The following is a 42,410-nucleotide window of genomic DNA, read 5'->3' on the forward strand; positions in this document are numbered from 1 at the left end:
GCAATAATTGGGTCGAGAATCAGATGCGTCCCTGGGCGTTGGGGCGCAAGAACTGGCTGTTTGCAGGTTCGCTGCGCAGTGGTCAGCGAGCGGCAAACATCATGACGTTAATCCAGTCAGCAAAGCTGAATGGGCTGGATCCGTATGCCTATTTAAGTGATGTGCTGAAAAGGTTACCGACACATAAAGTGACCCAGATTGAAGAGTTACTGCCACACTGCTGGAAACCTAAATTGAATTAAAAATTGGTATGGGATTCAGCGGACGCTTACTTTTTATTTTCCCTTCTATAAACATAAATTACTCTTTTCACGTTAATTTTTGATTATTCTACAAAAAAAGAGGCGGAAATGCCCCTTTTCTGTTCATGAAAACATTTAAATTAACGCTTTAAGTTGGATAACAATGCAGACGTAATCGACGTATTTGCGGCAACTGCTTTGGCTTTTTTCGCTTTCTTGGATTTATCTTCTATAGGTTCAATATTAATGGCTTTATAGCGATCACCATTTTGAACCACATTAAATTTAACCCGATCATTGCGCTTTGGCTCGCCTACAGCCGCAGGAAAATCCGAAATATGGAAAAACACTTCACCTTCAGGTGCGGCAATAAATCCATAGCCTTTTTCGGCATTGTATTGTTTGATTTTCCCTTGATATTGTTCAGATTTCATGGCTTAACCTTTTCGAGCTGCACTTTATATGAGTATATAAAAAAGAGGCAGTTAATGCCTCTTTTTCACCAACATTCAGCTTAATCTTTTTGTACCGAACCAAAGATTTTATCGCCTGCATCACCCAAGCCAGGCACAATATAACCGTCTTGGTTTAAACCTTCATCGACCGATGCAGTAAAGATCACCACATCTGGATGTGCGGCTTCTACACGTTGAATGCCTTCTGGTGCTGCAACCAAAACCATCACACGAATGTCTTTACAACCACTGGCTTTGAGCAAATCAATCGCTGCCACTAAAGATGAACCTGTGGCAAGCATAGGGTCAATAATCATCGCGATACGATTTTGTACATCTGGTACTAATTTTTTGTAATACGTACGCGCTTCTAAAGTTTCTTCATCACGTTCCAAGCCAAGTACAGACACTTTAGCACTTGGAATTAGGTTCAAGAAACCATCCAACATGCCAATACCTGCACGTAAAATTGGCACAACCGTAATTTTTTTACCTGCAATACGATCTACAGTAACCGCACCATTCCAACCCGAAATTTCGTGCTCGACCATTGGCAAATCTTTGGTCGCCTCATAAGTCAGCAACATCGTGACTTCTTGTGCCAATTCACGGAAGTTTTTTGTGCTGATGTCAGCACGACGTAATAGCCCTAATTTATGACGAATAAGCGGATGTCGGATTTCATGAATAGCCACGGGAGAACACCTAAAAGGAAAGAAAAGCAAATATCATTTTATTATATGCTGTTTTTATTGTGTATATAAACCAAAAAGCCCTCAATTTATGAAGGCTTTTTGACTGAAAGTTAAACTTCTTTCAAATTATTGGTGTGACAGCATGAAATGGATTGGTGATAAAATTTCAGCTTCCAGCGCAATTTTGATAATTGGGTCTGGATAAACACCAATCACCAATACTGCTAAAGCTGCAGCCAATACCATAATACCGCCCACTTTTTGACCCCAATGATCGACAGCGTCCATTTTTGGTTCGTCTGGTGGTGTCATATACATCACCACCATAACGCGCAAGTAATAGTACAAACCAATACCTGAACCTACGATGATCATCGCAGCTAAGAACCAATGCTGAGTCGTTACCGCAGCCATCACTACCAAGAACTTACCAATGAAGCCTGCAGTGAGTGGAATACCAGCTAAAGAAAGCATCATCACGGTTAGTACAGCAGTCAATACTGGACGACGCCAGAACAAACCACGGTAGTCAGCCAAGCTTTCTGCTTCTGCTACGTTGTTGTATGGGCTAGACATTAATGCCACTGCACCAAACGCACCAATAGTCGTCAAGACATAGGTAATCACATAAACGCTGACATTGCCCAAGCTTGCATAAGTCATGCTGATTAAACCAATCAACAAATAACCAAAGTGTGCAATTGATGAGTAAGCTAAAATACGTTTCAAGTTCACTTGACGTACAGCAAGGAAGTTACCCACCAAAATTGAAAGCACGGCAATAATGCTCATGATGGTTACAATCGAGTCGATCAGGATTGCACCTGAACCCAACATGTAACGCACAAACAAACCAATGGTTGCTACTTTAGCTACAGTCGCAAGGAAAGTTGCGATTGGTGCAGGTGCACCGTCATAAACGTCTGGTGTCCATTTGTGGAATGGTGCCAAAGACAGTTTAAATGCCACAGCAAAGACAATTAAGCCTAAACCTAAAATCACCAATGGCTGTTGGATATTTTGCATTAATGCTTGTACAGAGTCATAGAACGACAATGAACCTGTGTACGCATAAACGTACGCCATGCCCATAAGCAACATTGCTGATGCAGTTGCAGACAATACCAAGTACTTCACGCCTGCTTCTAAAGATTTAGAACGCTGGTGGGTATATGCCAATAAGCCATACATAGGGATTGACATTAACTCAAGGCTGATGAAGAACGATGCATAGTGCGAACTTGACACCATTAACATAGCGCCCACTACAGAACATAACATTAAAATGTAGAGTTCTTCGCGGTTGTCTTTATACGTTTCAATATACGCATGCGACAAAGTAGAACATGCCAATGCTGCGATCAGAATCACCAGTTGATATAACAAGGTGAACGGATCAATCATAAACATGCCCATCACGCTGGCAGGAGCAAAATTCCCGCCAAACATCATGAGTAATAAGTAAGCAGCAGCGAGGTTCAAACCCACTACTGATGCTGTAGCAATTAAGTTATGGTTACGCTTAATTGCAGTAAGGATCATCACGACAATCGCAGTTAAAGCCACGATCATCACAGGAGCTAAAGGCATAAGCTCAGAAAATGACATTGTGAAGTTCATGGCTTATTGGATCTCCACATTTTCGAGTTGAGCTGTTACTTCTTGAGTAACTTCAACTACTTCTTGAACAGGGATGTAGCTATTTGCTAACCACGCCATACTTGAATTTGAAATATCAAGGAAGGTTTGTGGATACAGACCAAGCCATACTAGACCCAGCGCACAAATTGAAAGGATCACAACTTCACGTGCATTTAAATCTTTTAACGGATTTGCATAGTGCTGTTTTTGCTCTTCATTTGGTACACCAAATAAGGCTTTGTGAATCAGGATTAAACCGTAAACACCTGCAAAAACTAAGCTGATTGCCGCAATAATTGTGAAGGCTGGAAACTGTTCAAATGAACCCATTAAAATTAGGAATTCACCAATAAAGTTACCTAAACCAGGAATACCGACTAACGCAGCCACAAAGAACATGAGGAAGAATGAAAGGTATTGGAATTGACCACGAATACCGCCCATTAAACGCATGTCACGTGTGTGTACACGCTCGTAAATTTGACCACACATAATGAACAATGCAGCAGATGACAAGCCATGTGCCAACATCATGATCATTAAGCCTTGGTAAGTTAGGATATTACCTGCATAAATTGCAAGTAATACGAAGCCCATGTGCGAAATTGAGGTATAGGCAAGTAAACGCTTCATATCGGTTTGCTGGAAAGCACACCACGCACCGTAGAACACACCAATTAAACCCAAAATAATGGCAATGTCAGCAAACTGAGCAGAAGCCGCTGGGAAGAATGGAATTACGAAACGTAATAAACCGTATGCCGCAGTTTTAATCAAAATACCTGCAAGGTCGACAGAACCCGCTGTAGGCGCTTGTGCGTGTGCATCTGGTAACCAACCGTGTAATGGGAAAACTGGAAGTTTTACCGCAAAACCGATGAATAAACAGATCATGAAGGCATAAGCGACTGCTGGTAACTGTGCATCAAGTGTATTCGCTACAGCCAATAAATAGTTGTAGTTGAATGAAATCGTACCTGACATCATGTATCCATAGATCACTAGACCTAAGATACCAATCAACATGATTAAACCAGCAACTTGCGTGTAGATAAAGAATTTGGTTGCAGCATAAACACGTGAACGACCATTTGAACCTTTATGACCCCATAACGCAATCAGGAAGTAGATTGGTACAAGCATCATCTCCCAGAAGAAGAAGAACAGGAACAAGTCAATCGCAAGGAATACACCAATTACCCCGCCCAAAGACCATAAAAGGTTCAGGTGGAAGAAACCAACGTTCTTTTGAATCTCACCAAATGAACAGCCTACCGCCAAAATACCCAGTAATGCAGTTAAGCCCACCATGAGTAAAGATAAGCCATCCACCGCTAAGTGAATGTTGATGCCTAGTGTTTGAATCCAAGGCAACATAAATTCAGCCGACCAAGTTGGAACTTGAGCGCCTAATTCATAGTTATAGCTAGCACCTTGCCACAATGCGACAGTTAAGCCCAAAGTAACGAGCATGCCTACTAAAGCAATGTAACGCGGCAATTTATCGTCGAGTTTATCGACCAACCAGCAAATAAAACCTGCAATGAACGGAACAAGGATCAGCGCGGGTAGAATTAAATTGTTTGGAGTATCCATCTTATTTCCCCACGACCTGAATCACGATCAAGATCATTAGTAAGACCACCACACCAAGTGCCATACTCGATGCGTACTCACGTAATGAACCAGTTTGACGTGAACTTGTAAAGCTATGACCACCTTTCACCAGTGCAGGCAGTATTAACCACATAGCATCCACTGGATCACGACCTAATAGTTTGGCAATCAGCAAGTATGGTTTTACAAATACGATGTCATACAACGCATCGAAACCAAGTGCATTACGGCAAATATTGGCAAGACCTGCACCCAATGAAGTTTGTGCGAATCCTTTTACCGCATTGTAAGCAAAGGCAAATAACACAACACCTACAGCTAAACCTGCCAAAGCCACACCAATTGCAACATACTCTGCACCATGTGCGCCTGCTTCTAATGCTTCAGGAATCACAAATGCTGGGATTTTTGCTGCATTGAGAATGCTCATCACTGGCGCTTTTAAAACAATTGCTAAACCAGTTGAAAGTACGGCAAGTACTGCCAATGGGAACCAATAAGTTGCGCCTTTGATCTCGTGATACGGTGTGTTTTCTTTACCGAAGAATACAACCCAAATTAAACGGAATGTATAAATTGATGTTAAGAATGCACCAGCTACACCCACCCAATATAAGGTGTTATATAGCGGAATACCTGCAATATGACTTTGCGTCCAAACTGCTGCCAAAATAGCGTCTTTTGAGAAGAAACCAATGGTCAAGAATGGAATCGCTGCCAATGCACCGCCACCAATTGCGAAACATACAAACAGGAATTTGTTCTTGTAGAACAAGCCGCCCATTTTGAAAATGTTTTGTTCGTGATGGTAAGCCAAAATCACCGCACCAGAAGACAAGAATAATAATGCCTTGAAGAATGCGTGAGTGAGCATGTGGAACAAACCCGCTTGGTATGCTTCTGCACCAACTGCCATAAACATATAGCCTAGCTGACTCATGGTTGAGTAAGCCAAAATACGTTTGATGTCGGTTTGAACCAATGCTGCAAAACCAGCAACCAGTAAGGTCACAGCACCTGTAATTGAAATGAATAACATCACTTCAGGCGCAAGTTCAAATACGCTGAACATACGGCAGCATAAATAAACACCCGCAGTGACCATGGTCGCAGCGTGGATCAATGCAGATACAGGTGTAGGACCTGCCATCGCATCTGCTAACCAAGTTTGTAACGGAATTTGCGCAGATTTACCCGCAGCACCCAAGAACAACATTAACGCTGTCCAAATAGTGATAGACGAGCTTTGAGTCATTACATTGGCTGCATTTTCTACGATGTATTGTGTGTTCAAAGTACCGAATTGTTGATACAACAAGAACAACGCGATCAGTAGGAAAACGTCACCCACACGTGTTACGGTAAATGCTTTGATTGCAGCAAAACCATTTGCAGGGTTTTGGTAGTAATAACCAATCAGCAAGTAAGAGCACAGACCTACACCTTCCCAACCTAAGAACAATAACGCCAAGTTATCGCCAAGTACCAACAGCAACATGCTCGCAACGAACAAGTTGAAGTAAGAGAAGAAACGTGCGAAGTCCTCTTCACCACGCATATACCATGATGCAAAGATGTGAATTAAGAAACCCACGCCTGTAATCATGCCTAGCATGAGCAAAGATAAACCGTCTAGGTGCAAGCTAAACTCAGGTGCAAAACCACCAACATTGAACCAAGTCCATAAATATTGAGTCGTTGCAACCGAACCGTTGTTTACAAAGTCCATGCCTGCAATTAACGCAAATAATGCAGACAGACCTACTGAACCTACGCCAATAATCGCAGCAACTTTTTCAGGTAAGTTGTTACGCCCTGCCGCTAAAAGGATAAAACCAATGAGCGGAAACAATACTGTTAGATATAAATAACTCATCCGCGCATCTCACTAGCAGCATCCACATCCAAATGATGGAAGCGATGATAGAACTGAAGGACGATCGCAAGACCGATACACGCCTCTGCCGCAGCAAGTGTCAAGATCAAGATAAACATGATCTGACCATCTGGTTGTACCCATGCACTACCAGCCATGACAAACGCAAATGCAGCAGCGTTCATCATGATTTCAAGGCCCATTAAAATAAATAGTAGGTTGCGTCGCACCATTACACCGTAAAAACCAAGTGCAAAAAGAATGGTCGCGACAATCAAACCATGTTCTAAAGGGATGTTGCCCATTATTCTTTTTCCTCTTCTGCACTTGGTTCACGTTTACCGATGTGGAAGCCTGCAACCAAGGCTGCAAGTAATAACATTGCGGCAACTTCAACCAACAATAAGTACTGAGTAAAGAGTGCTTGACCCACTGCTTTTGGACCCACCATCTCTGTGCCCATAAGCGCGCTTGGTGCAGTGTAGTCTGAGCTTAATGACCACACTAAAACCAAACCAATCAGGAAGCTCATCAACGCTGGGTAAGCCCAAGTTGATGAAGTCAACCATTTACGCTCTTGTTCAACAGTTTGCTGACCGAGGTTGAGCATCATCACCACGAATACGAACAAGACCATGATCGCACCCGCATAAACAATGATTTCCAAGGCGCCAGCAAATGGCGCTCCCACGATCATGAACATACCTGCAACAGCAAGTAATGACACGATCAAGCTTAGTAAAGCATGTACTGGGTTCGCGTTAGTCACTACACGAACCGTAGAAACAATGGCCACGAGTGCCATCAAATAAAACGGCCACATCATGGTAATAGACTCCGTACATCAATAGGTGCGCTTTCACGTTGCGCTTGACCTTTGTCTTTACCTGTAACAGCCATACCGGTTACGCGGTAGAAGTTGTAGTCAGGATATTTACCAGGACCTGAAATGAGTAAGTGTTCTTTCTCATACACCAAGTCTTGACGCACATATTCACCTAACTCAAAGTCAGGTGTTAACTGAATTGCAGTCGTTGGACATGCTTCTTCACACATACCGCAGAAAATACAGCGTGAGAAGTTGATACGGAAAAACTCTGGATACCAACGACCATCTTCCTGTTCTGCTTTTTGCAGTGAAATACAACCTACTGGGCAGGCAACTGCACAGAGGTTACATGCTACACAACGCTCTTCGCCATCTGGATCGCGTGTTAACACAATACGACCACGGAAGCGTGGAGGTACAATTTCTTCGGCTGGTACTTCCGGATACAAAATGGTGTCACGTTTACGTGTCACGTGTGAGAAAACCATCCACAGTGAACGTACAATTGACCCAAACCCAGCTAGAAACTTAAACATATTGTTCTCCCTGCTGTCTTAGGCCGAATGATTCATAAGAATCACAGCACCAGTTACCAAAAGGTTAACAAGCGCCAATGGCAAGCAAATTTTCCAACCAAAGTTCATCACTTGATCATAACGTGGACGCATTAAAGAACCACGTGCCAAGACAAACATCATCACAAAGAATGCTGTTTTGATAATGAACCAGAAAGCTGCTGGAATGAATGGAATTTCAAGGTTAAACGGCGCAAGCCATCCACCGAAGAATAAAGTCACGATAAGTGCAGAGATCAGTACCACGTTGACATATTCTGCAACGAAGAACATCCCCCACTTCATACCGCCATATTCAACGTGATAACCTTCAGCCAATTCTTGTTCTGCTTCTGGTTGGTCAAATGGGTGACGGTGAGTTACCGCAACGCCCGCAACCACGAAAATCAAGAAACCTAAGAATTGTGGAATCACAAACCAAACATCACGTTGCGCTTCAACAATTTCACGCATGTTGAATGAGCCTGCAATTGCAACCACACCCATGAGTGAAATACCCAAGAAAACTTCATAAGAAATGGTTTGAGCAGCTGAACGTAAACCACCAAGTAATGCGTATTTGTTATTTGATGACCAACCACCAAATAACACCGCATACACTGCGATACCTGCCATTGCCATAAAGAACAACAGGCCAATGCTCATGTCTGCCACACCTAAATAAGGTGACACAGGAATAACCATGAATGACAGTACCGCAGTTGCCATTGCAACCGCTGGTGCCATACGGAACGTGAGTTTGTCGGCAAATTTTGGTGTCCAGTCTTCTTTGAACATGATTTTCAGCATGTCGGCAACAATCTGGAACATACCGCCTGGACCTACACGGTTCGGACCATAACGGTCTTGCCATAAGCCCAGTAAACGACGCTCAATAAAAGACATGAGTGCAGCAATCAATACTACAACCAGTAAGATGACAATCGCTTGAATGACTGAATAGGCAATTGGCCAGTTCTCAGCCCACAGCGGCGTCTGACGGATTAATTCTTCTTGCATGAATTACACTCCTACCGCGACTGAAACAGGCTCAGCAAGAGATACCGTTGGTGCGAGACCAATTGGGTAGCCAATATAACCTGTAGGTAAATATTCAATCACTTGCACTGGCAACACGATAGATGTTTCGCCTGTTTGTACAGTAATTTTTTGACCATCTTGTAGATTCAAACGCTGTGCATCCTGCGTACCTACAGCAAATACTGCTTCAGGAATACGTGATTCCATTGCAGGTGTTTTCACCGTAAATTCACCCGATGCAAAAATGTGATGCATTGGAATTAAACGGAAGCTGTCTGGATTAGCAAGCACTGGTGCAGGTGCAACATAGCTACGTGCAGGACGTTTTGCCAAACGGTCGAATAAACGAATACCTGAGTCGCCACCTTTTAAGTGACCACCTACGCTGTCTTGGAATTTGTTCCAAGCTTGTGGCGAGTTCCAACCTGCAGACCATGCAAATGGTACAAGTGCCGCTGGCGTTTGATTACCTACATAACCTTCCATAGAGAACGTTAATGCAGAATCGACATCGACAGGTTGTTTCGGCTCGTGAATAGATAACGGCGCACGCATAGCTGTACGACCTGAGTAACGACGTGGTTCACGCGCAACTTTCAAGCCATGTACACGGAAGCCTGCATCTGGTGCAACATCCTGAATTGCTTCAAGTGCTGGAACATTTTTCGCAACAGATTCAATCACGTCATCTAAAACAGTCCAGGAAATTGCTTTACCTTTTAAGCCTGTTTCAAGCGCGTGTAACCAGCGCCAAGATTCCTTAATCGCCAATTCAGGTTTGTAGTAGCTTGGGTCATAAACTTGGAAGAAGCGTTGTGCACGACCTTCCTGACTCACCACCGTACCATCACCTTCCGCAAAGCTTGCTGCAGAAAGTACGATATTGGCTTTTTGCACAGTTGCTGTTTCAGAATGATCTAACACAATGACATCTTGTGCTTTAGCCAAAGCGGCATCAACTTGTGCCGCAGGTAAACGACGGTATAAGTCATTTTCAACCACAATCACAGCATCATAATCTTGTGCAAATGCTTGCTCTAAGCTTTGACCACCAAAAATAGCCAAGCCCATTGAGTTCACTTCTGGCACAGTTAAGCTTAAACCTGCATTTGCGCCCAAGTTTTGTGCCACTTGTGCAGCCGCTTCCATAATGGCAGCTTCTTGTAAGCTTGTACCTGAAATCACCAATGGCTTTTTCGCAGCTTTTAACGTGTCGGCAATAGTTTGTGCAAATGCTTTAGCATCGTCATCTAAACCAGTGATTACATCGCCTACTACTGCAGCTGCAATCGCAAAACCTAAACGTGCAATATCGTTTGGAGAAGCAACCACTTCACCAGTTGCGACATCAGCTAAACGGGTTTGTGTTGCAGCCAAAATGTAAATTGGTGATTTTGCATCTTGCGCAATACGTTGTACAGGTTCAGCCAACCAGTCTGGGGTACGACGCTCTGCCGCCATTTCTTTGGCTTTATTTTTCGCCGCTTGACGCACAGACAACGCCATACGTGGTGCAGTTTGGGTTAAATCTTCACCCAAAATTAACACAGCATCGTAATCTTCAATTTCACGCATACCTGGGTTGTAAATACCTTCGGTTTGCATGATTGAAGCTGCAAGCTCTACCAAGTTTTGCTCTTTTTGCGATAAGCCCGTTGAGTAGTTGTCTTGACCCACTAACTCACGCAAAGTAAAGTTTGATTCAAGCGATGCACGTGGCGAACCAATACCCAAAACTTTTTTGCCTTGAACTTTGGCAATAATCGTATCAAGTGCAGTATCTACAGAAACGGTTTCTACACTCGCACCATTACGGAACTGTGGCTGACGTGGACGATCTTCACGGTTCACATAACCTGTACCGAAACGACCTTTGTCGCACAGGAAGTATTGGTTAACTTCACCGTTAAAGCGGTTTTCTACACGACGTAATTCGCCATAACGCTCACCTGGAGAAATGTTACAGCCAGAAGAACAGCCTTGGCATACGCTTGGCGCATACTGCATGTCCCACTTACGGTTATAACGTGCAGAGTGCGTTTTGTCGGTAAATACACCTGTTGGACATACTTCAGTCAAGTTACCAGAGAATTCAGATTCCAAAGTACCCGATTCAGGACGACCAAAGTAAACACGTGATGCGTTGGCATAAACGCCAAAGTCTGTACCACCTGCATAGTCTTTGTAGTAACGCACACAACGATAACATGCGATACAACGGTTCATTTCATGTGCAATGAACGAACCTAGCTCTTGGTTATAGTGCGTACGTTTGGTGAAGCGGTAACGACGACGGTCATGCTGCGTCATTACAGTCATATCTTGTAAATGACAGTGACCACCTTCTTCACAGACTGGACAGTCGTGCGGGTGGTTCGTCATCAAGAACTCTACAATTGAAGCACGGAACTCAGTCGCTTCCTTGTCTTCAATAGAGATATAGGTATTGTCAGCAGCAGGTGTCATACATGACATCACCAAGCGACCACGAGTATCTTCAGGGTTCGCATATTGGGTCACGGCACATTGACGGCAAGAACCGACAGAACCTAAGGATGGATGCCAACAAAAGTACGGAATGTCGATCCCAAGGCTCAAACATGCTTGCAGCAAGTTTTCCGAGCCATTGACTTCGTACGATTTTCCATCGACATGAATTGTAGCCATAGTCGAATTCCTTAAGCTTGTTCTACGTTGCTAGCTTGAGCAGCAGGACGGCTATTTGCCACTTTTGCTTCAAACTCGCTACGGAAATATTTGAGTGCGCCCATTAATGGCTCCATCGCACCTGGTGCGTGAGCACAGAAGGTCTTACCAATCCACAATTTTTTGGTGAGTTCTTGAAGATGTTGAATGTCTTCTTCTTTTCCTTCCCCATTCTCAATTGCTTTGAGTGCTTTCACAGCCCATGGTAAGCCATCACGACATGGCGTACAGAAACCACATGATTCGCGCGCAAAGAATTCTTCTAAGTTACGGGTTGCAGAAACCATACATTGGGTTTCATCGACCACCATCAGCAAACACGTACCTAAACGTGAACCTGCTTTCATGATGCTCTCTGCATCCATTGGCAAGTCAATGTGTTCTGCCGCCAAGAAGTCAGTAGATGCACCACCCGGTAACCATGCTTTTAGCTTCAAGCCATCACGCATGCCACCCGCATAGTCTTCAATCACTTCACGTGCAGTCGTACCAAATGGCAGTTCCCATAGACCTGGGAATTTCACCTTACCAGAAGCCCCGTAAATTTTTGTGCCAGGATCTTTCGATTTGCCTGCAGATAAACCGATATACCACTCTGCACCACGTAACATGATTGCAGGTAAGTTGTTATAGGTTTCTACGTTGTTGACAATCGTTGGACGACCCCATGCCCCTGCAACTTGCGGGAATGGTGGTTTAGTACGTGGGTTTGCACGGCGACCTTCAAGCGAGTTAATCAATGCAGTTTCTTCACCACAGATATAACGACCTGCGCCTGTGTGCACGTATAGCTCAAAGCCCCAACCTGTACCCAAAATGTTTTCGCCCAAATAACCTTTAGCACGAATTTGCTCAATTGCTTCATTTAAGTACTGTGCAGCTTCGATATATTCGCCACGAATAAAGATATAACCGTGTGTAGCTTCAAGCGTATAAGCTGCAATCAACATACCCTCAATCAGTTGGTGAGGAAGTTTTTCCATCAACAAACGGTCTTTAAAAGTACCTGGTTCCATCTCATCGGCATTACAAATCAGGTAACGTGGACCAGAATTGTCGTTTGGCGCCATCAGTGACCATTTGATCCCTGCTGGGAAGCCTGCACCACCACGACCTTTTACTGTCGCAGCTTTAATCACTTCAAGCACATCTTTAGGCGGCATAGAAATCGCTTTCTTAAAGCCTGCATAACCTTCTAGCGCTTCGTAATCATCTGCATTACGCACGTGCTCTTGCTTGCTTAAACGCCAAGTTAATGGATGCGTTTCTGGGTTACCGTCACCATAAATTGGTCTTGGTTCGGTATTCATACATACTTCTCCAATAACTGTTGCACCGATGTCACCTCAACTAAACCGTGAGTATCTTCATCAATCATCAAGGTTGGCCCCTTGTCGCAATTCCCTAAACAGCAAATTGGCAATAACGTGAAACGACCATCTGCAGTCGTTTGACCAAACTGAATGCCTAATTCACGCTGGAATGCTTCTGCCAGTGTTTCTGCACCCATCAGGAAGCATGCAATCGAGTCACACAATAAAATCACGTGGCGACCTACAGGCTGGCGATAAATACGGTTATAGAAAGTTGCAACACCTTCTAAATCAGCAACGCTGATGGTGAGAAGCTGTGCAATTGCATTTAACTGCGCGTCATCTACCCAGCCATTACGGCGCTGTACACACTTCAAGGCATCCAAAGATGCTGCACGTGGGTACGGATAATGGCCAATGTGATGTTCAATTTCATGGATTTCTTCTGTAGTTAAAATCCCTTCAACATTCACACGTGGCTTTTTATCAGTCAAAATCATCATAATGCGTTTACCCCTTAGCGATCCACGTCTGCCATTACGACGTCAATGGTCGCTAAATAAATGATTAAGTCAGATACCAGACTGCCGTTAATCACAGAAGGCATTTGCTGTAAATGCGTGAAAGTTGGTGTACGAATACGGGTACGGTAACTCATCGTCGACTTATCTGAAGTCAAGTAATAGTTAGATGCACCTTTCACCACTTCTGCCATTACAGATGCTTCACCAGCAGGCATTACAGGACCCCAAGACACGCTTAAGAAGTGCGTAATCAAGGTTTCAATATCTTGTAATGTCTTGTCTTTTGGTGGTGGAACAGCCAATGGATGGTCTGCTTTATATGGACCAGAAGGCATGTTATCTAGACATTGTTTGATGATTTTCAATGACTCTTCGATTTCACGGAAGTGTACCAATACACGTGCGTAAGCATCGCCTTCGTACTCTACTGGCACGTCAAAGTCATAGTTTTCATAACCACTGTATGGACGGTATTTACGCACGTCAAAGTCGATACCTGTTGCACGTAGACCAGTACCTGTTACACCCCACGCCAAAGCAGATTTCGCATCATACTGTGCAACGCCTTGCGTACGACCCATGAATACTGAGTTGCGTAATGCCGCAGTGTAGTATTCATTCATACGTTTTGGCATCCACTCCAAGATTTCACGAATCAGGTGCTGCCAGTTGTTTGGTAGGTCGTGTGCGGTACCACCAATACGGAACCATGCTGGGTGCATACGGTAACCAGTAATGGCTTCAATCGCATCGTAGATTTTTTGACGGTCTGCGAACATATAGAATACAGGGGTCATACCGCCCGCATCCTGAATTGCAGTACCAATGAACAATAAGTGGTTATTGATACGGAATAATTCCGACATCATTACACGAATACATTGTGCACGATCTGGCACAGTAATACCTGCCAGTTGCTCCACACCCATCACATACGGCATGTTTTGGGCACAACCACCTAGGTAGTCCACACGGTCTGTATAAGGAATGAATGAATGCCAAGTTTGACGTTCAGCCATCTTTTCCACACCACGGTGGTGATAGCCGATATCTGGCACACAGTCTTTCACTTCTTCACCATCCAACTGCAAAATTACACGGAACGCACCGTGTGCAGATGGGTGGTTAGGACCCAAGTTCAAGAACATGAAGTCTTCGTCTTTATTACCGCGCTTTAAGCCCCAATCTTCAGGCACAAAGCGTAGGTGTTCCTGCTCGAAGTCTTGTTTGGCTTGGTTCTGCATGTACGGGGTATATTCCGTTGCACGTGCAGAATACTCTTTACGTAACGGGTGACCTTCCCAATATGTTGGCAACAAAATACGACGGAGCATTGGATGCCCTTCGAAGTTGATACCAAACATATCGTAAGCTTCACGTTCGTACCAGTTGGCATTTGGCCAAATGTTGGTTGCTGTAGGAATATTGAGATCACTCTCATTCAAGGCAACTTTAATACGAATGTCCGTGTTACGCTCAAGCGATAACAAGTGATAGAACACAGTAAAGTCAGACGCAGGTAGACCGTCGCGGTGAGTACGTAAACGCTCGTCTACCGCAGACAAATCGAACAACATCACGTATGGACGTGACACTGTACGCAAGAACATTAAAACTTCTTGTACACGTGCGCGCTCAACCCAGACTGTTGGAAAATCTTCAAAAGTCGTTTGCACGTAGAAGTTCTCACCAAATTTGGTTTTGAGCTCTTCTACAATTGCAAATGCTGGGCGTGAATCAACTGCTGTTGATTCTGGCATAGCAATGTCAGTTTCAGCCATTGGCTTGGCTTCCTATTTAATACAAATTCAGTCAACCTAAACGACAACTACACCCCTCGGGTGCATCAATATTTGTACGTTTAAATTATTTAATTTCATCCATAGAGCGTAAGTTTTTCACCGCAATACGCTGTGCATTCTTACGGTCACGTTCTGGCATCATCTTCGGCTTATACACTGGCTTAAGATCATCACCAATCACCGCAGACAACGGACGACGCTCTAATTGAATTTGGTCTTGTAATAACATTAATGCTTGAATTAATGCTTCAGGACGTGGTGGGCAACCTGGAATATACACATCCACAGGAATGATTTTATCCACACCTTGTACAACTGAATAAATGTCGTACATACCACCTGAGTTTGCGCATGCGCCCATTGAGATAACCCATTTAGGCTCAAGCATTTGCTCGTACAAACGCTGAATTACAGGTGCCATTTTCACAAAACACGTACCTGCAACAATCATCAAGTCTGCCTGACGCGGTGAAGCACGAATAACCTCGGCACCAAAACGTGACAAGTCATGCACGCCTGTTAAGGTCGTTGCATACTCTACGTAGCAGCACGATGTACCAAAGTTGAACGGCCAAACTGAGTTCTTACGTCCCCAGTTTACTGCTGTATGTGCCAAGTCCTCTAAACGAGTCATGAACACATTTTTATTCACTTCTTCTTCAAGCGGATCTGTAACGATTTGACGCTCTTGAAGTGGATATTGATCAGCATCGGGATTCGCACGGGTTAAGGTATATTTCATCCCGAGTTACTCCTTGTCAGATGAGGTAGTCGCAGATTTTTTTACACGACCAGAGGATTGAGCTGGAATTTGACCGGTAGGGTCCATAACCAATTCTTCAATTGAGTTAAAGCGTGTGATTTCTGCAAGATCCATATTTGGCGACCCAATTTTAGGTTTAATCCCTGCTGCTTTACGCTTATCAGATGGAGCCCAGTTCAGCGCACCAGTTGATAATTCATAAATTAAGCCAACGAGTAAAACTAAAATAAATACAGCAGCCGTTACAAAGCCCACCCAACCTACTTCACGAACAGAAGCTGCCCATGCGTATAGATAAAGTGCTTCCAAGTCGAAAACAACGAAGAAAATTGCAACCAAATAGAACTTTGCAGATAAGCGGATACGTGCTCCACCAGCACCTACAACACCCGACTCAAACTGCTCTTGCTTTGCACGCCCCCATGATTTACCCCCAAGGAGTAAAGGAACGGTCAGCATAAAGACGCATAAAAATGTAACGCCGATCACGAAGGCAATAATTGCCCATTCGTATGGAGTAATGGCACTCATGCGGGGATAACTCCTGGCAGGCCTATTTATTAACAAAGAATGTATGTATTGGCCTTCAAATACACCAAACACAAAATTAATCACGCCAATTGTACCTGATTTATGATTTCACTTGCTAGTTCATAAGTCTTAGTCTTTCGGATGATTTTTTATTCAAATACTTGATATTTTAGAATTCCACTACTCCGCAGGGCTCTTAATCGCTTTAATAAATAGATAAATCAGTTGTGATTATTTTTTCCATAACACCAATTGAGCGCTTCGTTGCAGAGTTTTTAAATTTATAGCGAGATCTTCGCAACTTCAGGTTTCAGCTTAGTTTAAGCCACACAAAAGTTTGTGTATTTTTTGCAACTTAAGCCCTGAGTTTCTTTAATTTTTCGCCCAGAGTGTGCTATTCCTAGTAAGCATTAAAAATTTGAATAATAAGGAGTAAACACATGAGCTTAGACTATACCCACAAACCAAATTACTTTATGTTTGCGCAATTATTTATTCGTCATTTGCAAAATTATTTTGAAAAGCATCCTGATGCACAAAATGCAATTTTTGACCTGCGTGATATTTATGAATTATTTCGCCAAGACAAAGCATCTGCCACCATTAATTTAGACGGTATTATGAATATTGCAGATGAATACCGTCTAGAAACCCTACAGGGCGATCAAAAATTAATTAGTCGTTATGCGATTGATCCACAAAACAATTCTTTATTGGTCGATTTTAACCGTGAGGCTTTAGACAGCTTAAAACAAGGCAAAGCAATTTTGCCACCTGATGCAACCCTGCAAGAATAAAGCCGTATAGAATCTGCATTAAAGTAGACCTCTTGCGAAAGTATAGTTTTATCTAATTTTTGAATTGGCTAAAACCTTATAAAATATAGCTTTTGACTGCTTAAAATTTGACTAACGCAAGAAGTCTAGTATGTCGCTTAAAACGGTTAACACTTTCCACAAAGCACAAAAAAGCGAGCATCTGCTCGCTTTTAGGTATTGAGAGCCACAAGCTCCCTATCTAAAATAATTTAGCTTTTACGTGACAATAAAAACTCTGAAATCTGCTGTAATGCTAAGACGGTATCAGTTTTAAAATATGCCAACGCAGCAAAAGCTTGATCGTGCAATTCTTGTGCGTAAGCCTGTGCTTTTTCTAAGCCCATGAGTGCAGGATAGGTCGACTTTTCAACTTCTTGATCTTTCCCTGCAGTTTTACCCAATACTTCTGTATCCGAAATAATATCTAAAATATCATCTTGTACCTGAAAGGCCAAACCAATCGCCTGCGCATATTCACGCAATTGCGGAATCGCTTTATCTCGTCCATCAAACACGGTCACAGCAGCCATCATCACTGCAGCAGAAATCAAGGCACCTGTTTTATTACGATGGATACTTTCCAAAGTCGCCTGATCGACTTGTTTGCCTTCAGATTGTAAATCCATAACCTGACCACACACCATTTTTGAAGATGCTGTGGCTAAAATTTGCATCTGCTTAAGTACAATCCCCTGATCTACCGCAGCAGACTGATCAAACAAACGGCTGCCTAAAATCTCAAATGCCATCGACTGCAAAATATCACCTGCCAGCAACGCAGTATCTTCACCAAACGCTGCATGACATGTCGGTTGGCCACGACGCAATAAGTCATTGTCCATACATGGCAAATCATCATGTGCCAATGAGTAGCAATGAATGAGTTCAATCGCAACCGCAGCACGGCGTACTGCTGCATAGTTCTGATTAGGTCTTAACGCAGCTGTGGCATAACACAAAGCAGGACGCACGCGCTTACCACCCAACATGACCGCATGATGCACAGCGGACTTTAACGGTTCTGGCAATGCAAAGGCCTCTAAAGCGGTGAGCAAGTCTTGCTGAATACGTTGTTGGGCTGCGGTTAATGCATGCGCCTGTAAATCGTTAAGTGATGACACATTCGCCTCGAATTGTTGGTTCATGTCTGATAAGCAGTAAGCTGCCTTGTCTGTTGCAGCATTGTACCCATAATTCAATTTTTTTTAAGCCTTAACTGCACCGATATAGTATTTCAGCTACAAAAAAGCCCCTATCGAAATAGAGGCTGAATTTTGTTTAAATTTAAAACATCAGGTTCGTGACCAATTTATTCGAGTGTTTCAGCAGGCACACGCACCCAGCCTTCCATCAAGACACGTGCACTACGGCTCATTACCGCTTTTTTCACTTGCCACTGTCCATTTTCCTGCACGGCTTGTGCACCAACGCGAAGCGTACCCGATGGATGTCCAAAACGAACAGCTTCACGCTCGCCCCCGCCTGCAGCCAAATTAACCAGTGTTCCTGGAATAGCTGCAGCTGTACCAATCGCCACTGCTGCTGTGCCCATCATGGCATGGTGTAGTTTACCCATCGACAATGCACGTACCAACAAATCTGTATCTTCAGCCTGAATCTGTTTGCCACTTGAAGATAAATAACTTTTTGGCGCAGAAACAAAGGCAATTTTTGGCGTATGCTGGCGTTTTTCAGCTTCAGTAACTTCCTGAATCAGCCCCATTTGTTTAGCGCCATAAGCACGAATGGTTTCAAAACGTGCCAATGCCTGTGCATCACCATTAATCGCATCTTGCAATTCTGTACCGGTATAACCAATATCTTCTGCATTTAGGAAAATTGTTGGAATACCCGCATTAATAAATGTAGCTTGAAATGTTCCAATATTTGGCACATCCAAAGTATCCACGACATTGCCCGTAGGGAACATTGCCCCACCCTCGTCACCATCATCGGCAGGGTCTAAAAATTCAATTTGTACTTCTGCTGCTGGGAATGTCACGCCATCCAGCTCAAAATCACCCGTTTCCTGCACCTGACCGTTGGTCATAGGTACATGCGCAATAATGGTTTTTTCAATATTTTTTTGCCAAATGCGTACTGTGCACACACCATTTTCTGGAATTTTGCTGGCATCGACCAAACCATTACTAATGGCAAATGCACCTACCGCAGCCGTGAGGTTGCCACAGTTACCACTCCAATCTACAAAAGGCTGATCAATTGAAACCTGTCCAAACAGATAATCAACATCATGATCAGGCTGCGTACTTTTCGCCAGAATTACCGTTTTGCTAGTGCTTGAAGTTGCACCGCCCATTCCATCAATTTGCTTGGCATAAGGGTCTGGACTGCCAATGACGCGCAATAAAATTTGATCTCGAATTCTCCCTGGCTGCTGCGCTGCTTCAGGTAAATCATCAAGTTTAAAAAATACGCCTTTACTGGTACCGCCGCGCATATAAGTCGCTGGAATTTTAACTTGTGGTGCAAAACGCATGAATTTTATTCCCTTGTTTTCTGATTGTTATGGCCATATAAAAAGACCTTTTTGCATGATAACGGTTTTTATTCAAAAGGTATCGTGGTCTTGACTTAAGTATAAAAAAACAACATTTGGTAAAATTTACCCTAACCAGTCATCTTGATTTATAAGGTAGAAATAAAATTAATATATTGATTATACTAATTTTTAAAATAAAAAACCAATAAACTTATTTTTATAATTTACATAAATTTAACTCATAACTACCTAGCTACTAGGCTAATGAAATTTGATCTATTACAATCTTGTCACTTTTTCATTGTCGGGCTGAATACTTTGAACAACAAGTCTTCACAACTTCAGCGTGGCTTAAAGAACCGCCATATTCAATTGATTGCCATGGGTGGCGCAATTGGTACTGGCTTATTCTTAGGTTCCGCGCAGGTCATCCAATCTGCTGGCCCTTCTATTATTTTGGGTTATGCCATTGGTGGTCTTATTGCATTTTTAATTATGCGACAATTGGGGGAAATGATTGTTCATGAGCCCGTTGCAGGATCATTCAGTCACTTTGCCTATAAATATGCTGGTAAATTCCCCGGCTTTTTAGCAGGTTGGAACTACTGGATTTTGTATATTTTGGTGGCAATGGCAGAACTTACTGCAGTGGCTAAATATATTAACTATTGGTGGCCCCATATTCCTGCTTGGACTTCGGCACTGTTCTTTTTCATTGTAATTACCATTATTAACTTGGGCAATGTAAAGTTTTACGGTGAATCAGAGTTTTGGCTAGCAATCATTAAAGTCGCTGCTGTGATTTCAATGATTGTCTTTGGTTTATATCTCTTACTTTCTGCAGATGCCAATTCAACCGCATCATTCAGCAACCTTTGGGCACATGGTGGTTTCTTCCCGAATGGCTTTGAAGGTCTGTTCTTTATGTTAGCATTCCTCATGTTTGCTTTTGGTGGCATTGAGTTGATTGGTATGGCAGCCGCAGAAGCACAAGATCCTGAAAAAACCATTCCTAAAGCCATTAACCAAGTTGTGTTCCGTATTCTGATTTTCTATATCGGCTCACTCACCATTCTATTGTCATTAGTGCCGTGGAATCAGTTAGATTTAGGTGGGTTAGATAAAAGTCCATTCGTGATGATTTTTAGTCAAATGGGCATTGAATGGGCAGCTCACTTACTGAATTTCGTGATTTTGACTGCGGCACTATCTGTATATAACAGTGGGATGTATGCCAACAGCCGTATGCTATTTGGTTTAGCCAAACAAGGTAACGCACCAAAAATTTTCCTAAAAGTGAATAAACAAGGTGTGCCAATCCCAGCCGTCCTATTCTCTGCAGTGTTGATTTTTGGCTGTGTATTATTGAACTACTTTGTACCAGAAGAAGCCCTAAGCCACCTCATGTACATTGTGGTTGGTGCTTTGGTTCTAAACTGGGCAATGATCAGTTTAACCCACTTAAAATTCAGCAGTACTTTGAAAAAATTGGCTGTTCCAACCAAGTTCCCTGCACTTTGGTCGCCATTCAGTAACTATCTGGTGTTGGCCTTCATTGCTGTGGTGCTATACATTATGTGGACTCAAGGCTTTAAAGAATCAGTCATTATAATTCCTGTGTGGGTGGTTTTGATGTACATTTTATTTAAAGTGCTGAATGCTAAAAAATCTTAATTTATACAGCATATATTTCTAACAACTAAAAAGTTATTGCTTCGGCAGTAACTTTTTGCTTTTAAGTGCAACATACCCTTTTGCCCCTAAATAAAGCGTTACATTGATAATAACTTTAATTCAAACCTATTGTTTAAGTGGATATTTCAACTTTTTTGTATCAAAAGCCGCATGATTTACACTCTAAATGATAAAAAGACTCTACATGAGAAGAATTCTTAGTTATTATTTGAGCACAAAATTTGTCGTGTGAATGAACTATGAATGCGTACGCTGCTCAACCTGCCAATATCTTGACGATCCAACAGCTCAGTAAAAAGTTTGGCGCGCGTTTTGCAGTACAACAAGCAACATGGTCGGCAATGAGTGGACAAATTATATGTTTATTAGGTCATTCAGGCTGTGGCAAAACCACGATGCTGCGTCTGATTGCAGGTTTGGAAACACCTAGCAGCGGCACAATTCAACTAGAACAGAATACCTTGTGGAGTGAACATGCGCAGATTCCTGCAGAAGCTCGCCATATTGGTTTAGTCTTTCAAGATTACGCACTTTTTCCGCATTTAAGTGTGTTAGACAATGTTATTTTTGGCTTAAAGAAATTTCCCAAAGCGCAGCGGGAAGCAATCGCCAAACAAGCTTTAGCGCATGTTTCCATGCTGCACCATCAAGACAGCTATCCATATACACTTTCGGGGGGCGAGCAACAACGAGTCGCCTTAGCTCGCGCCTTAGCACCAGAACCACAAGTGTTGTTAATGGATGAACCTTTTTCAAATTTGGATCATCGTCTGCGAGATCAAATTCGTCAAAACACCATTCAACTGCTCAAACAAACTGCAACAACCACCGTTATCGTGACACACGATCCAGAAGAAGCACTGCAAATTGCTGATCAAATTATTTTGATGCATCAAGGGCAAGTTATTCAAATTGGTTCACCCAAACAACTTTATTTACAGCCGAAAACATTGTTTGCTGCACGTTATTTTTCTTCGTTGAATGAAATTCCAACGCACATCCAGCATCAAGAAATTCACACAGTATTTGGCAAGATTGATTTACCAGAACATGCAAACCCTCAAGATTCAATAGTTTGCTGCTTCCGTCCGCATCAATTGCATGTCAGTCAAACACCAAGTGAAAATGCCTTGCCAGCAAGCATTGTGTCATCCAGTTTTATGGGGCATGCGCAACAACTGCGTCTAAAACTACGCGATCATGATCTCACGCTTTTGGCACAAGTGAATCACCTTCAAGATATTCAACCTTCTGAACAGGTCTATGTTTCTGTCGATTTAAACAGCTGTTATTTCTTGGCTGCTGATGAGCAATCAACCACCACATCGTCTTCTACTCATACCGCTGTTCAGGTTTAGATTTTCAGTTCAAACTTTTAATTAGGATTACTGCATGAAACCACTGTCTAAAATATCATTGCTTGTTACAGGTTTACTTGCACTTGGTACAAGTGTCGCACAAGCAGCGGAAGTCAATTTATACACCACACGTGAGCCTGTGCTCATTCAAACTTTATTGACTGAATTTACCCAAAAAACTGGGGTAAAAGTGAATACGGTTTTTATTAAAGATGGTTTATTAGAACGGGTGAAAGCAGAAGGTCGTCGCTCCCCTGCCGACGTTATGCTGACTGTAGATTTTGGCAATTTGGTTGATTTGGTTGAAAGTGGTTTAACTCAGCGCGTGAGTTCTAAAACCTTAAATAGCGCAATTCCTGCCAATTTACGTGCTGCCAATGGTCACTGGTATGCCTTGTCGATGCGTGCACGTGCAGTCTATGCCTCTAAAGACCGTACACCATTAAATGCGATTACTTATGAAGATTTAGCTAATCCCAAATGGAAAAATAAAATCTGTATTCGCTCAGGCAGCCATCCATATAACACTGCTTTGATTGCGGCTTATATTGCCCATCACGGTGAAAAACAAGCTGAAACTTGGTTGCGTGGTGTAAAAGCTAATTTAGCTCGCCCAGCCAGTGGTGGTGACCGTGATGTGGCACGTGATATTTTAGGCAAAATTTGTGATATTGGCGTTGCCAACACTTATTATGTAGGCACAATGCGTACAGGTGATGCGGAACAAAAGCGCTGGGGCAATGCGATTAATGTTGTGTTACCGCGTTTTAAAAATGGTGGAACACATGTAAACGTATCGGGTGCAGTGGTCTCTAAACATGCGCCAAACCGTAAAGAAGCTGTACAGTTGCTTGAGTTTTTAGCTTCAGATCATGCGCAAGCCATTTACGCAAAAAACGGCTTTGAATACCCTGTTAAACCTGGTGTAAAAATTGACCCAATTATCGCTAGTTTTGGCAAACTGAATATTGATTCAATTCGTTTAAGCGATATTGCACGTCACCGTAAAGCCGCCAACTTATTGGTCGATAAAGTCCAGTTTAACCGCTAAAAATTTTGACTATCATCTTACAGTGCAGCACTTAGCACTGTAAGATGCGCTCTCGTTCCCGCCCCTTATTTAGTACCTCTATTGCAATGCTTAAAAATAAATTTAATTTTTTATTTTCGCTCAGTGGGTTATTGACACTACTCGCCTGTTTACCTGTGGTCGCTTTAATTTGGACAGCATTACAAGGTGATAGTGAAATTTGGGGGCATCTGCTGCGTTATGTAATTCCACACACGTTGGCAGAAACAGGGATTTTATTGTTGGGTGTGGGAATTCTCACCATCCTGATTGGTACAGGCAGCGCATGGATTGTAACGGCGTATCAATTTCGTGGACGGGCATTTTTAGATTGGGCCTTACTGCTGCCTTTAGCCGTACCGACTTATATTATTGCGTATAGCTATATCGACATTTTGCATCCTATCGGTCCTGTGCAAAGCATCCTGCGCGATGGGTTTAATTTAGAATTACAACAGTTTTGGTTTCCTAATATTCGTACTGTTTGGGGCGGCATCTTCTTATTGAGCTTTGTGCTGTATCCGTATGTGTATTTAAGCACCCGTGCGATGTTTCTGATGCAATCGGCCAGTTTAATTGAAGTGGCACGTACCTTAGGATTAAAACCCGATCAAGTGTTTTTACGTGTTGCGATTCCATTAGCACGTCCTGCGATTGCTGTGGGTACCAGTCTGGTTTTAATGGAAACCATTAATGATATTGGCGCAACAGAATTTTTAGGTATTAAAACCTTAACTTTGTCGATTTATTCAACCTGGACCAATCAATCCGACTTGGCAGGCGCAGCGCAAATTGCCATTTTCATGTTGATGATCATTACTCTATTAGTTTTAGTAGAGCGTTTAGGTCGACGTAAACAGCGCTATATGAACTCTGCACAACGTAGCCGCTTGATGCCTGCACAATCGGTTAAAGGTGTTAAAGCACTTGTATTATTCGGTTTAGGTTTAATTCCTGTCTGTATTGGCTTTTTAATTCCAACCAGTCATTTATTGGTCGAATCCTATAAACGTATTCAATATGCAGGGTTCTCAGATTATCTGATCCAAGCATCCATCAACACACTGACGCTTGCCAGTATTGCCACCATCGTCACCATTTTGATTGGCTTCTTTATTGTCAGTGCTGCACGTTTTAGCAAACACAACTGGTTTAGCCGCATTTCTAGCTTAGGTTATGCCATTCCAGGAACCGTTTTAGCGATTGGTCTCATGCTGGCTTTGGGTAAAATTGATCATACCATTGCCGACTTTTTAGAATTTAAATTAGGGATACACACAGGTTTATTATTCCTCGGCACCAGTTTTACCCTTATTTATGCTTATGCTGTGCGTTTTTTAGCTATTTCAGTAGGTGGCATTGAGTCAGGCTATAACCGTATTCATGGTGTTTTTGATGATGCTGCACGTAATTTAGGACAAAACAGCTTTGCGATTATATGGCGTGTGCACTTGCCATTATTGCGTCCTGCCATTATTTCTGCAGCTTTATTAATCTTTGTAGACTGCATGAAAGAGCTGCCAGCAACTTTATTGCTCCGCCCTTTAAATATGGAAACGCTCGCCACCCAATTGTATGCAGAAGCCTCTAGGGGCACTTATGAAGATGGCGCAGTAGCAGCTTTACTAATTGTATTGGTTGGGCTGATTCCTGTCATTCTTTTGGCAAAGCTTGGAAAAACCCCACGTTAATCTGTCCCATTATTGCGTAATACACCAAGCGACAATGGGTTTTACCACAAAAATAGTATTTTTTTTAATCAATCAGAAACACCCTACCAAATTCAAATTTATTAATTTTATTACTTATTTATCAAATACTAATGAAAAAAAAACACCTCTTTATTAGAACAAATACTCTATTTAGTTTAATTTTTATACTGATTAGTTTTTTCTAGAGCATTTACTCTTATTTTAATTGTGATATTTTTGTCACATGGAGTAACAAATGGTCTCGGTTTGTACAAGTCGAAATCATCCTAAATGAAAGCTTAAAGCATCAACAAAAACTGTCATAAAAGACTTTATAGCCCAAAGGAAATGTATAATGAAATTAAAAGCACTAAGCACAGCAATGATTTTAGCAACTGTACCAATGACAGGTGCTTTTGCTGCAGCTCTAGATCGTTCTGGTCAATCTATGGCTGCGTTCTTACAACCGGGTAACTACTTTGAAGCAGGTATTTCTGTACTAGATCCAAATGTCTCAGGTAAAGTACGTAATGGATATTCACCAAGCGCAGCACCTCCAAGTGCGATTGGCTTACAAAATACTAACCTAAGTGACATGGGCGATGATTATTACTTCCCAAGTGCTGCACTAAAACTACAAGTAACAGATCATTTTTCTTTTGGTTTACTTTACGACCAACCATTTGGTGCAGATGCTACTTACTCACTATCTGATACAGTATCAGTTGCTGCTGGTGGTGTAGGCCTTTTTCATAATGGTACTGAGTCAACAGAAGTTGAAGTCAAAACGCAAAGTATTTCAATGATATTTGGTTATCAACCAACTGAAAATTTTAATTTTTATGCTGGCCCTGTCTATCAAACAGTTGAAGGTGATGTTCAACTTCGTGGTTTAGCATATGGTGGAAATGCTACTTTTGGTGGCTATAATGCAAGTATTAAAGAAACTGGTGATATTGGCTGGTTAGCTGGTGCGGCTTTCCAAATTCCTGATATTGCATTAAAAGCATCTGTTACATATCGCTCTGAAATTGAACACTCTGTAAATGTTAAAGAAAGTTTTAATTCAGCTGGTCTATTTGCTGGTTTAAATGCAGCACCTTCTCTAAATACAGATATTACGACCCCACAATCTGTAAACCTAGATTTCCAAACAGGCATCATGGCAAATACAGTTGCTTTTGCTAATGTTCGTTGGGTTGATTGGTCAAATTTCTCTATTCAACCTTATAAGTTTGGTTTAGCAAGTAAAAATGCACTTGTACAAAGTCAAAGTGGTAAGCCTGAATTTGATCTTGTTGCATATACTGACGACCAAATTTCTGCAACAGTAGGTGTTGGACGTAAGTTAAATGATCAATGGGCAGGTAACGTTTCTGTAGGTTGGGACTCTGGTGCAGGTAATCCTGTAACCACGCTAGGTCCAACAGAAGGTTATTGGAACGTAGGTTTAGGTGCTCAATTTAGCCCAACACCACAAACTTTCATTGCTGGCGGCGTGAAATACTTCTGGTTAGGTGATGCTAAAGCCCAAACTGGCGCTCAGTTTGATACAGCAGGTTATGTAGCAGAATTCAAAGATAACCATGCAATCGCATACGGCCTAAAAATGGGCTACAAATTCTAATTATTAATGCTGAAAAAACCATCTGTAAAGATGGTTTTTTCTTTTTCAACAATGACATCTACGCTCTTTTTTATACACTTGTGATTCATTTGAGCAACAAATGAACACTTAAACATTTTGCATAATATTCAATCAGCCACTCAGTATCCAAAAATAAATCTATATAAATCATAAATTTATATTTTTTCAGTGTTTTTTTACTATACACAAGTACATTTTTTAACTTTTCAGTTCATTTTACAACCATAGTTGAGCATTTACTCTTTTTTTTAATATGTTACCTTTCCTACACTTTTTGTTACATAAAGCATCAGGGAACGACCATGAAGCTCAATAAAATCTATTCAGCTATTTTACTTAGCACTCTCCCACTTACACCTGCGCTTGCTGCTGGTTTAGACCGTTCTGGTCAGTCTATTGCTGCATTTTTACAACCGGGTAATTATGCAGAAGCAGGTATTTCAGTTTTAGATCCAACAGTTAAAGGAAAAGATCTTATAAAAAATAACGTCAGCGATATGGCTGAAGACTATTACTTCCCTTCCGCTGCAATTAAAGTACAAGCGACTGAACAAATTTCTTTAGGTCTTTTATATGACCAGCCATTTGGTGCAGATGCGATGTATAACCTAGAACAGAGCATGTTTACTAATGGAATTGAAGCTACAAAAGTTGAAGTTGAAACACACAATCTCACGGCTTTAATTGGTTACCAACCTACAGAAAACTGGAATTTCTACGCGGGTCCTGTTTGGCAAACTGTTGAAGCAGATATCTCCCTACGTGGTCAAGCCTATATATCACCTAAAGACCCAACTAAAGTTTTAAGTGGCTATGACATTAAAATACATGAAGAAGAGGCTTTTGGTTGGCTCGCAGGCTTTGCTTATCAAATCCCTGAAATCGCACTTAAAACATCAGTAACTTATCGCTCCGAAATCAAGCATAAAGCTAAATCGGTAGAGACACACAAGTTAATGCCAATGTTAAATGTAGAATCACAACTTGATGCCATAACCCCACAATCAGTAAACATTGATTTTCAAACAGGTGTTGCAGCCAACACTTTAGCTTTTGCCAATATCCGTTGGGTACATTGGGATCAATTTGCGGTCACACCAAAGTTTTTAAATTCAGCTTCTGGCAATAACCTTATTGACTATTCAGATGATCAATGGTCTGCAACCGTAGGCGTGGGTCGCAAGCTTAATAGTCATTGGTCTGGTTCTGCTTCTGTAGGTTATGACTCTGGTGCGGGTAACCCGGTCACCACTTTAGGCCCGACTGAGGGTTATTGGAGCGTTGGCTTAGGTGGTCAATATAGCCCAGCAGAAAACTATTTTATTCAAGCTGGCGTAAAATACTTCTGGTTGGGTGATGCCACTGCACGTACGGGTACAACAAACGTTGGTGAATTTGAAGACAACTATGCATTGGGTTATGGCTTAAAAATTGGCTATCGCTTCTAAATTAATGCACTGTTAATATCGCATAAAAACAAAGGGCATCAAATGATGCCCTTTATTGTATTCAGCTTCAGATTAAGCTGGAATATCTCTTACTGAAGCACCACGAATTGCTTCTTTTAATGCTGCATAACCATGAATTGCAGGGAATTGTGGGAATTCTGCAATCACATTATCAGGTGCATCAAATAAGAAACCTTTGTCCGCTTCACCTAGCATCGTTGTATCGTTATACGAATCACCTGCAGCAATTACACGGAAATTTAAACCGTGTAAGGCTTTAACCGCCTGACGCTTTTGGTCGGGTTGACGCAATTTATATGCTGTAATCATGCCATTTTCATCTGTTTCTAATTTATGACAGAAAATGGTTGGCCAGCCCAATTGCTTCATCAACGGATGTGCAAACTCATAGAACGTGTCTGAAAGAATAATCAATTGGAAGTGTGTGCTCACCCACTCTACAAACTCTTTCGCGCCCGGGAATGGCCCCATGTCTGCAATCACGGCCTGAATATCATTTAAGCCCAAGCCATGCTGCTTTAAAATATTTAAACGCTGAGTCATCAACACATCGTAGTCTGGAATATCACGTGTAGTTGCTTCTAGTTCTTTAATTCCAGTTTTTTTAGCAAAGTTGATCCAAATTTCTGGAACTAACACACCTTCAAGATCAAGACATACGATTTCCATGGGTTCTCCCAAAATACCAATAAAAATTTTCACTATCATAGCCGAAGATTCGGTTTTTGCCTTGTTCTTTTTTAAATCTATTTAGTTCATAAGCATTTATTTTTTAGTGATAAGACCTTATTAGGAATTCCATTAAAATAATCCACTCAAGTATAAAGATTAGCCCTCAAGCCGACTGCAGGAAGACTTATGCATACCATTCCCACCATAGACATTGTTGATGCACTCGCGACTGAATATGCAGATAAATCACCAAGTGACATTTTAAAGCTTGCTTTGAGTCAGCAAGGTGAAGTCGCAATTTCATTTTCAGGTGCAGAGGATGTGGTGCTAATTGATATGGCATCCAATTTAGGTTTGCCATTTCGTGTATTTAGTTTAGATACAGGACGTTTGCATCCTGAAACTTATCAATTCTTAGAAACTGTACGCAAATATTATAATATTGAGATCGAAATTTGCTTTCCTGAAACCGAAGGGGTACAACAATTAGTTCAAGAAAAAGGCTTGTTTAGCTTTTTTGAAGATGGACATCAGGAATGTTGCGGAATTCGCAAAGTTCAACCTTTACGCAAAAAACTGGCAACTTTAGATGGTTGGATTACAGGACAACGTAAAGACCAAAGCCCGGGTACACGCCAAGATATTCCTGTCATACAAGCAGATTTAGGCTTTTCAGGTCCAGCCAAGCAATTAATCAAATATAATCCACTGGCAAACTGGTCAAGCATTGACGTGTGGAATTACATTCGCATGATGGAAATTCCATACAATCGTTTGCATGAAAAAGGTTTTATTTCGATTGGCTGTGAACCTTGCACCCGCCCTGTGCTCCCAAACCAACATGAACGCGAAGGTCGTTGGTGGTGGGAAGAAGCAACGCACAAAGAATGTGGTTTGCATGCAGGAAATCTGAAGTAATCCTCTTGTTAAAATCAATAAAAATCACCTATCCACTGGTGATTTTTATTGACCGATGATGGCGCAAAAACCACTATATTTGTTTGATAAAAAAGATATACTGAATTAAATCTTATATAACTCTAAAAACCTTGTTCAGATAAGAACAAGCGTAGAAATTGCAGTGAGGCAATCCACAATATGCGTCCATTACACCCTATTGATTTTATTTTCCTATCACTCGAAAAACGTCAACAGCCCATGCATGTGGGTGGATTATTCTTATTCCAAATTCCAGAACATGCGCCAGACACTTTTATTCAAGACTTGGTTGCCGATATTCGCAATTCAAAGTCGATGCCTATTGCACCATTTAACAATAAGCTCAATGGTCTATTTTGGGATGAAGATGAAGAGTTCGATCTCGATCATCACTTCCGTCATATTGCCTTGCCAAAACCAGGTCGCATTCGTGAATTATTAACTTATATTTCACAAGAACACAGTTCACTGATTGATCGCGCCAAACCTTTATGGACTTGCCATATTATTGAAGGTATTGAAGATAATCGTTTTGCGATGTTCTTTAAAATTCATCATGCCATGGTAGATGGTATTGCTGGCATGCGTTTGGTGGAAAAATCCCTATCGCATGACGAAAATGCAAAAAGAATTGTACCGCCTTGGTGTGTGGAAGGCCCACGTGCTAAACGCCTGAAAGAACCGAAAGTCAGCCGTTTAAAGAAAATTTTTGGTGGGGTTAAAGGTCATGTTGAAGCAACCCCTCGCGCAGTTTATGAAGTATCACAAACTGTTACTAAAGATATGGGGCGTAACCCCGATTATGTTTCTAGCTTCCAAGCACCAAGTACCATCTTAAACCAACGTGTGAGCGCCTCACGTCGTTTTGCCGCGCAATCTTTTGAGTTTGCACGTTTGCATCGCATTGCTAAAGCTTTGGGCGTAACCATTAATGATGTGGTACTGGCAATTTGCTCAGGCGCATTACGTGAGTACTTACTCAGCCAATATGCTTTACCGAAAAAACCTTTAATTGCGATGGTGCCTGCCTCTATTCGTGATGACGATTCTGAAGTATCTAATCGAATCACCATGATTTTAGCCAACTTGGGTACGCACAAAGAAGATCCGCTTGAGCGTTTAAAAATTGTGCGCCGCAGTGTACAAAATGCCAAGCAGCGTTTTAAGCGCATGAATGCCAATCAAATTATGAACTATAGTGCTTTTGTTTACGGCGCTGCTGGTTTAAATATTTTGTCAGGCATTATGCCAAAGCGTCAGGCCTTTAACTTGGTGATTTCCAATGTACCTGGCCCACGTGAACCTTTGTATTGGAATGGTGCAAAGCTAGATGCACTATACCCTGCTTCAATCGTGTTAGATGGACAAGCTTTAAACATTACCATGACCAGCTATTTAGACAAATTAGAAGTTGGTTTAACTGCTTGTCGTCATGCCTTACCGAAAATGCAAAACTTATTGCAACACTTAGAAGATGAAATTCAGCGCTTTGAACAGATTATTGATGCGCCTGAAGGGGTCAATAAAATCGTGGATTGATACGTCAATCCATCAGAAAAATAATTCAATAGAATCAATTAAGGGGCAATTGCTGCCCCTTATTTTTGAATAGTACGACACTGTTTTAATAATTGCTGACAAACTGCGCTAACCATTGCAGTGGTAATTTGAGTTTCTTTACCTTGCTCATCCACAATATAACCGTTATGTGTCACTTTACGATCTAATACTTTTAAACTCTTTTGAATCACAACTTTACTCATACCCATGACATACCTCATTTGCTAAACCGAGGGAGATGTTCGGCTTTGGCTACTCTGTATGCTTAGTATTGAGAATTCACTCAAAAAAGTAAAATTTCAGATGTAACAACTGTTTAGCGATATCCTGTTACAATTTCAGCTCAGAATGATATCGTATTGCTCTTGCGTATATAAATTTTCCACCTGAAATTTAATCACACGGCTGACAAAGTGCTCTAAATCCGCCACTGCTGGCGCTTCGGCAGTTAACAATCGGTCAATCACCGATGGGTGCGCAACGACAGTAAAGCCACGTTGTGATTCAAATGCGCGTGCGTATCTTAAAATTTCTCGAAAAATTTCGTAACAAACTGACTCTGCTGTTTTAACATAGCCCCGTCCCTGACAAGTTGGACAGGCTTCACAAAGTAAATGTTCTAATGATTCACGGGTGCGTTTACGGGTCATCTCGACCAAGCCCAGTTCAGACACTTGGGTAATTTTGGTCTTGGCATGATCTCGTTCAAGCATACGCTCAAACTGACTCAAGACTTCATCACGATGCTGTACTTCTTGCATATCAATGAAGTCGATAATGATGATGCCACCCAAATTACGCAAACGTAACTGGCGGGCAATGACCTGTGTCGCTTCCATATTGGTTTTAAAAACAGTGTCTTCTAAAGTCCGACCACCGACATAAGAACCTGTATTTACATCAATGGTGGTCATGGCTTCGGTCTGATCAATCATCAGATAACCGCCTGACTTTAATGCCACACGGGTTTGCAATGCTTTTTGAATATCTTCTTCGACATTGTATAAATCGAACAGTGGACGCTCACCTGGATAATGAATCAGGCGATTGTGCATATTGGGCACAAACTCATCCACAAATTCTTTTAATTTGGCGTGAATTTCACGTGAATCGACATAAATTTTGGCGGTGTTATCATTCGCCAAATCACGAATTACGCGTTGCGGTAACGGCAACTCTTCAAAAATCAAAGAAGGCACAGCAATGCTTTTTTGTTTACGCTGAATGTATTCCCACAATTTTGCCAAGTAACACATATCTTGCACTAAGGCCGCTTCATCGACACCTTCAGCTGCTGTGCGTACAATTACCGAACCTGGCAATTTATGCTCGGCCTGAATGGTTTCAATGATGCCACGTAGACGCTCACGTTCTTCATTCGATTCAATGCGTTGAGATACGCCAATATGACTGCCATACGGCATTAAAACCAAATAACGTGAAGGAATAGAAAGATCAGTGCTTAGTCGTGCGCCTTTAGTACCTAGCATGTCTTTCATGACTTGCACGGTTAGAATTTGCCCAGGCTGCAATAATTCAAAGACATTCGGTGTAGGTTGGCTGCGCGGCCAAATCATGTCATTGATATGCAGAAAAGCGGTACGCGACAGCCCAATATCGACAAAGGCAGCTTGCATGCCTGGCAGCACGCGCACGACTTTGCCTTTATAAATATTACCCACCAAACCACGCTTAGCGGTACGTTCAATGAATAGTTCATTGACCGTGCCGTTTTGAATTAATGCCACTCGACACTCCATCGGTGTGACATTAATCAACAACTCGTCAGACATAATAAAACTCAAAACATTATAAAAATTTTTGTGCAGCAGTTAATTTAGTACCTTAACTGTCTGTAATAACTGTACGGTTTCATAGAGCGGCAAGCCAACAACGTTGCTATAACTACCCTCAATACGCGGAATATAACGTGCTGCGATGCCTTGAATTGCATAAGCACCCGCTTTTCCAATCGGCTCACCTGTTGCCCAGTAACTTTCCATATCTTCTAAGCTTAGCGATTGAAATTCAACCTGTGTACGTACCACTATACTGGATTTTTTCTGTTGTGTACGCACACAAACACCTGAAAAAACATCATGTTTTCGACCAGAAATTTGTGACCAAATGGCAAAGGCATGTGCTTTGGATTCTGGCTTGCCCAATATCTGCCCATCTACGCCCAAACTGGTATCAGCAGCTAACACCATAGCATCAGGAAATAGCTGCAAAACAGCATCGGCTTTGGCACACGCCAAACGCTCAACATAGGTGGCAACGTCTTCGCCCGCTAAAATAGATTCATCAATATCTGGACTGTAAATTTCAAATTCCAGTCCGAGCTGTTGTAGGAGTTCCCGACGGCGCGGTGAACTTGAAGCGAGAATTAAATGCGCCATTTTCGCAAGAAATAATACAGCACAGGCCAGAGTAAAATACTACTCAGCAAAGGTTGCCAATGACGCGCAAATGGGAACTGAATTCCCCCCATGACTTGCAACACCCAAATCAAGGCGAGGTGTGCCAAAATTGCGATTGCACTGATGACCCATAAATTCGCAAACGTCATAATACGGCGTTCGCGAGTCAGGAAACGCGCCACAAAAGTAATGACCACAAAACTCAGGGCATTCATACCCAAAGGTGCATCGAGAAGTAAGTCTGCAAACAAGCCTGTACCAAAGGCGAACCAGATGCCACACCAAGTTGGCTGCCCAAGCACCCAAAACAAAGTCACCATCAACATAAACAATGGTCGCCAACCCGAGCCTGTATAAGACAATGGATACACCATGAGTACGGATGCAGCTATGACAGAAAAAATAATCGGCAACAGTGGATCTTTATTTTTGTTTTGTCCGAGTCGAGTTTGCCCAATTTTAGCGATTGGCATTTGGCTGCTCCTTCGCTAAAGATTCTGAGAAAAGCACCACCACATGATGACCACCCGCCAATTGTGCTGCAGGCATCACATCAATTTGTGCAAACTCACCAGAATTATGTCGGCTGATTTTGGTAATGCTTCCAACCAAATACCCTGCAGGAAAATGCTCACCCAAGCCTGAGCTATAGACCTTTTCACCAACCTGAATATTGGCACTGGTCGGCACATATTCCATTTTTAAACGTCCCAAATCGCCCGTACCTGACACAATCGCACGCATGCCTGTATGCTCCAAACGCACTGAAAGCGAGTGTTCTTTATCGGAAAGCAACATGACACGGCTACTGTGTGGATACACAGCGATAATCTGCCCCATAATGCCCTTATCATCCAAAACGGTTTGTCCGACTTTGAGTTGATTTTGTGAACCACGGTTAATCACAATAATATGACGCAAAGGATCGGCATCTGTACCAATCACTTCGGCAATTTCCATGCGTCCATCAATAATGAGAGGGGTATCGAGTAGACCACGCAGGCGGGTATTTTCTGCAGAGAGTTCAGATAATTTTTGCAAACGGACTTGAGCCTGCAGTAGCTCTGCCTGCATCGCGGTATTTTCACGACGCAATTGAGCCTCAGACTTACTTTGTTGACTTAGCCATTCTCGCGACAATACAGGATAGCTTGCAAGGGCATAAATTGGATTATATGCCGCATACAAAACATCACGTGCAGGTTGAATTACATGCGGTACACGCCAGTTAAAGAACAGAATGACCAAACAAGTAATGACCGCAATGATAAAAGAGCGAAAAGATGGCGGTTGTCTGGAAAACAGATTTGTTTGCACCGCCGAATCCTATGTATTAGCCAACAAATAACATATCGTGGTTTGGATTATCAAAGAATTCCAAGACCTTGCCACCACCACGGGTAACGCAAGTTAATGGTTCTTCTGCGACTACCACAGGCAAGCCAGTTTCTTGTGCCAAAAGCTTGTCTAGGTTACGCAATAACGCACCGCCACCGGTGAGCACAATTCCACGCTCTGCAATATCTGAGGAAAGTTCAGGAGGCGTTTGTTCCAGTGCAGATTTTACTGCCGATACAATGCTTTGTAATGGATCAGAAATCGCTTGGGTAATTTCATCAGAAGTTACAGTAATGGCACGTGGCACACCTTCTGCCAAGTTACGACCACGCACTTCAATTTCCAGTGGTTTAGCACCTTCATCTGGCAAAGCCATGCCGACTTCTTTCTTAATGGTTTCTGCGGTGGTTTCACCAATGACACAACCATGTGCCTTGCGTACATAATTAATGATTTGCTCATCAAACACATCGCCCCCAATACGTAAAGAATCTGAATAAACACAACCTTGTAGTGAAATGATCGCGATTTCTGTCGTGCCACCCCCAACATCGACTACCATTGAACCGCAAGCTTGCTCTACAGGCATGCCTGCACCAATTGCAGCAGCCATCGGTTCTTCAATCAGGCGGACATCACGTGCACCCGCATTAAACACAGCTTCACGAATCGCACGGCGCTCTACCAAGGTAGATTTACATGGCACACACACCACGACACGCGGTGCAGGTGGGAATAAGCGTTTTTCATGCACTTTGCCAATAAATTGGTTCAGCATGGTTTCAGTCACCTCAAAATCAGCGATGACACCATCTTTCATTGGGCGAATTGCAGAAATGTTTGCAGGGGTACGACCCAACATTTGTTTGGCATCAAGACCGACTGCGGCAACAATTTTCTGTGAACCGCTGTGACGAATTGCCACAACCGTCGGTTCATTTAATATAATGCCTCGTCCTGGCGCATAAATAAGTGTATTTGCTGTACCTAAATCAATGGCTAGGTCTGGCGAAAACAAGCCAATTAGTCGTTTTAGAATCACGGAGTCGTTCTCGATTAAACTTTATGTGGACGCAAGTTGGCAACTTTAACTAAATGTGGTGCGTTGAACAAGTCAATCGCTTATTATAACGCACGATATTTTGAAATTTTTTATTAATACTGATTTTAGGTGATGTTATGTCTACCTCGGATGCTCAGCATTCTGCAGATTTAAATGCACAAACAGTTTCAGCAATTGCCCATCTTGCCCGTCTTAAACTCAATGATACGCAATCTGCTGAGTATGCTCAAAGTCTAAATAAAATTTTAGGCATGATGGAAAGTTTAAAAGGCATAAATACCGATGACGTTGAGCCTTTAAAAAGCCCATTTGACCACCCGCAACCATTACGTGAAGACGTCGTAACCGAACAGAACCATCGTGAGCAATATCAAGCTGTTGCCCCTGCAGTTCAGGATGGCTTGTACCTTGTTCCACGTGTGATTGAATAATTTATTCGGCTGTTACATTTTGACTTCATAAAAAGGTAAAAGAATTTTTCTCATGACAGATTTACATCGCTTATCGATTCGTGAAATCTCTGAGGGTTTAGCGGCAGCCAAATTCTCCTCTCGCGAACTAACAGAACATTATTTAAAACGTATTGCCAAAATTGATCCGCAAGTACGCTCTTATGTCACCGTGACCAATGAAGTAGCACTGGCACAGGCAGATGCAGCCGATGCGATACGTCAGGCAGGTCAAGCGACAGCTTTAACAGGCGTTCCTGTTGCACATAAAGATATTTTTTGTACCCAAGGCATTAAAACCTCTGCGGGTTCAAAAATGCTGGACAATTTTATCTCGCCTTATGATGCAACTGTGGTGGCGCAAGGTAAAAATGCAGGTTTGGTCACTTTAGGTAAAGTGAACATGGATGAATTTGCAATGGGTTCAACCTCTGAAAGTTCATTCTACGGTGCAACAAAAAACCCCTGGGCACTTGACCATGTACCGGGTGGTTCATCAGGTGGTTCGGCTGCAGTCGTGGCGGCTGATCTAGCACCATTTGCTACAGGTACAGATACAGGTGGCTCAATCCGTCAGCCTGCATCGTTCTGTGGTTTGACGGGTTTAAAACCAACCTATGGACGTGTTTCACGTTACGGCATCATTGCTTATGCATCGTCTTTAGATCAAGCAGGCCCAATGGCACGCTCTGCAGAAGACTGTGCTTATTTAATGAATGTGATGGCAGGTCATGATGCTAAAGACTCAACCTCTATGGATAAAGCGGTTGAAGATTATGTGGCAAACCTCAATGCGACAGCGCTTAAAGGCTTACGCATTGGTATTCCTAAACAATACTTCAATGTGGCAGGCTTAGATGCTGATGTAAAAGCACGTGTTGAAGAATCACTAAAAAAATTAGAAGAATTGGGCGCAGTATTGGTTGAGATTGATCTCAACATGACGGAAAGCTACGTGCCAACTTACTATCTGATTGCCCCTGCAGAAGCATCGTCTAACCTTTCTCGTTACGATGGTGTGCGTTATGGCTACCGTGCAGAAAATCCGCAAGATATTTTAGACCTTTACAAACGTTCACGTTCTGAAGGTTTTGGTGCAGAAGTGCAACGTCGTATCTTGATTGGTACTTATGCCCTTTCTGCAGGTTATTACGATGCCTACTACGTGAAAGCGCAAAAAGTACGTCGTTTAATTCAGCAAGACTTCTTAAAAGCCTTTGAACAGGTAGATGTAATTGCTGCACCGACTGCACCAACCACTGCATATAAAATTGGCGCGTCTTTAGACCCTGTTGAAATGTATTTGGGCGATATTTACACCATCGCGGTGAACTTGGCGGGCTTACCTGCAATTAGTGCGCCTGTTGGTTTTGACCAAGATCACTTGCCTGTGGGTTTACAATTAATTGGCAATTACTGGTCTGAATCGCAACTGCTATCTGTGGTACATCAGTATCAACAAGCGACCGATTGGCATACTCAACGCGCTGCAATTGCTGAGGAGAACGCATAATGGCGAAGAATACTGCTAAACCAAAATCAAACCTGATTGATGGTTGGGAAGTCGTGATTGGTATTGAGATTCACACTCAGCTTGCAACCCATTCTAAAATTTTCTCAGGCTCATCAACCGAATTTGGTCAAGACCCAAATACGCAGGCCAGCCTTGTTGATTTAGCCATGCCAGGCGTCTTGCCAGTGCTGAATAAAGAAGTGGTGGATTTGGCAATCCGTTTTGGTTTGGGTATTGATGCTTACATCGACCAAGCTTCTGTGTTTGCGCGTAAAAACTACTTCTACCCTGACTCTCCAAAAGGCTACCAAATTAGCCAAATGGATAACCCGATTGTGGGCTTAGGTCATATCGACATCCAACTTGAAGATGGCACAACCAAACGCATTGGCGTGACCCGTGCGCACCTTGAGGAAGATGCAGGTAAATCAATCCATGACCAATTCGAAGGCATGTCTGGCATCGACTTAAACCGTGCAGGTACGCCTTTATTAGAAATCGTATCTGAACCCGATATGCGCTCAGTTGAAGAAGCGGTTGCTTATATTAAAGCGATTCACACACTGGTGCGTTGGTTGGGTATTTCTGACGGCAACATGGCTGAAGGTTCTTTCCGTGCGGACTGTAACGTGTCGTTACGTCGTCCAGGTCAACCATTCGGTACACGTTGTGAATTGAAAAACCTAAACTCATTCCGTTTCATTGAACAAGCGATCAATGTTGAAATTGAACGTCAAATGGAAATCTTGGAATGGGATGGTACGATTGACCAAGAAACACGTTTGTTTGACCCTGTGAAGATGGAAACGCGTTCAATGCGTTCGAAGGAAGAAGCCAACGATTACCGTTACTTCCCTGATCCAGACTTGTTGCCTGTGATTATTCCTGACGCGCAAATTGAAGCCATTAAAGCGACTATGCCTGAGCTGCCTGCTGCTCGTCGTGCGCGTTTCGTGGCTGACTTCGGTGTGACTGAGTATGATGCTCACGTACTGACACTGACTCGTGAAATGTCAGAGTTTTACGAAGATGTGGTAAAAGCTGCTGGCGGCGCTGCACAAGGTAAGATTGCGGCAAACTGGGTGATGGGCGAATTCTCAGGTGCTTTAAATAAAGCAGGCTTGGAATTGGCGGATTCTCCTGTATCTGCAGAAAAACTTGGCGGTATGATCGCGCGTATTGTGGACAACACGATTAACGGTAAGATCGCGAAGCAAGTATTCGGCTTTATGTGGGAAGAAGGCAAATCTGCGGACGAAATCATTGCAGAAAAAGGCTTAAAGCAGGAAACTGATACAGGCGCGATTGAAGCGATTATTAAAGAAGTTCTTACTGCCAATGAGAAGATGGTTGAAGAGTATAAATCTGGTAAAGAGAAAGCTTTCAATGGTCTTGTTGGTCAAGTGATGAAAGCTGCGAAAGGTAAAGCAAACCCTGCACAAGTAAATGAATTAATGAAAAAATTGATTGGTTGATTTAGTCTTTTTTTAAAGAAAACCCGTCTTAGGACGGGTTTTTTAACTCTTACTTTGTGAAAAATTCTCTAATTTCATTGATCCATTCTATTTCTTCTAAACTATTAACCGCTCTAATATATTCCTCAGCAAACTCCACTTTCATGGTATTATTATTTTTGCCAAAAAATTCTTTTAAAATCTTTCTTTCAGGTATAGATAAAGTTAAACATAAACCTGAAGGATAAAATTGATTTTCCAACAACGGTACTCTTTTGTGTTCACTAAGCAGTACTTCTAGTTCAGGATGTTCTCCTTTTTTCTCTTCTAATACTTTTAAAAACGTTTTTGCATTAAGAACATCTTCAAGAACAGTCGAATTAGCAGCAGTTGTTGAGTTAATCATCACCAATTCAGATTTCTCATTTTCTTGATTATTAATTAAACGACGATATTTTAATTTAGGGTGCTGAGTATCATGTTTTACATAATTGGTATTAGCATCTAAATTGGCATCCGTATCACAAACCAAAAACACCTTGCCTTTCATTTCTTGTTTGAAGTCTTCAAATGCTATTGCAAGATGATTATACAATTTTTTAACTTCACTATACCCACCAACAGGTAAAATTCTCAATCTAGAATTTTCAACCAAATCAGATAGGTAATAATTAAAATAGACTTTTTCTGAAGAACCTTCACAAATCAACCAATTAAATGGATTCTCACTCATACTTCCATAAATAATAGCCTGAACTAAATCATTTATACTTTTCAATTGAATACTAAAAGGTAGTTGATTACGTGACTGAACACCTATAATCCTTGTTTCTTCACGGTACTTGCTAATATTAATAAAATCAAACTTATGACTACTATCATCTCCTTTATTTAAAATTACCGTATTACCTCTAATAACAGAGGGGATATAACCATACCAATGTGTAGTAAATAATACTTGAGAACAATAATTAGTTGTTTCATATAAACTTTGAAACATATCAAAACATGCTGAAATATGTAAAGACGACTCAGGCTCATCGAACCCAAAAATCACATATTTTTCATTATGATTTTCATAGTTTTTTCTAAGTAAACTATTTGCAATATCCAATATAGCTTTTTGTTTCTCACCTGAACTAAGTTTAGTAATCGCCATTGATGAACTCGCATCTACTTTCAGATGCATAGTCCTTATATTGAAATATGCTTCAATAATTAGGTTGTTGATATCTACTCGTTTTAATTTTGTCTGCCTTACATCGCTATTTGTTTTATAAATATATGACTCAAGATCTTGTTCAATTTCTCCAATAATCCCATCCAAAGAGTCATTTATTTTTTTTACAGTTGCAGCAGAGATTGTTTCATTTAAAGTTTGTTGTAAACTTTTCCCCATCAAAAATTCAAATTGTTTGTTATGCAACTTAGTAAATTCTTCAGCACTTAACTCTCTAGGAATATAAATATAGCGATAAATATCTACAATTTTACTAAAAATATTATCTAAAACATTCAAGTCAAATTCAGTTTCATCAATCTCTTCGACCTCGGCACTTGGAGAATTGATCCCTTCTAAAAACTCAGATAATTTTTCTTTAAAATAGCTATTAAAAACACTAAAACTCTTTTTATTATTTAAAGTTATACCCAATGGAATTAGAAAATAATCATCTATATTTTTGAGTGCAGATACTACTCTTTGAATATGCTGAACTGTTTCTTTAGCTCCCGAAAACCTTGGAGGTAAATTTGTAGCCTTAATCTGTTTAATTGATTTATCTATAACTTGAACTACTTCAAGTTCTTTAGCATCAAATGTAACCTTATCTTTTTCAATTAAAAAAATTGGCACAATGTACGGAATATTAGAATCATCCTGGGATTTATTATGAGATAAATTAATATTCCATTCTTTATGGGACAAGAAAATTTTATCCAAAGCCTCTAAAATAGTACTTTTCCCAATTCCATTGTTACCAACTAAACCACAAAATTTTTCTCCATCACTCAGCGGAATAAAATTAATACCCTTATAAGTTTTTATATGTCTTAAGAAAATTCCAACTATCATTTCATTTATTCTTTGAAATCAATTATATAAAATATAATAAAATTAATAGAAAAACTCAATTAGTAGGCGAATTCAAACATGAGGTGCG

The 42,410-nt window shown here is 41.7% G+C and carries 38 protein-coding genes; 13 read left to right on the top strand and 25 right to left on the bottom strand.

Annotation, left to right across the window (positions count from 1 at the left end; genetic code table 11):
* On the top strand, positions 1–242 hold a 242-nt coding region (locus B2W49_RS11080), incomplete at its 5' end, for a transposase domain-containing protein (protein WP_291331358.1).
* A 140-nt stretch (positions 243–382) separates the two neighbouring features.
* Here B2W49_RS11080 and B2W49_RS11085 read toward each other — a convergent pair.
* The 15 genes from B2W49_RS11085 to ndhC all read right to left on the bottom strand — a co-directional run bounded on the left by B2W49_RS11085 (position 383) and on the right by ndhC (position 16,589).
* Positions 383–676: a cold-shock protein gene (locus B2W49_RS11085; protein ID WP_236162523.1), complete on the bottom strand. Its 294-nt coding sequence runs from the start codon at positions 674–676 to the stop codon at positions 383–385.
* A gap of 80 nt (positions 677–756) precedes the next feature.
* Entirely contained in the window at positions 757–1,392 is a 636-nt protein-coding gene (gene upp / locus B2W49_RS11090) for a uracil phosphoribosyltransferase (RefSeq protein WP_180060379.1), read from the bottom strand.
* Positions 1,393–1,518: 126 nt separating this feature from the next.
* Entirely contained in the window at positions 1,519–3,012 is a 1,494-nt protein-coding gene (gene nuoN / locus B2W49_RS11095; protein WP_291341286.1) for an NADH-quinone oxidoreductase subunit NuoN, read from the bottom strand.
* A 3-nt stretch (positions 3,013–3,015) separates the two neighbouring features.
* Positions 3,016–4,629, bottom strand: a complete 1,614-nt coding sequence (nuoM, locus tag B2W49_RS11100) for an NADH-quinone oxidoreductase subunit M (protein ID WP_004975471.1) — start codon at positions 4,627–4,629, stop codon at positions 3,016–3,018.
* Between the two features lies 1 nt (position 4,630).
* A complete protein-coding gene (gene nuoL, locus B2W49_RS11105) occupies positions 4,631–6,526 on the bottom strand; it encodes an NADH-quinone oxidoreductase subunit L (protein WP_291341289.1) in 1,896 nt (631 codons plus the stop codon).
* Positions 6,523–6,831, bottom strand: a complete 309-nt coding sequence (nuoK, locus tag B2W49_RS11110) for an NADH-quinone oxidoreductase subunit NuoK (protein ID WP_291341291.1) — start codon at positions 6,829–6,831, stop codon at positions 6,523–6,525. Before nuoK ends, nuoL begins: the two co-directional genes overlap by 4 nt.
* Positions 6,831–7,349, bottom strand: a complete 519-nt coding sequence (nuoJ, locus tag B2W49_RS11115) for an NADH-quinone oxidoreductase subunit J (RefSeq protein WP_171062597.1) — start codon at positions 7,347–7,349, stop codon at positions 6,831–6,833. Before nuoJ ends, nuoK begins: the two co-directional genes overlap by 1 nt.
* On the bottom strand, positions 7,349–7,891 hold the full coding sequence (gene nuoI / locus B2W49_RS11120; RefSeq protein WP_004975460.1) for an NADH-quinone oxidoreductase subunit NuoI: 543 nt from the start codon (positions 7,889–7,891) through the stop codon (positions 7,349–7,351). Before nuoI ends, nuoJ begins: the two co-directional genes overlap by 1 nt.
* Before the next feature lie 18 nt (positions 7,892–7,909).
* A complete protein-coding gene (gene nuoH / locus B2W49_RS11125; RefSeq protein WP_234114635.1) occupies positions 7,910–8,929 on the bottom strand; it encodes an NADH-quinone oxidoreductase subunit NuoH in 1,020 nt (339 codons plus the stop codon).
* Positions 8,930–8,932: 3 nt separating this feature from the next.
* Positions 8,933–11,617 carry an NADH-quinone oxidoreductase subunit NuoG gene (gene nuoG, locus B2W49_RS11130; protein ID WP_291341296.1) on the bottom strand — a complete coding sequence of 895 codons (2,685 nt, stop codon included), beginning with the start codon at positions 11,615–11,617 and terminating at the stop codon, positions 8,933–8,935.
* 11 nt (positions 11,618–11,628) lie between these two features.
* Positions 11,629–12,966 (bottom strand): NADH-quinone oxidoreductase subunit NuoF, encoded by a 1,338-nt coding sequence (gene nuoF / locus B2W49_RS11135; protein WP_104852364.1) that lies wholly within the window; start codon positions 12,964–12,966, stop codon positions 11,629–11,631.
* Complete coding sequence (gene nuoE / locus B2W49_RS11140) at positions 12,963–13,472, bottom strand: NADH-quinone oxidoreductase subunit NuoE (protein WP_291341299.1); 510 nt, start codon at positions 13,470–13,472, stop codon at positions 12,963–12,965. The genes nuoF and nuoE overlap by 4 nt, the downstream gene beginning before the upstream one ends.
* Positions 13,473–13,486: 14 nt before the next feature.
* Entirely contained in the window at positions 13,487–15,274 is a 1,788-nt protein-coding gene (nuoC, locus tag B2W49_RS11145; protein ID WP_070155070.1) for an NADH-quinone oxidoreductase subunit C/D, read from the bottom strand.
* Positions 15,275–15,359: 85 nt separating this feature from the next.
* Positions 15,360–16,037: a NuoB/complex I 20 kDa subunit family protein gene (locus B2W49_RS11150; protein WP_004975447.1), complete on the bottom strand. Its 678-nt coding sequence runs from the start codon at positions 16,035–16,037 to the stop codon at positions 15,360–15,362.
* A gap of 6 nt (positions 16,038–16,043) precedes the next feature.
* On the bottom strand, positions 16,044–16,589 hold the full coding sequence (gene ndhC / locus B2W49_RS11155) for an NADH-quinone oxidoreductase subunit A (protein ID WP_291341303.1): 546 nt from the start codon (positions 16,587–16,589) through the stop codon (positions 16,044–16,046).
* A 440-nt stretch (positions 16,590–17,029) separates the two neighbouring features.
* Between ndhC and B2W49_RS11160 the strand changes: the two genes are divergently transcribed.
* Entirely contained in the window at positions 17,030–17,386 is a 357-nt protein-coding gene (locus B2W49_RS11160; protein WP_096901797.1) for a hypothetical protein, read from the top strand.
* Positions 17,387–17,616: 230 nt separating this feature from the next.
* Here the strand turns inward: B2W49_RS11160 and B2W49_RS11165 are convergent, their stop codons facing one another.
* Positions 17,617–18,552: a polyprenyl synthetase family protein gene (locus tag B2W49_RS11165; RefSeq protein WP_414630601.1), complete on the bottom strand. Its 936-nt coding sequence runs from the start codon at positions 18,550–18,552 to the stop codon at positions 17,617–17,619.
* 164 nt (positions 18,553–18,716) lie between these two features.
* Entirely contained in the window at positions 18,717–19,907 is a 1,191-nt protein-coding gene (gene prpF / locus B2W49_RS11170; RefSeq protein ID WP_291341305.1) for a 2-methylaconitate cis-trans isomerase PrpF, read from the bottom strand.
* Positions 19,908–20,228: 321 nt separating this feature from the next.
* On the opposite strand from prpF, the gene B2W49_RS11175 reads away from it, so the two are divergent.
* The 6 genes from B2W49_RS11175 to B2W49_RS11200 all read left to right on the top strand — a co-directional run bounded on the left by B2W49_RS11175 (position 20,229) and on the right by B2W49_RS11200 (position 28,819).
* Positions 20,229–21,584 carry an amino acid permease gene (locus B2W49_RS11175; protein WP_291341336.1) on the top strand — a complete coding sequence of 452 codons (1,356 nt, stop codon included), beginning with the start codon at positions 20,229–20,231 and terminating at the stop codon, positions 21,582–21,584.
* 260 nt (positions 21,585–21,844) lie between these two features.
* Positions 21,845–22,963 (top strand): ABC transporter ATP-binding protein, encoded by a 1,119-nt coding sequence (locus tag B2W49_RS11180; RefSeq protein ID WP_291341307.1) that lies wholly within the window; start codon positions 21,845–21,847, stop codon positions 22,961–22,963.
* A 34-nt stretch (positions 22,964–22,997) separates the two neighbouring features.
* Positions 22,998–24,014 carry an extracellular solute-binding protein gene (locus B2W49_RS11185; RefSeq protein ID WP_291341309.1) on the top strand — a complete coding sequence of 339 codons (1,017 nt, stop codon included), beginning with the start codon at positions 22,998–23,000 and terminating at the stop codon, positions 24,012–24,014.
* Between the two features lie 86 nt (positions 24,015–24,100).
* Complete coding sequence (locus B2W49_RS11190) at positions 24,101–25,723, top strand: ABC transporter permease (RefSeq protein WP_291341338.1); 1,623 nt, start codon at positions 24,101–24,103, stop codon at positions 25,721–25,723.
* 355 nt (positions 25,724–26,078) lie between these two features.
* Positions 26,079–27,350 carry an OmpP1/FadL family transporter gene (locus tag B2W49_RS11195; RefSeq protein WP_291341311.1) on the top strand — a complete coding sequence of 424 codons (1,272 nt, stop codon included), beginning with the start codon at positions 26,079–26,081 and terminating at the stop codon, positions 27,348–27,350.
* 323 nt (positions 27,351–27,673) lie between these two features.
* Positions 27,674–28,819, top strand: coding sequence for an OmpP1/FadL family transporter (locus B2W49_RS11200; protein WP_291341313.1), 1,146 nt, complete (start codon positions 27,674–27,676; stop codon positions 28,817–28,819).
* Positions 28,820–28,891: 72 nt separating this feature from the next.
* On the opposite strand, the gene thrH is transcribed toward B2W49_RS11200, so the two are convergent.
* Positions 28,892–29,509: a bifunctional phosphoserine phosphatase/homoserine phosphotransferase ThrH gene (thrH, locus tag B2W49_RS11205; RefSeq protein ID WP_096901782.1), complete on the bottom strand. Its 618-nt coding sequence runs from the start codon at positions 29,507–29,509 to the stop codon at positions 28,892–28,894.
* 189 nt (positions 29,510–29,698) lie between these two features.
* On the opposite strand from thrH, the gene B2W49_RS11210 reads away from it, so the two are divergent.
* Together B2W49_RS11210 and B2W49_RS11215 are read left to right on the top strand one after the other, a co-directional pair.
* Entirely contained in the window at positions 29,699–30,430 is a 732-nt protein-coding gene (locus tag B2W49_RS11210; RefSeq protein ID WP_291341315.1) for a phosphoadenylyl-sulfate reductase, read from the top strand.
* 180 nt (positions 30,431–30,610) lie between these two features.
* The gene (locus tag B2W49_RS11215) at positions 30,611–31,990 is read left to right on the top strand and encodes a WS/DGAT/MGAT family O-acyltransferase (RefSeq protein WP_278519280.1); all 1,380 of its coding nucleotides are present in this window, start codon (positions 30,611–30,613) and stop codon (positions 31,988–31,990) included.
* Between the two features lie 59 nt (positions 31,991–32,049).
* On the opposite strand, the gene B2W49_RS11220 is transcribed toward B2W49_RS11215, so the two are convergent.
* From B2W49_RS11220 to B2W49_RS11245, 6 genes are all read right to left on the bottom strand, one after another.
* Complete coding sequence (locus B2W49_RS11220; RefSeq protein ID WP_004975418.1) at positions 32,050–32,220, bottom strand: PA1571 family protein; 171 nt, start codon at positions 32,218–32,220, stop codon at positions 32,050–32,052.
* Between the two features lie 129 nt (positions 32,221–32,349).
* Positions 32,350–33,804, bottom strand: coding sequence for a ribonuclease G (gene rng, locus B2W49_RS11225; RefSeq protein WP_291341320.1), 1,455 nt, complete (start codon positions 33,802–33,804; stop codon positions 32,350–32,352).
* A gap of 39 nt (positions 33,805–33,843) precedes the next feature.
* Positions 33,844–34,410 carry a Maf-like protein gene (locus B2W49_RS11230; protein WP_291341321.1) on the bottom strand — a complete coding sequence of 189 codons (567 nt, stop codon included), beginning with the start codon at positions 34,408–34,410 and terminating at the stop codon, positions 33,844–33,846.
* Positions 34,398–34,904 carry a rod shape-determining protein MreD gene (gene mreD, locus B2W49_RS11235; RefSeq protein ID WP_136143852.1) on the bottom strand — a complete coding sequence of 169 codons (507 nt, stop codon included), beginning with the start codon at positions 34,902–34,904 and terminating at the stop codon, positions 34,398–34,400. Before mreD ends, B2W49_RS11230 begins: the two co-directional genes overlap by 13 nt.
* Positions 34,891–35,748, bottom strand: coding sequence for a rod shape-determining protein MreC (mreC, locus tag B2W49_RS11240; RefSeq protein ID WP_019838366.1), 858 nt, complete (start codon positions 35,746–35,748; stop codon positions 34,891–34,893). The genes mreD and mreC overlap by 14 nt, the downstream gene beginning before the upstream one ends.
* 16 nt (positions 35,749–35,764) lie before the next feature.
* Positions 35,765–36,811 (bottom strand): rod shape-determining protein, encoded by a 1,047-nt coding sequence (locus tag B2W49_RS11245; protein ID WP_004975408.1) that lies wholly within the window; start codon positions 36,809–36,811, stop codon positions 35,765–35,767.
* Positions 36,812–36,948: 137 nt separating this feature from the next.
* Between B2W49_RS11245 and gatC the strand changes: the two genes are divergently transcribed.
* Genes gatC through gatB form a run of 3 tightly spaced genes read left to right on the top strand, consistent with a single transcriptional unit; the run spans position 36,949 to position 40,269 of the window.
* Positions 36,949–37,263 carry an Asp-tRNA(Asn)/Glu-tRNA(Gln) amidotransferase subunit GatC gene (gatC, locus tag B2W49_RS11250; RefSeq protein WP_004975405.1) on the top strand — a complete coding sequence of 105 codons (315 nt, stop codon included), beginning with the start codon at positions 36,949–36,951 and terminating at the stop codon, positions 37,261–37,263.
* Positions 37,264–37,315: 52 nt separating this feature from the next.
* Entirely contained in the window at positions 37,316–38,794 is a 1,479-nt protein-coding gene (gene gatA / locus B2W49_RS11255; protein ID WP_291341327.1) for an Asp-tRNA(Asn)/Glu-tRNA(Gln) amidotransferase subunit GatA, read from the top strand.
* Entirely contained in the window at positions 38,794–40,269 is a 1,476-nt protein-coding gene (gatB, locus tag B2W49_RS11260) for an Asp-tRNA(Asn)/Glu-tRNA(Gln) amidotransferase subunit GatB (protein WP_291341329.1), read from the top strand. The genes gatA and gatB overlap by 1 nt, the downstream gene beginning before the upstream one ends.
* Positions 40,270–40,318: 49 nt before the next feature.
* On the opposite strand, the gene B2W49_RS11265 is transcribed toward gatB, so the two are convergent.
* Positions 40,319–42,322: an AAA family ATPase gene (locus B2W49_RS11265; protein WP_291341331.1), complete on the bottom strand. Its 2,004-nt coding sequence runs from the start codon at positions 42,320–42,322 to the stop codon at positions 40,319–40,321.
* Between the last annotated feature and the right edge of the window lie 88 nt (positions 42,323–42,410).

The organism is Acinetobacter sp. UBA801, assembly GCA_002296655.1.
Lineage (GTDB): Bacteria > Pseudomonadota > Gammaproteobacteria > Pseudomonadales > Moraxellaceae > Acinetobacter.

Bases quoted from the DNA above. Each gene is read 5' to 3' on its own strand.
- B2W49_RS11085 (WP_236162523.1), bottom strand. From the start codon at position 676: ATGAAATCTGAACAATATCAAGGGAAAATCAAACAATACAATGCCGAA.
- nuoN (WP_291341286.1), bottom strand. From the start codon at position 3,012: ATGAACTTCACAATGTCATTTTCTGAGCTTATGCCTTTAGCTCCTGTG.
- nuoM (WP_004975471.1), bottom strand. From the start codon at position 4,629: ATGGATACTCCAAACAATTTAATTCTACCCGCGCTGATCCTTGTTCCG.
- nuoL (WP_291341289.1), bottom strand. From the start codon at position 6,526: ATGAGTTATTTATATCTAACAGTATTGTTTCCGCTCATTGGTTTTATC.
- nuoK (WP_291341291.1), bottom strand. From the start codon at position 6,831: ATGGGCAACATCCCTTTAGAACATGGTTTGATTGTCGCGACCATTCTT.
- nuoJ (WP_171062597.1), bottom strand. From the start codon at position 7,349: ATGTGGCCGTTTTATTTGATGGCACTCGTGGCCATTGTTTCTACGGTT.
- nuoI (WP_004975460.1), bottom strand. From the start codon at position 7,891: ATGTTTAAGTTTCTAGCTGGGTTTGGGTCAATTGTACGTTCACTGTGG.
- nuoH (WP_234114635.1), bottom strand. From the start codon at position 8,929: ATGCAAGAAGAATTAATCCGTCAGACGCCGCTGTGGGCTGAGAACTGG.
- nuoG (WP_291341296.1), bottom strand. From the start codon at position 11,617: ATGGCTACAATTCATGTCGATGGAAAATCGTACGAAGTCAATGGCTCG.
- nuoF (WP_104852364.1), bottom strand. From the start codon at position 12,966: ATGAATACCGAACCAAGACCAATTTATGGTGACGGTAACCCAGAAACG.
- nuoE (WP_291341299.1), bottom strand. From the start codon at position 13,472: ATGATGATTTTGACTGATAAAAAGCCACGTGTGAATGTTGAAGGGATT.
- nuoC (WP_070155070.1), bottom strand. From the start codon at position 15,274: ATGGCTGAAACTGACATTGCTATGCCAGAATCAACAGCAGTTGATTCA.
- B2W49_RS11150 (WP_004975447.1), bottom strand. From the start codon at position 16,037: ATGAAATATACCTTAACCCGTGCGAATCCCGATGCTGATCAATATCCA.
- ndhC (WP_291341303.1), bottom strand. From the start codon at position 16,589: ATGAGTGCCATTACTCCATACGAATGGGCAATTATTGCCTTCGTGATC.
- B2W49_RS11160 (WP_096901797.1), top strand. From the start codon at position 17,030: ATGAGCTTAGACTATACCCACAAACCAAATTACTTTATGTTTGCGCAA.
- B2W49_RS11165 (WP_414630601.1), bottom strand. From the start codon at position 18,552: ATGAACCAACAATTCGAGGCGAATGTGTCATCACTTAACGATTTACAG.
- prpF (WP_291341305.1), bottom strand. From the start codon at position 19,907: ATGCGTTTTGCACCACAAGTTAAAATTCCAGCGACTTATATGCGCGGC.
- B2W49_RS11180 (WP_291341307.1), top strand. From the start codon at position 21,845: ATGAATGCGTACGCTGCTCAACCTGCCAATATCTTGACGATCCAACAG.
- B2W49_RS11185 (WP_291341309.1), top strand. From the start codon at position 22,998: ATGAAACCACTGTCTAAAATATCATTGCTTGTTACAGGTTTACTTGCA.
- B2W49_RS11190 (WP_291341338.1), top strand. From the start codon at position 24,101: ATGCTTAAAAATAAATTTAATTTTTTATTTTCGCTCAGTGGGTTATTG.
- B2W49_RS11195 (WP_291341311.1), top strand. From the start codon at position 26,079: ATGAAATTAAAAGCACTAAGCACAGCAATGATTTTAGCAACTGTACCA.
- B2W49_RS11200 (WP_291341313.1), top strand. From the start codon at position 27,674: ATGAAGCTCAATAAAATCTATTCAGCTATTTTACTTAGCACTCTCCCA.
- thrH (WP_096901782.1), bottom strand. From the start codon at position 29,509: ATGGAAATCGTATGTCTTGATCTTGAAGGTGTGTTAGTTCCAGAAATT.
- B2W49_RS11210 (WP_291341315.1), top strand. From the start codon at position 29,699: ATGCATACCATTCCCACCATAGACATTGTTGATGCACTCGCGACTGAA.
- B2W49_RS11215 (WP_278519280.1), top strand. From the start codon at position 30,611: ATGCGTCCATTACACCCTATTGATTTTATTTTCCTATCACTCGAAAAA.
- B2W49_RS11220 (WP_004975418.1), bottom strand. From the start codon at position 32,220: ATGGGTATGAGTAAAGTTGTGATTCAAAAGAGTTTAAAAGTATTAGAT.
- rng (WP_291341320.1), bottom strand. From the start codon at position 33,804: ATGTCTGACGAGTTGTTGATTAATGTCACACCGATGGAGTGTCGAGTG.
- B2W49_RS11230 (WP_291341321.1), bottom strand. From the start codon at position 34,410: ATGGCGCATTTAATTCTCGCTTCAAGTTCACCGCGCCGTCGGGAACTC.
- mreD (WP_136143852.1), bottom strand. From the start codon at position 34,904: ATGCCAATCGCTAAAATTGGGCAAACTCGACTCGGACAAAACAAAAAT.
- gatC (WP_004975405.1), top strand. From the start codon at position 36,949: ATGTCTACCTCGGATGCTCAGCATTCTGCAGATTTAAATGCACAAACA.
- gatA (WP_291341327.1), top strand. From the start codon at position 37,316: ATGACAGATTTACATCGCTTATCGATTCGTGAAATCTCTGAGGGTTTA.
- gatB (WP_291341329.1), top strand. From the start codon at position 38,794: ATGGCGAAGAATACTGCTAAACCAAAATCAAACCTGATTGATGGTTGG.
- B2W49_RS11265 (WP_291341331.1), bottom strand. From the start codon at position 42,322: ATGATAGTTGGAATTTTCTTAAGACATATAAAAACTTATAAGGGTATT.